The organism is Bradyrhizobium sp. CER78, from assembly GCF_029846235.1.
Taxonomy (GTDB): Bacteria; Pseudomonadota; Alphaproteobacteria; order Rhizobiales; family Xanthobacteraceae; genus Bradyrhizobium.
In genome coordinates, this window is the sequence record NZ_JARVWP010000007.1 from 331871 (window position 1) to 388745 (window position 56875).

Below are 56875 nucleotides of genomic sequence, written 5' to 3' on the forward strand. Positions count from 1 at the left end.
TGAAGCCCTTCTCGTCCCACGGCGCCACGGCCTTGCCGCCGCCCTTGATCCAGTCCTTGGCGGCCTTGATCAAATCGGCTGCGGGCACCACGGCGTGAATCAGGTTGAGCGCCTTCGCACGGGTGAGATTGACGGCCTCGCCCTTGAGCAGCAATTGCATCGCATCCGCCGGCTGCACGAGACGCGGTACCCGCTGGGTGCCGCCGGCGCCGGGGAACAGGCCGACCTTGATCTCGGGCAGGCCGAGTCTGGTCTTCGGATTCTCGGCCGCCACGCGGTAGTGGCAGGCCAGCGTGATCTCGAAACCGCCGCCGAGCGCAAGCCCGTTGATCGCGGCGACCCACGGCTTGCCCGAGGTCTCGATCGCGCGGAACGCCAGCGACATCTGGCGGCTCTGCTCGAACAGCATCTGGTTCGCGGCCTCCTCGCCCTTCTCCTTGAAGAGCTGGGCGTAGCTGCGGTTCATGCCCTCGAGCATCGAAAGGTCGGCGCCGGCGCAGAACGCCTCCTTCGCCGAGGTGATCACGACGCCCTTGATCGCGGCATCGCTGGTGGTCTGCTTGATGATCTCGCCGATCTCCTGCGTGGAGACCTCGTCGAACACGTTCATCGAGCGGCCAGGGATATCCCAGGTGACGAGCGCAATGCCGTCGGCGTCGACGTCGAACTTGAAATTCTTGTAAGCCATGTTTGTGCTCCTCGGTGCCGGCGGCCAATCTCAGGCGCGGCGATTGTGTCTCGGATCGTAGGGCGGGTTAGCGAAGCGTAACCCGCCGCCTTTCTCGCCGCGGCATGGTGGGTTACGCCTTCGGCTAACCCACCCTACGCAGCAACGCTCGTCAGACGCGCTCGATGATGGTGGCGGTACCCATGCCGCCGCCGATGCACAGCGTGACCAGCGCCGTTTCCTTGTTGGTGCGCTCAAGCTCGTCGAGCACGGTGCCGAGGATCATCGCGCCGGTTGCCCCGAGCGGATGTCCGAGCGCGATCGCGCCGCCATTGACGTTGATCTTGGAATTGTCGATGTCGAACGCCTGGATGTAGCGCAGCACCACCGAGGCAAACGCCTCGTTGAGCTCGAACAGATCGATGTCAGACTTCTTCATGCCGGAGCGCTCGAACAGCTTCTCGGTGACGTCGACCGGGCCGGTCAGCATCATCGCGGGCTCCGAGCCGATATTGGCGAACGCGCGGATCTTCGCACGCGGCTTCAACCCGTGCTTGGCGCCCGCCTCCTTGCTGCCGAGCAGCACGGCGCCGGCGCCGTCGACGATGCCGGAGGAGTTGCCGGCGTGATGCACGTAATTCACCTTCTCGACCTCGGGGTGCGACTGGATCGCCACCGCATCGAAGCCGGCCATCGCCGCCATCGCCGCGAAGGACGGCTGCAGCTGCGCCAGCGACTGCATCGTCGTGGTCGGACGCATGTGCTCGTCCTTGGCAAGGATGGTCAGGCCGTTGACGTCCTTTACCGGCACCACCGACTTGTTGAAGCGGCCTTCGTCCCAGGCCTTAGCCGCGCGCTGCTGGCTCTGCACGGCGTAGGCGTCGACGTCATCGCGCGAAAAACCGTATTTGGTCGCGATCAGGTCGGCCGAGATGCCCTGCGGCATGAAATAGGCCGGCACCGCCATCGAGGGATCCATCGGCCAGGCGCCGCCCGACGCGCCGATGCCGACGCGGCTCATCGATTCGGCGCCGCCGCCGATCACGAGCTCATGCTGGCCGGTCATGATCTGGGCCGCGGCGAAGTTCACGGCATCAAGGCCGGAGGCGCAGAAGCGGCTGATCTGCACGCCCGGCACCTTCTCGCCGAGGCCGGCGTTCAGCGCCGCAAAGCGGGCAATGTCGGAGCCGGCCTCGCCGACCGGATCGACCACACCGAGCACGACGTCGTCGACGGAGTCCTCGGGAAGATTGTTGCGCTCCTTGAGCGACTTCAGCGGCACCGTGGCGAGCGCCAGCGCGGTGACCTCGTGCAGCGCGCCGTCGGCCTTGCCGCGGCCGCGCGGGGTACGAACGTGATCGTAGATGTATGCCTCAGGCATGACGCCCTCCTTGATATGAGGATCATAATATATACGGAAGAAAGCACCGCCGCAGCTATGCGGCGGCAAATTTCAGGGTTTTCTCGTTTGACGCGTTTTCTTCACGCAAACCGGTATCCACTTCGCTTGAAAACGCTTCAGAACGCTTCCGCGGCCAGTTCCATCGTGGTGGCGCTGCCGCTCTGGATTCGGGCCAGATGCACGGCGGTCTCCGGCAGCAGCTTCTCCATGAAGAAGCGGCCGGTCACGAGCTTGGTGTTGAGGTAGGGCGTCGTACCGGCGGCGGCCTTGTCCTGCGCCACCTTGGCCATCTTCGCCCACATGTAGCCGAGTGCGACGAGGCCAAACAATTTCATGTAGTCGGTCGCGGCTGCGCCGGCATTGTCGGGCTTGGTCAGCGCGTTCTGCATCAGCCAGCCGGTGGCCTGCTGCAGATGGCCGAGCGCGGTGGAGAGCGGGGCGATGAAAGGCTTCATCGATTCGTCGGCGCCGTGCTCCTTGGCGAAGGCGCCGACCTCGCCGAAGAATGCCATCGCGGCGCGGCCGCCGTCGCGCGGCAGCTTGCGGCCGACCAGGTCGAGCGCCTGGATGCCGTTGGCGCCTTCATAGATCATCGCGATGCGCGCATCGCGCACGAACTGCTCCATGCCGTGCTCGGCGATATAGCCGTGACCGCCGAACATCTGCTGCGCCGAGACCGTGTTGGCGAACCCGGTGTCGGTCAGGACGCCCTTCAGCACCGGCGTCATCAGGCCCATGTGGTCGTCCGCAGCCTGGCGGTCCTTCGGGTCGTTGGAGCGGTGCGCGACGTCGCTCTTCAGCGCGGTCCACACCACCATGGCGCGCGCCGCCTCGTTGAAGGCGCGGATGGTGAGCAGCGTGCGGCGCACGTCCGGATGCACGATGATCGGATCGGCCGGCTTGTCAGCCTCCTTGACGCCGGTCAGCGAACGGCCCTGCAGGCGCTCGCGGGCATAGGCGACCGCGTTCTGGTAGGCGACCTCGGACTGCGCGAGGCCCTGCACGGCGACGCCGAGGCGGGCCTCGTTCATCATCACGAACATGCCCTGCATGCCCTTGTTCTCTTCGCCGATCAGCCAGCCGGTGGCGTTGTCGTAGTTCATCACACAGGTGGAATTGCCGTGGATGCCCATCTTGTGCTCGATCGAGCCGCAGGTGACGCCGTTGCGCGCACCCAACGAGCCATCGGCGTTGACCAGCACCTTCGGCACCACGAACAGCGAAACGCCCTTGATGCCGGCCGGCGCCCCTTCGATGCGCGCCAGCACGAGGTGGATGATATTCTGTGCAAGGTCATGCTCGCCGGCGGAGATGAAGATCTTGGTGCCGGTGATCTTGAAGCTGCCGTCGGCTTGGCGCACGGCCTTGGTGCGAAGCAGGCCGAGATCGGTGCCGCATTGCGGCTCGGTCAGGTTCATGGTGCCGGTCCATTCGCCGGCGACCATCTTGGGCACGTAGGTCTTCTTCTGCTCGGGGGTGCCGTGCACCAGCAGCGCCGCGGTCGCGCCCATGGTCAGCCCGCCATACATCGAGAACGCCATGTTGGCGGAGATCTGGAATTCGTTGACCGCCTGCGACAGCGTCACCGGCAGGCCCTGGCCGCCGAACTCGGTCGGCGCCGAGAGGCCGAGCCAGCCGCCCTCGGCGACCTGCTTGTAGGCGTCCTTGAAGCCCTTCGGCGTGGTGACGCTGCCGTCGTCATTGCGCTTGCAGCCTTCGAGATCGCCGGTGCGATTGAGCGGCTGCAGCACTTCCTCGCTGAGCTTGGCGGCCTCGCCGAGGATCGCCTCGCGCACATCGGCCGACGCATCGGTGAAGCCGGGAAGATTGCCGTAGCGATCGATCTGGAAAACGTCGTTGAGCAGGAAGCTGACGTCTTCGACGGGGGCTTTGTAGGTTGGCATGCTGATCTCCCGGCTGGCTCGTGGCCGCATCTGCGGCCGACGCTGCGCAGCTTTTCCTTGGGTTTGTTGGAGCGGACCTTATCCGCTTCCGGAGGTCCGCGGCAGGTCCTAGCGAGACTAAAGCGCGATGAGATTGGGTCGGGTCGTTATCGCGCCTTTGTTTGAGCATGATCTTTTCGGAAAACCGCTTCGCACTTTTCCGGATCATGCTTTACGATTGCGACGTTGCGCCGCTCTGCTTCATCAACTCCTCGCCCATCATCCGATGCAGCAAGTTGATCGCCTTGAGCGGACGCACCATCACCTTGAAATGCGTGATCCGGCCGTCACCGTCGAACGTGATGATGTCGACGCCGTTGAGCTTGATGCCGTCGATCTCGTTCTCGAATTCGAGCACCGCGCCGGTGTCGCTCCGCCACTCGCCCAAATATTTGAAGGTCGGGCCGCCGAGCACCTTGGCGGCGCTGGTCAGATACTTGAAGGTGATGTCGCGGCCGCGCTGCGGCGTGTGCACGACCGGACTTTCGAACACCGCGTCGGGATGCAGCAGATCCCACAATGCGGCGGTGTCGTGGGACTTCATGTAGGCGTACCACTTGTCGAGGCCCGGCTTGCTCATTCGGACGTCTCCTGCGGCGGGGTTGTAAGAAGCCTGAACATCGGCCGCGCGCGACAAGGCGGCACGCCGATCACCATATGCATATTGACGCATATGCACAGTAACGCATAAAGTCAAGCGAACTTCAGAATGACGAACTCGGGAACTCAGATGGAGGTGGGCGTTGGCACTCGGTGACGCAATCCTCGCCTGCCTCACGGAACGTCCGATGACGGGCTATGAGCTCGCCAAGACGTTCGACGCCTCGATCGGCTTCTTCTGGAAGGCCGACCATCAGCAGATCTATCGCGAGCTCTCCCGCCTGCGCGACAAGGGCCATGTCCAGGGCCGCGAGGTCGTGCAGTCAGGCAAGCCCAACAAGCTGGTCTACACGCTGACGGCCGAGGGCCGCGCGGCGCTGAAGCATTGGGCGGCGCGGCCGAGCGTTCCGCCCTCGATCAAGGACGATTTGCTGGTCCGGCTCTATGCGCTCGACTGCGTCGACATCGAGCCGCTGCGCAACGACCTGATGGCGCGGCTCGAGCATCACCGCGACCGCTTCGAGCGTTACGAGCGCCTGCTCAACAAGCGCTTTCCCGACGGCACCGCGCCGCCCGCCGATGTCGGCAAGATGCTCAGCCTGCGGCTTGGGATGCGCCACGAGCGCATCGTGGTGGAATGGTGCGAGGAGGCGCTCGACGCGCTCTCGGCGATGTCCGGCCGCGGCAATGTGCTGCCGCTCGACGACGGCAAGCGCGAAAGCAACGGCTAGAAACAAACGTCGTTGCTTGCCGCGTTGTCGTCGCGCGCAGCGGAATCCGCGCTGCCTGAAAACGATAGGCCTGTCCTGATCCGGCGCAACAGGTTCCCGGATTCCCTAACTTTAAGGCCCGCCAGCTGCATTCCTTAACCCGTTATTTACCGTGAGGGGAAAAAGTCAGCAGCTGAAGCAGACGACCAGCGCAGAATTCGATTGTCTCTTAACGGGAATGCGCGGGGAGGCTGCGGGCGCAGTGTATGGCGCCGGAGTCGGGACCGGACGGAATCATGAATTCGCGCGTATCGTGGAGTGTTGACGGCATCGATCCCTCCGTCCGCGACAGGGCCGAGGCGGCTGCGCGCCGTGCCGGCATGTCACTGAACGACTGGCTCAATTCGACCGTCGGCGAACCGAGCCCGCCGGATTGGCGCATGGAGCAACGGCAGCCGATGCCGAGCCGGGAAAGCCGCGAGGTCGCGGACATCCATCAGCGGCTCGACGCCATCACCCGCCAGATCGAACAGATTGCAAAACCGTTGTCGCGCGCCGAAGCGGTGCGTGCCGAGGTGCCGCGCGGCCAGCCCGCCGTCGCACGGCAGCTCAACGACGCGATCTCGCGCCTCGACGCGCGGCTGTCGCAGATTTCGCGGCCGCAGCCGGCGCGCGAGCCGCAGCCTCAGCCGATGATGCGCGAAGCGCCAATGCAGCGCGAGCCGCAGATCAACGAACGGCAACTGGAGGAGAGGCTGCGCCAGGCGGAGGCGGTCGAGCGCGCCGCCGCCCAGGTCTACCGCCCTTCGCCGCCGCTGAGCCCGGCGTCGTTCGATTCCGCGATCGCGGAAATCGCCGCGCGCCAGAATGAGCTCGATGGCCCCGCGCCCCGGCAGATGCCACAGCGCAATGCGCCGCCGGTGCAGCAATCGGCGCCGCCGATGGCCGCTTACGCGCCGCCGCCCGCGGCACCGGCCGGGCCGGACTTCTCCTCGCTCGAGCGTCATCTGCTCAAGATCACGAGCCAGATCGAGGCGCTGCAGCGGCCCGACCATATCGAGCAATCGATCGCGTCGTTCCGCGGCGAGCTCGCGGAAATCCGCCAGGCCATCACCGAGGCGATGCCGCGCCGCGCGATCGAGTCGATCGAGAACGAGATCCGCTCGCTGCATCACCGGATCGACGAGATCCGTCAGGACAGCAACAACGGCCAGGGCCAGGCGATCGCCGGCATCGAACGCGCGCTGTCGGAAATCCGCGAGGCGCTGCGTACGCTGACGCCCGCCGAGCAGCTCACCGGCTACGACGAAGCGATCCGCAATCTCGGCGGCAAGCTCGACATGATCCTGCGCGCCAACGACGATCCGTCGACGGTGCATCAGCTCGAGAGCGCGATCGCGGCGCTGCGTGCCATCGTCTCCAACGTCGCCTCCAACGACGCGCTGCTGCAGCTCTCCGGGGACGTGCATGCGCTGGCGGCGAAGGTCGACCAGCTGTCGCAGATGTCGCGCGGGGATTCCTACGGCGACGCTTTCGCCGGGATCGAGCAACGCATTGCGGCGCTGGCCTCGTCGCTGGAAGGCCGCGAGCGGCCGGCCGGCTATGACAATACCGACGCCATCGAGGGCGCACTGCGCTCGCTGTCGGAGCGGATCGACCGCCTGCAGGTCGGCAACGACAGCTCGTCGGCCTTCACCCATCTCGAACAGCGCGTCTCCTATCTGCTCGAACGCCTTGAATCGGCCGACCAGCGCTCCGGCAATCTCGGCCGGGTCGAGGAGGGGCTGCATGACATCATGCGGCACCTCGAGGCGCAGCACGCTCATCTCGCCTCGCTCGCCGACGCCACCCGCAACACCGTCAACACATCAGCGCCGCAGCCGATGATGGACAGCGGCATCGTCGATCTGGTGAAGCGCGAGCTGTCCGACATCCGCTTCAGCCAGTCGGAGACCGATCGCCGCACCCAGGATTCGCTGGAGACCGTTCACAACACGCTCGGCCACGTCGTTGACCGGCTGGCGATGATCGAGAACGATCTGCGCACGGTGCGCACCGCGCCGCCGCCGGCTCCGCCTGCCCCCGCGCCGGCCGAACAGCGGATGGACGCACCGCGGATGGAGATGCCGCGCGCGGCGATGCCGCAGCCGTTCGCGCAGCCCCAGCCCGAATCCTACAAGGCTGAATCGTACAAGCCTGAATCCTACCGGCCCGAATTGCCCAATCCTGCGCTGGCGCAGGAGCACTTCATGTCCGCGCCGCGCGAATTCCACGCCGCGCAGCCGGTCGAGAACGCCCCGCCGCCGCTGCCGCCGCGCGCGATCAGCGAGATCCTCGAGCCGCATGCGGCGTCCGCGCGCGCTGCGCTCGCCCCTGAACTGCCTCCGGATCATCCGCTCGAGCCGGGCACGCGCCCGTCGGGCCGGGTGTCGTCGCCGTCGGAGCGGATTGCGGATTCCGAGCGCGCGATCTCTGATCTTCCTGCCGGCAAGAAAGAGCCGGTCTCGACATCGAGCTTCATCGCCGCCGCGCGCCGCGCCGCGCAGGCCGCCGCCGCACAACCCGTCAACGAGAAGACGGCGCGCGCAGCGAGCAAGGCCGCCGCCAAGGCCAAGGAGAAGGCCGACAAGGCCGCGAAGGCTGCCGCCAAGTCCGGCGCCAAGGCCGGCGCGGCCGCGACCGAAGCGCCGGAGGCCCAGCCTTCGACCATCACCTCCAAGATCCGTTCGCTGCTGGTCGGCGCGAGCGTCGTCGTGATCCTGCTCTCCACCGCCAAGATGGCGATGAACCTGCTCGACACCAGCTCCGCACCGCAGGTGCCGGCGATCGAGCACAGCGAGCCGGCGGGGCCCGCCGCGCAGCCGCCCGCCGAGAACACCATCGCGCCCGCCCCCGGACCGGCTGCACCGTCGGGTACGCCCGGGCCGTCGATGACCTCGCCGACCCCGCTGGGCCGCCAGTCCAACAACACGCCCGCGCCGAACACGCTCGACAGCGCGCAAGTGACGATCCCTCAGGCCGCCCCCGCACCCGCCGCGATGCCGGAGCCGGTCGCCGCACCGATCGCCGCCGCCAGTGATATCACCGGCACGATTCCGACCGCTCCGCCGCTCGGCGGCAAGCTCGCCACGGTCCAGATTCCCGCGGGCGAGAAGCTGCCCGACGCGATCGGCGGTCCGGCGCTGCGCACGGCCGCGATCAAGGGCGATGCGGCTGCGGCCTATGAGGTCGGCGTCCGCTATGCCGAAGGCAAGGGCGTGACCGCCAATGTCGACGAAGCCGCCAAATGGTACGGCCGCGCGGCGCAGGCCGGCGTGGTCCCCGCGATGTTCCGGCTCGGCACCTTCTACGAGAAGGGCCTCAGCGTGAAACGCGACTTCGACATGGCGCGGCGCTATTACGTGCAGGCCGCCGAGCGCGGCAACGCCAAGGCGATGCACAACCTCGCCGTGCTCGATGCCGATGGCGGCGGCAAGGGCGCCGACTACAAGAGCGCCGCGCAGTGGTTCCGCAAGGCGGCCGATCGCGGCGTTGCCGACAGCCAGGTCAACCTCGGCATCCTCTATGCCCGCGGCATCGGGGTCGAACAGAACCTCGCCGAGTCCTTCAAATGGTTCAGCCTCGCGGCCGCGCAGGGCGACGCCGACGCCGGCCACAAGCGCGACGATATCGCCAAGCGGCTCGACCCGCAGTCGCTGGCCGCAGCGAAGCTGGCGATCCAGACCTTTACCCCCGAACCGCAGCCGAGCGATGCGGTCAACGTGCCGGCCCCGGCGGGTGGCTGGGACGGCGCACCCGTGCAACCCGCGTCGGCGAAGTCGGTCAGGCAACCCTCGAAGCGGACCGCGGCGCTGGCCGCCCCGGCTCACTAGGACAACGATGGCTGCGGCGCCGTGACGGCGCCGCTGTCTTGTCCCTCCACCCCTCCGCCGTGTAGACAGACGCGCAGTCCCGCGCCGATTGCGCAGGCGTTCCGGAGGGTCAGGCTTGTCTGTCGATGATCGTCAGGGTGAAGGAACGGGCCACCGTTCGTCGCCGACCGGTCCCCGCGTCGCGCCGCCGCGCCAGCAACCTTCCCCGTTTGGCGCACCGCGCCGGGCTCCGCCGCCTGTCGCACCCAGCGCTCCCAATTCGGGTGGCATCTTCAGACCCTCGATCTGGTCGGTGACCATCTTCGTCCTGCTGCTGTCCGGCGTTGCGATCCGCGCCTATCGCGAGCTTTCGGAGCCGGGCGCCTGGGATTTCTGGCGCGAGAGCTATGTCGCCGCGACCATGACATCGTCGGTCATTCCCGGGGTCGTCATCGACGGATCGAAGCGGCGCGCGCTTGCGATCAGCGGCAGGATTGGCTCGGCCAGCGCGAGCTGGTTCCGCGATCGGCTCGACGAAGCACGATTGTCGCCTGATGACGTCGTGCTGCTGTCGTCGCCGGGCGGCGCGTTGGATCAGGCTGCCATCATGGGTGAAGTCATTCGTGCCCGCCGGCTCGTCACCGCGGTGGCGACATCAGATGCATCGGGAAACTTGCGTGCCGCCGCCTGCGCCAGCGCCTGCGTTCTGGTTTATGCGGGCGGCGAAACCCGCTATGGCATCGCAGGCTCCAGGCTGGGCGTGCATCGCTTTACCATGAGCAAGCCAGGTGACGATCCCGTGGCCGAAGCTCAGCGCTCGCAGGGTATCGTGCTCAGTTACATGAGAAAGATGGGTATCTCGTCCCGAATCGTCGAGGCGATGTCGCAGACCTCGGACATCCGCTGGCTGGGCACGAGAGAGGCGCTTGCAATGAACCTCATTACCACGCCAGTCGACCAGCCCTGATCTGCCGACGCGGCCATCATTAATCTGAATTATCAACCACGTCCGCAGCCGGGCCGCCACGTGCGGCGAAAAATGCCACCCGGAGCGGAATCTTTAGTCCCTCCCCCCGCCAATTTCGGTTATGCAAGAACGCGGCAATCGACCCGCGTTCGCCTGCTCCTTGCGCGCCGACCGGATTCGTTCAGCCGGAGAATGCCCGACCCGAACGACATCACGCCGTGATGCGGCCTTGCGCCCCAGCATGCGGCGAACCGACAAGAAGCGACGCGCGTGCAGCTCTACCTCCCGATCGCCGACATTCCGGTCAATGTCTTCCTCATCCTGGCGATGGGCGCAGCGGTTGGATTCGTCTCCGGCATGTTCGGGATCGGCGGCGGCTTCCTGATGACGCCACTGCTGATCTTCGTCGGCATCGCGCCGGCGGTCGCGGTCGCCTCGGTCGCCAGCCACATCGCGGCCTCCTCGTTCTCCGGCGCGATCTCCTATTGGCGCCGGCGCGCGATCGACCCGCTGCTGGCGGCGGTGCTGCTGGTCGGCGGCACGCTCGGCACCACGTTCGGGGTGTGGACCTTCACTTTCCTGCGTTCGCTCGGCCAGCTCGACCTGATGATCGCGCTGTCCTACGTCATCCTGCTGACGACGGTCGGCGGGCTGATGTTCTGGGAAGGCCTGCGCGCGATGCTGCGTTCGCGCGGCGGCGGCGCGGTCACGCTACGCAAGCCCGGCAGCCATGGCTGGATCCACGGCCTGCCGCTGAAGCTGCGCTTCAAACGCTCCAAGATCTACCTCTCGGTCATCCCGGTGGTCGTGATCGGGCTCATCATCGGCTTCATCGGCGCCGTCATGGGCATCGGCGGCGGCTTCATCCTGGTGCCGCTGATGATCTATGTGCTTCGGGTGCCGACCTCGACCGTGATCGGCACCTCGATGGTGCTCACCCTCGTCACCATGGTGTTCGCCACCATGCTGCACGCGGTGACCAACCATCTGGTCGACGCCGTGCTGGCGCTGATCCTGATGGTCGGAGGCGTCACCGGCGCGCAGTTCGGCGCCCGCGCCGGCCAGAAGATCCGCGGCGAGCATCTGCGTCTCTTGCTTGGCCTGCTCGTGCTCGCGGTCGGCATCCGCTTTGCGGTCGAGCTGGTGATCCGGCCGCAGGACCTGTTCAGCATCCGCGAAACCGGCGGAGCCCCGCCATGAGGCTGCGCACGCTGCTTGTCATCGCGGGCCTCGCCGTCGCTAGCCTGGTGGCGGTACCCGCACGTGCCGAGCGGCTGATCGTGTCGGTTTCCAACCATCGCGTCACGGTGACGCCGAATTATTCCGGCGGCGAGCTGGTGCTGTTCGGCTCGGTCGAGAAGGACGACAAGACGCCGTCCAACCGCGGCAATTACGATCTCGTCGTCACGGTGTCAGGCCCGCGCGCCGACATGGTGACGCGGCGCAAGGAGCGCAAATTCGGCATCTGGATCAACACCGACTCGCGCCAGTTCCTGCAGGTGCCGGGCTATCTCGCGCTGTTCTCCAATCGCCCGTTCGAGCAGATCGCCTCACCGGAGGTGCAGCGGCGGCAGCAGCTCGGGCTCAACAACGTGCTCTTGATGCAGCGCGTCGGGCCCGACTTTGCCGACGTGGTGCCGAACGATCCGTTCCGCAGCGCCTTCGTCCGGCTGCGCTCCGAACACGGCCTCTATCGCGAGGCGACCTCGGCGGTGACATTCCTGACGCCGACCTTGTTCCGCACCGGCATTCCGCTGCCGGCCGAGGTGCCGATCGGCACCTACAATGTCGAGATCAAGCTGTTCTCCGAGGGCGCGCTGGTGACCAAGACCGAGACCGCCTTCGAGATCGTCAAGGTCGGCTTCGAGCAATTCGTCGCCACCACCGCACGACAGAACGGCCTGGTCTACGGCCTCGTCACCGCGTTCATGGCGCTGATGACCGGCTGGATGGCCTCGATCGTGTTCCGCAAGGATTGAGTTAGCGCAACGCGCTCTCGAACGCGTCGTTGAGAATGGAAAGGCCGAGATCGATCTCGGCGTCGCTGATCGTCAACGGCGGAGCAATGCGGAATACGCTGCCCATGCCGGGCAGCTGCACGATGTTGGTGCTCAGTCCGAGCTCCAGGCAGCGCTGCGACACGCGCGTGCCGAGCGCTTCGTCAGGCTCCTTGCTGAAGCGGTCGCGCACGATCTCGATGCCTTGCATCAGCCCCCTGCCGCGCACGTCACCGATGCATTCGAACCGGTTCTGAAGGGCGAGCAGCCCGTCCCGTAGCCGCGCACCCGCGATCCCGGCACGTTCGACCAATCGGTCGCGAAGGATGATCTCGATGACCTTCAGCCCGACCGCTGCCGGCATCGGATCCGACACATGCGTCGTGTAGAACAGGAAGCCGCGCTCGTGACAGCGCTCCTCGATCTCGGCTGATGTGATGACCGCGGCCAAAGGCAAGCCCGCACCAAGCGTCTTCGACAGGGTCAGGATGTCAGGCGCGACACCGTCGCGCTCGAAGGCGAACATGGCGCCGGTTCGCCCGAGACCGGTCTGCGCCTCGTCGACGATCAGCAGCATGCCGCGCGCGCGGCACAATTCCCTCAGCTCGGCGAGATAGCCCTCCGGCAGATCGATCAGCCCGCCGGAGCTCAGGATTGGCTCGGCGATCATGCACGCCAGCGATCCGGTCGATTGGCGATCGACCAGATCGAAGGCGTAGGCCAGTTCGGCCCGCCAGTCGGATGCATTGCCGAAGCGCGGACGATACGGGTTCGGCGTCGGGATCGCGAGCGAGCCGACCGGCGCGGGACCATAGCCCTTGCGGCCGGCCGAATAGGTCGTCCCCGCCGCGCCTGACGTCATGCCATGCCAGGACTGCGCGAACGCTACGGTCTCGAAGCCACCGGTGGCGAGCTTGGCCATCTTGATCGCAGCCTCGTTCGACTCAGCCCCCGTGCTCAGCAGCATGACGCGATCGAGCCCTGGCGGCAGCAGCTCGGCAAGCTGTTCGGCGAGCGCGACGACCGGACGGCTCAGCATGCCGCTGAACAGATGATCGAGCCGTTCGGCATGCGCGCTGATGGTCTTTACGACTTCGGGATGACCGTGACCAAGCACGGCGCTCATCTGCCCGGAGGTGAAATCCAGGATGGCGCGCCCGTCGGCGTCATAGACGAAGGATCCGGACGCGCGCTCGATGATGATCGGAGCGAATGTCCCACCGTAGCGGATGAGGTGACGCCGGGCGCGCTCCCAAAAGGACTTGTCGTCATTTCCAGTCATGCCCGCTCCTTGCCGCTCGGTCGCCGCGACCAAGGTCGCCGCAGCGCATCCTATGCGCGCACGGCAGCAATGAGCTTGCGATTTGAGATGCATTTCATCCCGGCTTCTGCAATCAATTGCGCAAAAGGCGCCAAATGCGAAAGAAATGGGAACCGGAATCGTGATCGACGAGATGGATCGGAAGATCCTCGACGTGCTGCAGGTCGAGGGACGCATCACGAATCTCGAGCTGGCCGAACGGATCGGCCTCTCGTCCGCACCCTGCATGAGACGGGTGCGGACCCTCGAAGAGGACGGCGTCATCAATTCCTATGTGGCGTTGGTGGACCCTGCGCGCGTCGGGCTCGGATTCGACGTCATCGTCGAGGTTCGCCTCAAGCAACAGAACCGGGAATCCTTCGCCCGCTTCGAGAAAAAGGTGGTCGACCTTCCGGAGGTCGTCGAATGCTGCATGATCGCCGGCGATTGGGATTACGCCCTGCGGGTCGTGTCGTCCGACCTCGCCCGCTATCAATCGTTCATCCTCGACCGCCTGATGCATCCGGACAGCGATATCTCAAGCTACCGCACCACCATCATCCTGCGGAAGGTCAAATCGACCACGAAGATCGATAGCTCGCTGTTTCGCAGGGACTAGAGGAGAAACCCGATTCCCATCGCGATCACGCTGAGCGCCATCGCAGCGGTCGAGAGCCAGCCGAGCCAGTACAGCCACCCGCCGATCACGAAGCGTCCCATGACCTCCTTGTGGCGGGCCATGAACATCAGCAGCACCATCACCGGCACCGCGAGCACGCCATTGACGACCGCACTCCAGTACAGCGCCGCGATCGGATCGATCGGCGTGAAGTTGAGCGCGATGCCGATGCCGCCCGACAACGCCAACACCGAATAGAACGCGATCGCCTCTGTCGGCTTGCGCGTCAGTCCGACCGGCCATCGCCGGCCCTCGCTGACGGCGTACGCCGTCGCGCCCGCGAGCACCGGGATCGCCAAGAGGCCGGTGCCGACGATGCCGAGCGCGAAGATCACCTCGGCGAACGGCCCGGCGATCGGGCGCAATGCCTCGGCGGCCTGCGCCGAGGTCTGGATGTCGGTCCTGCCGGCGGCATGCAAAGTGGCCGCCGCGGTGACGATGATCGACAGCGCGATCACGTTGGAAAACGCCATGCCGGTGATGGTGTCGGCGCGAATGCGAGAGAATTCGCGCTGCGCGCCATAGTGCCTTTTGATCAGCGGATGCTTGGTGGCATCGACCCGCTGCTCCTCGGCCTCCTGCGAGGCCTGCCAGAAAAACAGATAGGGCGAGATCGTGGTGCCGAGGATTGCAACGATGGTCGTGAAATAATCCGCGCTCAAGGTGACGCGCGGCAGCAGCACACCGGCGAGCGCCTGCGTCCACGACACTTTGGCAAATGCGAGCGCCGCGACATAGGCGAACAGGCTGAGCGTCAGCCATTTCAGGACCGCGACGTAGCGCCGGTAGTTCATGAAGATCTGGGCAACGACCGACGCGACGCCGAACAGCACGACGTAGAGGATAGCCGGGCCGCCGATCAGTAGCCTTGTCGCATCCGCCATGGCCGAGAGGTCGGCCGCAATGTTGACCGTGTTGGCGATGAAGAGCAGCGCGACCACGATGACCAGCAGCCAGGCCGGATAGTGCCGGCAGACATTGCCCGCTATGCCGTGCCCGCTGACGCGGCCGACCCGCGCGGAGATTTCCTGGATCGCTGTCATCAGCGGGAAGGTCAGCAGCATGGTCCAGCCGATGCCGTAGCCAAGCTGCGCGCCGGCCTGGCTGTAGGTGCCGATACCGGATGGATCGTCGTCGGCGGCTCCGGTGATCAACCCGGGTCCGAGCGCCTTGAGGACGCGGCTGATGAACGGCTGGCGCCGCGGCTGCAGCGCTGGCGCACCATCATGTTCGTCGTCTTGCGAGATCGTCCCTTGCTGCGTCATGTCCGGTTCCAGCCGCCAGACAACGAACCGGATACCGGCAAGGTTCCTTGCTATGAAACTTGGCTCTCGATGACTGTCGACACACCAGGCTCCAGTATGCGCAAGCGGCGGCCGAAGCCGAGCGTATCGAAGCTCGCGCGCAGGTCGCTGGCGTTCTGCCGGAAATGCGCCCAGCCGTCGGTATGAACCGGCACGATCACCGCGTCGGCAAAGGCGCGCGCGGTCTCGATCGCATCGTTGGTGTCCATCGTGAGATGGAACGGGCCGCGGGTCTGCGCCGCGCCCGCGAACGGCAGCACCACGCCGCAATCGAAGCGCCGCGCAACCTCGGCGACACCGTCGAACCAGGTGGTGTCGCCGCTGACATAGACCGGACGGCCGGGTTTCGCCGGCTCCACCACGAAGCCGATCACGTCGCCGGACAACGGCTCGATGCCCGCGGGCCCGTGCCGCGCCGGCGTCGCGGTGATGGCAAGGGTCCGCCCGCCTTTCTTCAACGTGGTCGACGCCCAGGGTGCAAAGCCCTCCGTGTTGCCGCCGAGCCGCTTGGCGCCGGCCTGTGTCGTCAGCACGCGCTTCGCGCCTTTGAGGAAATCCCGGCCGGAACGGTCGAGATTGTCGGAATGCTGGTCGTGGCTCAGCAGCACCGCATCGATCTCGCCGACGTCGCGGGCGCTGAGCGCGGGGCCCGTCAGCTTCTCGAGCTTCACATGCGGCAGTTGATAATCGCCGGGCGCATCGAAGGTCGGATCGGTGAGCAGGCGGAACCCGTCGATCTCGATCAGGGCGGTTGGCCCCCCGATCAGGGTGATGGTGATGCTCACGTTCCACTCCTCTTGGGCGATGCCGCGGCGGGGCGCGTCACCAGGTAAATGCCGAGAGCGACCGGAACGATCCCGAGCAGATCGCGAAATTCGACATGCTCGCCGAGCACGAGATAGGCGAACAGCATGCCGAGCGGCGGCATCAGGAAGTGATAGGCGCTGGCGGCGGTCGCGCCACACACTTTCAGGAGATGAAACCAAAGCAGATAGGCGAGGATCGAGCCGCCGAGCACCAGGAAAGCGAAGGCGCCGGCGAGCCGCATGCTGGGCACGATGTCACCGACGCTGGAGAGCGTGAAGGCGAACGGCATCACCGCAAGGCCGCCGGCAATGTTCTGGATGCCGTTGCCGATCCACAGGCTGCCCTTCGGCGCCAGCAGCTTGAACAGCACCGTGCCGGCGACGATCGAGGCGAGCGAGGCCAGCGTGAACAGGATGCCGTGCGGGCTGTCGCTGCCGACCTTGATCCGATGCCAGACGATGAAGGCAACGCCGACGATGCCGAGCACGAGACCGACCACCTTGCGCAAGGTCATGCTCTCGCCGAGGAACATGGCCGCCAGCATGGCGGTGAACACCGGATTGGCCGAGACGATCAACGCGCCGAGCCCGGCCGAGACCGTCTTCAACCCGGTATAGCCGAGGCCGAGATAGAGCGCGTTGTTGGCGACGCCGATTACGGCGAACACGGCGACATCGCGCCAGGTGAGGTCCCATTGGTCCCGGCGCAGCCAGGAGATGCCGAGAATCAGGACGCCGGCGAGCGAGAACCGCACGGCGAGCAGAATCAGCGGCGGGCAATCGGTGACGCCGATCTTGCCGGCGACGAACGCGTAGCTCCAGAGCAGGCAGAACAGCGCGATCAACAGCGGCAGGGTGTTGAAGCGGGCGCGGGGGGCGGCAATTGAAGATGCGGCGGACATGCATTTTCTCCTTCGCCCATGATCTAGGCCCGCACCTTGATATTTGGAAATTAAATGATAGACTGATATCCAGTGGATTTATGAATGGAGGCTGCGATGCTCGACCTGGAGCTGTTGCGCAGTTTCGTCTCGGTGGTCGATGCCGGCGGCTTCACCCGCGCCGGCGAGCGCGTCCACCGCACGCAATCGACGGTCAGTCAGCAGATCAAGCGCCTGGAGGAGGATGTCGGCCAGCCGCTGTTGATCCGCCGCGGCAAGGACGTCACCCCGACTGATGCCGGCGATCAGCTGCTGACCTATGCGCGGCGACTGCTGGCGCTGGCCGAGGAGGCGCGTGATGTGGTGTCGCGCGCCGGCAGCGAAGGCGCGATCCGGATCGGCATCACCGAGGATTTTGCCGCCTACCGGTTGACGAGGCTGCTCGCGACTTTCGCGCGCAGCCATCCGAATTTGCGCCTCGATGTGCGCTCCGGCCAGAGCCTTTACCTGTACCGCGATCTCGAGCGCGGCGATCTCGATCTCGCGCTGATCAAGCGCGCCGCCAGCGAGAAAGGCGGCATCGCGGTGTGGCCGGAACGCGTGCATTGGGTGACGAGCAAAAGCCATCCGCGCGACACCACCATCGGCTCGGTGCCGCTGATCGGCTTCGGCTCGGGTTGCCTCTATCGCGCCCACGCCATCCATTCGCTGGAAAGCGCGGGCCGCAACTGGCACATGGCCTACACCTCCTCCAGCCTCGCCGGCATCCAGGCCGCGGTCGCAGCTGGCCTGGGCTTGAGCATCCTGTCGGAGATGTCGATCCAGGCCGAGCACCGCGTGCTGACGGCGAAGGACGGCTTTGCGCCGATCGAGCGGACCGAGGTCGCCCTCGTCGCCGCCCCCGAAGCGAGGCCCGCGACGCTGCGGCTGGCGGATCGGCTTGCCGAGTATTGCGAGAGCGTGCAGGCGAAGGCGGCTTAGGGCGAGGTCGCGCCGCTATTCCGCTGTCGTCCCTGCGAAAGCAGGGACCCATAACCACCGCATACAGTTGTGATGCCGCGCTGGGGTCACAGCTTTGCGCAATCTCAAACAGTAGTGGTTATGGGTCCCGGGTCGCGCTTCGCTTGCCCGGGACGGCACCGAGTGTTTGGCAAGGCGCAGGAAATGTTGGTTGCGCGAGTCAATAACACCGCGACGCGGCGAACGCGTGGACGCGGTTGTCGCCGAGGACGTGGGCCATGAAACCCGGCGACCCGAAGATCCGTGCGAATGCGGCGTCGCGGATGCTCAGGCCGCCCGTGTAGGCACCGAACGCCGGCATCACCGCGCGCTCGCCGTCACTGGCAAAGCAACGCCGCTCGATCGAGCGGCCGCGGGTCGGCACCCGTGCCTTGGGGTGCAGATGCCCGGCGATCTCGCCGGCAGCGCCGGTCGGCTCATGGCGAAACACGATCGGGCCGATCGCAACTTCAGTGGCGACCACGCCGCCGAGACTGGACGGCAGCGCCGGATCGTGGTTGCCCGCAATCCAGATCCAGTTGCGCCGCATTTGCAGCGCCGCCAGCGCCTCGCGATCCCCATCCGACAGCCGCGCATGCGCCTCGCGATCGTGAAAGCTGTCGCCGAGCGCGATCACCTGCCGCGGATCGTGCCGCGCGATCACGGCGGCGAGCCGGCTCAACGTCGCGACCGTGTCGTAGGGCGGCAGCAGCACACCGCGGCTGGCGAAGCTCGAGCCTTTTTCCAGATGCAGGTCGGACACCACGAGCAGGCTCTGCTCTTCCCAGAACAGCGCGCCGGAGAAATCCGCCACGAAGCCGACATCCGCCACCGTGACCCTGGAAACGCGCATATCGTCACCGTCTCGCAAAGCTAGCGCGCTTGCCGTCACGTCCTGTTCCCCCAAATGCCAGCGTTAGGTCGTCGCCTCCCGCACGAGTTCCTCGGCCGCCTCGGCCAGAAGCTCGTCGGATGCTTCGCCATAAACTGACTCGCGGCCGATTTCCAGCAGCGCGGGGACGGCAAGCGGAGAAACGTGGTCGAGATCCTTGTGGGTGATTCGGCCGTAGATGCGCGAAAGCATGTCGCTGAGACGGCGCAGATCGAGCAATCCCGTGGCGGCATCGCTGCGCGCGGCGCGCAACAGCACATGGTCGGCCTGGTGCTTGCGCAGCACGTCGTAGATCAGATCGGTAGAGAACAGCACCTGGCGGCGCGACTTCTCCTCGTCGGTGAAGCGGCGCGCGATCAGGCCGGAGATGATGGCGCAATTGCGGAAGGTGCGCTTCATCAACGCGGATTCCGCGAGCCACGCCTCGAGATCGTCGCCGAGCATATCGGGATCGAACAGCGCGTTGAGATCGAGCTTGCCGGTCCGGATCATGAAGGAGAGATCGCCGACGCCCCAGACCGCGAGCGCATATTCATTGGCGACGAAGCCGAGCGGACGGGCGCGCGCCCGCTCCAGCCGCCGCGTCAGCAGCATGCCGAGTGTCTGATGCGCGAGCCGCCCCTCGAAGGGATAGCAGACCAGATAATGGCTGCCGCCGCGTGGAAAGGTTTCCACCAGCAGCTCGCGCACCGCCGGCACCCGCGAAAACTTCCGCTGCAACGACAGCCAGTCATGCACCTGATCCGGCAGCGCCTTCCAGGCACGGCTGTTGTCGAGCAGCCTGCGGACCCGCTCGGCGAGATAGGTCGAGAGCGGGAATTTGCCGCCCATATAGGACGGTACTTTTGCATCTTTGTCATTGGCGCGAGAGACGTAGACCTGATCTTCAACCAAGGCCTCGTAGCGCACCACCTCGCCGCCAAAGACAAAAGTGTCGCCGGGCACCAGGCCCTCGATGAAGACCTCCTCGATCTCGCCCAGCATCCGGCCGCCGCGGGCGATCGCGCCGGTCGATCCGTGACCGCCGGCGCGCGAGCGCACCAGCCGCACCTTCAGCATGGTCTCCTCGACGATGGTGCCGACGTTGAGGCGATAGCTCTGCCGCACCTTGGGATTGGTGACGCGCCAGCGGCCCTGCTTGTCCTGCTTGATCCGCGCGAAACGCTCATACGTCTTCAGCGCGTAACCGCCGGTGGCGACGAAGTCGACCACGTCGTCGAAATCGGTTCGCGACAGCGATGCATAGGGCGCCGCGGTCCTCACCTCATCATAGAGCTCGTCGGACAAAAACGGCTTGCCGCAGGCGCAGCCGAGCACGTGCTGGGCCAGCACATCGAGCGCACCTAGGCGCAGCGGCGGCGTGTCCTGCGCATTCTCGGCGATGGCATCGATCGCGACGGCGCATTCCAGCACCTCGAAGCGGTTGGCCGGCACCAGCACGGCGCGCGAGGCCTCGTCGAAGCGGTGGTTGGCGCGGCCGATCCGCTGCATCAGCCGCGACGAACCTTTTGGCGCGCCGATATTGATGACGAGGTCGACATCGCCCCAGTCGACGCCGAGATCGAGCGAGGAGGTGCAGACCACGCCGCGCAGTTTTCCCGCGGCCATCGCGTCCTCGACCTTGCGGCGCTGCGCGACGTCGAGCGAGCCATGATGCAGCGCGATCGCAAGCCCGTCGTCGTTCATGCGCCAGAGATCCTGGAACAGCATCTCGGCCTGGCTGCGGGTGTTGACGAACACCAGCGTGGTCTTGTTGCGCTTGATCAGCTCATAGACCTCGGGCAGCGCGTGGCGCGCGCTGTGGCCGGACCACGGCAGTCGTTCCCGCGTGTCGAGCATCTCGACCACCGGCGGCGCCGCGCCGCCCGCGGTGACGACGTCGGCGGATACGCTCGCGCCGCCCGGCTGCGGCACCAGGAAGCGCGCGAGTTGCTCAGGCTCGGCCACCGTTGCCGACAGACCGATAGCCCGCGCCTGCGGCGCGATGGTCCAGAGCCGCGCCAGCCCCAGCGACAGCAGATCGCCGCGCTTGGAGGTGACCAGCGCATGCAACTCGTCGAGCACGATGCGCTTCAGCGAGGAGAACAGAAACGGTGCGTCGTCGGAGGCGAGCAACAGCGCCAGTTGCTCCGGCGTGGTGAGCAGGATGTCCGGCGGATAGCGCCGCTGCCGCTGCCGCCGCGACACCGGCGTGTCACCGGTGCGGGTCTCGACCTTGATCGGCAGCCCCATCTCGGCAACCGGCGTCTCCAAATTGCGCGCGATGTCGACCGCGAGCGCCTTCAGCGGCGAGATGTAGAGCGTATGCAGCCCGGAGCTGCGACGAACCGAGCGGCCGGTGGAGACAAAGGTCTTTCTTGGCTCCGCTGCGATCGCTGGTAGGGCTCCCTCCCCCCTTGCGGGGGAGGGTTGGGGAGAGGGGTAAGGCGTATCGTTCGGACCAAGCGGCATACCCCTCTCCCGCCGCCCCCCGACGCGCAATTGCGCGTCAGAGGGCGTCGACCTCCCCCGCAAGGGGGGAGGTGGCGATCGAGTTTGTGTCTGCAGACTCGTTGCGCTCGCCTCCCCGCTCAACTCCACCAGCGTCGGCAAGAACCCCGCCAGCGTCTTGCCCGCACCGGTCGGAGCAATCAGCAGCGCGGAGCGTTCTACACGCGCCTTCGCCAGTAGCGCGAGCTGATGCTCGCGCGGCGACCAGCCGCGTGAGGTGAACCAGTCGCGAAACCGGCGCGGCAGGAGATCGGCCGTTTCCGACGGCGGGACGGAAAAGAGATCGAGCGTCGACACGCCCAAGAGGTAGGCGGTTCAGGCGGTTTCGTCGAGGGCGGGACGAAAATGGCGGCAGGTGGCAAGGGCGGAGCTTTGTCCGCCCCCTCTCCCCGTCCTTCACGGGGAGAGGGTTGGGGTGAGGGGCTGCTTCCACGAGTGCCGGGCGCCGTGAGACCTGTACCCCCTCACCCGGATCGCATCTCGCGATGCGATCCGACCTCTCCCCGCAGGCGGGGCGAGGTGAAGGACAGCGAGAGCCCTACTCCGTCATCGGCTCCCCGGAGAGGTCCCAATCCTTGCCGTTGAAGATCGAGACGTAGAGCGTCTTCATCGGCGTGTAGTCGTCGGGCGTATAGCTGTAATTGATGCCGTCGAGGAAATAGGGCGAGTGGAAACCGGCCAGCGTGGTGGCGTGCTTCAGCACGTTGGCGCGGGTCAGGTCGTCGCCGCAGCGGCGCAGGATTTCGCCCATCGTCGCCGCCTGGCCGTAGCCGGCGAAGGCGATGGTGTTGTCGGGATCGATGTTCGGCAGGTACTTCTTGCGCAGCTCCTCGAACGCGACCACGTCCGCATCCTTCTCATAGCGCGGCACGCCGACTTCCTTGTTGTAGCGGATCGCGACGATGTCCTTGGCGTTCTCTAACCCCGCCGCGCTCAGGATCGAGCGGCCGGTCGAGCCCGCCGACAACAGCTGCAACGGCTTCCAGCCGAGCTCGGCGACCTTGCGGATCGACTGCGACGTCGCCTTGCCTGTGGTGATGTTGTAGAACACGTCGGCGCCCGACTTCGACAGATTGATGAGCTGGGAATCGACCGTCGGATCGGTGAGATCGTAGGTCTGCTCCATGATCACCTGGGCCTTGCCGCCGGCATCGGCCAGCACCTTCTTGAATGGGCCGAGGAAGTCGCGACCGAAATCGTCGTTCTGGTAGAGGATGCCGATCTTGGCGTTCGGCTTCACGCTGACGACGTGCTTGGCAAGGATGCGCGCTTCGGTCGGATAGAGCGGCAGGCCCGCCATGGTCCATTTGAAGTTCTTCGGGTCGTTCCACTTCGAGGCGCCGGTGTTGAGCAGCAGCTGGGGAATACCCTTGGAATTGAGATATTTGTGCACGGCGGTCTGCGGCGCGGTGCCGAGCGAGCCGTAGAGCGCCAGCACCTCCTCCTGCTCGACCAGGCGCCGCGTCGCCTCGACGCATTTCGGCGCGCTGTAGGCGTCGTCCATGGTGAGGAATTTCACCGTGCGGCCGTTGATGCCGCCCTTGTCGTTCAGCATCTGGAAATGGGCTTCGCCGACGCGGCCGAGCACGCCATAGAGCGAGCCTGGGCCGGAATGCGGCACGGTCTGGCCGAGCTTGATCTCGGTGTCGCTCGCGCCCGGATCATACTTCTTGTCGGCAGCACGGACGAACGGCGCGGGCAGCACGGACGCTGCGATGACGGATAATGCAGTGGCGCCGAATTCGCGCCGCGTATGTTTTTTCATTGTGTCTCTCCCTGAGGCGCAAAGCTCTCGCATTCCGCCCAGCGCCGGGCAAGCGCGAAGTCACGGCTGTGTGGCGCAATGCCGCGTCACGGCAAATGCGTAGCGTGTAGACTCAAGTTTGGGGGTCGAAAGGATCGTGCTCTCATCCTCCCCTGGAGGGGGAGGATCGACGCGAATGCAATGAGCGGCGAGGTGGGGTGAAGGTCTCTCCACTTCCGCGCTGCCCGTGTTGAGAGATCACCCCACCCCGCTTCGCATTTCGCTTCGCTCAATGCGAACCGACCCTCCCCCTCCAGGGGCGGGTGAAGTGCTTCACGGCTTTACGGCGACGGCGACGAGCCCGGGTGCCGGAATGTTGTCCTCATTGCGCGCCGAGAGATCGTCGAGCAAGGCCAGTGTCAGCCCAGCGGCCGCAACGGTCGCCCGCACATAGGCTGCGCTGTGGGCGTAGCGCAGCCCCTCGCCGAGGAGGACGCCCTCGCCGTCGTGGGTCTCCGCCGTGAAGGCAAGCACGCCGCCCGGCACCAGCACGCGCGCGGCCTCGGCGAGCACGGGCGCGAGATCGGCAACATAGACCATCGCATCCGCGGCAAGGATCAATTCGGCGCTGGCATCGGGTTTGGTCGAAATGCCCTTCAGCATGTCGTCGACTTCGAGCTCGGCATAAAGGCCCGTGGCGCGCGCCTTGTCGATCATGCGCGGCGACAGGTCGATGCCGATGAAGCTGTCGACATGCCGTGCGAACGCACCGGCCGCGAGCCCAGTGCCGCAGCCGAGATCGATCGCACGCTTGAAGAACGCCGGCTTCTTCGCGGACGCGCGCACCGACAACACCGCCTTGAACAGCAGCGCCGGACCGCGATAGCCGAGATCACCGACCAGCGCGGCCTCGAAGCGCGGCGCATATTGATCGAACAACGTCTGCACATAGCCTGGCGGCATCGCACCGACAGCCTCGACGCCGAGCTGCATCAGATGCAGGCCGGCGCCGTGACGGTCCTCAGGATCGGTGTCGCGCGCGGCGCGGAACGCTGCGATCGCGGCGTCGCGCTGGCCGAGCTCGAGGCGGATCTTGCCGAGCGTGTACCAGGCGGACGTGAATTTCGGCACCAGCTCGATCGCCTGTTCGAGCAGCTCGGCGGCGGCCGGCAGATCGCCCTTCAATTGCAGGTCGCGCGCGAACTCGTAGCGGCGGTCGGCAACGAGGTCGCCAGAGGACAGAAACAGGCGCGGGGCCATTTTCTTTAAGGAACCAATCTTGTCTTAAGGATCTTGGCCGGGTGGCCATCCATCAAAGCATGGACTTTTTCCGGAGATGGATGCGCGGGTCAAGCCCGCGCCCGACGATTAGATATCGCGGAATCCATGCCTATATGCTCGTCATGCGCCCGCAAGACATCCTGATGCCCGTCCCGGCCGGGCTTTGCTGCAAGCCCGGCGGCTTCCACATCGATCCTGTCAGGCCGGTCGAGCGGGCCCTGATCACGCATGGCCATTCCGACCATGCGCGGGCGGGCCATGGCGCTGTTCTCGCGACCCAGGAAACGCTCGACATGATGCGGCTGCGCTATGGCGAGAATTTCGCCGGCGCGACGCAAGCCGTGGCCTATGGCGATGAGATCAGGCTCGGCGACGTCACGGTGTCGTTTCATCCCGCAGGGCACGTGCTAGGCTCCGCCCAGATCTCCGTCACCTGCAAGAACACCCGCATCGTCGCCTCCGGCGACTACAAGGATGCGCGCGATCCGACCTGTGCGCCGTTCGAGCTGGTGCCCTGCGACGTCTTCATCACGGAGGCGACGTTTGGACTGCCGGTGTTCCGCCATGGCGACGCCGCCGGTGAGGTGAACAAGCTGCTGGCGTCCGCAAAACTGTTTCCGGAGCGCGCGCACCTGGTCGGTGCGTACTCGCTCGGCAAGGCACAGCGCGTGATCGCGTTGCTGCGCGAGGCCGGCTACTACGCGCCGATCTATCTGCATGGCGCGATGGAGAAGATCACTTACTACTATCAAGAGCGCGGCATTCCGCTCGGCGAGCTCCGGCCGGTGCGCGGCATGAAGAAGGCCGAGCTTGCCGGCACCATCACGCTGGCGCCGCCGAGCGCGACATCGGATGTCTGGACGCGGCGCTTCCCCGATCCGGTCACCGCCTTTGCCTCGGGCTGGATGCGCGTGCGCGCGCGGGCCCGGCAAGGCGGCGTCGAGCTGCCGCTGGTGATCTCGGACCATGCCGATTGGGACGGGCTGACGGCGACGATCGCCGCCACCGGCGCGGGCGAAATCTGGGTCACCCACGGCCAGGAAGACGCGCTGGTGCATTGGTGCAAGAGCAAGGGCCTCGCCGCGCGGCCGCTCGATCTGGTCGGCTATGGCGACGAGGACGAAGGCGAGACTGCGGCGGTGACCGGCGAGGCCCAGCCCGCCGGCGAGGCACAGCCCGTCGGCGAGACCAAGAAGCCATGAACCGCTTCGCCGAGCTGCTCGACCGCCTCGCCTACGAGCCCGGCCGCAACAACAAGATCAGGCTGCTGGTCGGCTATTTCCGCGAGACCGAGGACCCCGACCGCGGCTACGCGCTGGCGGCGCTGACCGGCGCGCTGTCGTTCAAGCACGCCAAACCGGGCTTGATCCGCGATCTGATCACCGAACGCACCGACCCGGTGCTGTTCGGCTACTCGTATGACTACGTCGGCGATCTCTCGGAAACCGTTGCGCTGATGTGGCCGAAGGCTGGAGCAAATTACACCGAGCCTTTGCTGGGCCACCCCTCTCCCCAACCCTCCCCCGCAAGGGGGGAGGGAGCCCAACCGTCGTGCTCACCTCACAGCGATGTTGAGGTGACTGACGTGGGTGAGGGACGCACCTGTGGACGGGTTCCCTCCCCCCTTGCGGGGGAGCGTGAGGGAGAGGGGTACCGCGGGCAAGACAGCAGTGAGATTCCGCGCACGCACAACAACCCACCTCCGCCAACCCTGACCGACGTCGTCACCACGCTGCGCACGCTCGGCAAGGCCGAGTTGCCGGCGCAGCTGGCGCGCTGGCTGGACGAGCTCGACGAAACCGGCCGCTGGGCGCTCTTGAAGCTCGTCACCGGCGCGATGCGGATCGGGATCTCGGCGCGGCTGGCGAAGACGGCGGCCGCCGCGCTCGGTGACAAGGATGCGCACGAGATCGAGCTGATGTGGCCCGGGCTGTCACCGCCCTATCTCGACCTGTTCGCCTGGCTCGAAGGCCGCGGCGACAAGCCTGTTAACAGCGATCCGACGCCGTTCCGCCCGGTGATGCTGGCGCATGCGATCGAGAACGCAGATTTCGCCAATCTCGACGCCGCCGACTTCAGCGCGGAATGGAAATGGGACGGCATCCGCGTGCAGGCAGTCGCCGGCCGCGACGCGCGCGGCCACATCCAGGCGCGGCTTTATTCGCGCACCGGTGAGGATATCACCGGCAGCTTCCCCGACCTCGTGCCGTCACTGCACCTGCCCGGCGCGATCGACGGCGAATTGCTTGTGCTGCGCGACGGACGCGTGCAGACCTTCAACGTCTTGCAGCAGCGACTCAACCGCAAAGTCGTCTCTCCGAAGCTGATCAAGAAATTCCCAATTCATCTGCGCGCCTACGACCTGCTCGGTGACGACGAGAACGATCTGCGCGAGCTGCCGTTCACCGAACGGCGTGCGCATCTCGAAGCCTTCGTCGCCAAGCTCGGCGATCCACGCATCGACCTGTCGCCGACGGTCCCGTTCGCCAGTTGGGAAGAACTCGCTGCCGCGCGCGCCGATCCCAAGAGCGCAGGCGCGGGCGACGATGCCGACGCGGTCGAAGGCGTGATGCTGAAGCGGCGCGACGCGCCCTATCTGCCCGGGCGGCCGAAGGGCCCATGGTGGAAATGGAAACGCGATCCGCACATCATCGACGCCGTGCTGATGTACGCGCAGCGCGGCCACGGCAAGCGCTCGTCCTATTACTCCGATTACACGTTCGGGGTCTGGACCCGTGGCGAGGCCGGCGACGAGCTGGTGCCGGTCGGCAAGGCCTATTTCGGTTTCACCGACGAGGAGCTGTTGCAGATCGACCGCTTCGTCCGCCGCAACACCACCGAGAAGTTCGGCCCGGTGCGGCATGTCGTGCACGAGCCGGATCAAGGGCTGGTGCTGGAAGTCGCGTTCGAGGGCTTGCAGCGCTCGCCGCGGCACAAATCCGGCGTCGCAATGCGCTTTCCCCGCATCAGCCGGCTGCGCTGGGACAAACCGCCGCGCGAAGCCGACCGGCTGGAGACACTTGAACGGATGTTAATCTCCATGACAGGAAGTTAAACCCGCAAGCCGCATGGCAGCCATTGATCGCGCCCCGCGGGTTTCCCATGTGCACCGCCGTGACCTATAATGCGCGGGCGATTCCGCCAGGAGACAACGATGCCGAACGACGTCAGGGACTTGCCGGCCGGCGGCCAGAGCGACGGCCTGTACCGCTTTCTCGGCGGCTCGCCACTCTCGGTGGCGTTCCGGCTGATCCTGCTCTCGATCCTGGTCGGCGTCGTGCTCGCCGCGATCGGCCTCGACCCGTGGAACATTCTGTACAGCATCCGCCGGCTGTTCCAGAGCCTCTGGGATTTCGGCTTCGACGCGATCAACTGGGCCTGGCGCTACTTCCTGCTCGGCGCCGTGATCGTGATCCCGATCTGGCTGCTGTCGCGGCTGTTCGGCGCGCCGCGCGGCCGCTGATCCCAGGGAGAGCCCGCAGCCGATGCAATTGCAATTTGTCGGCTGCGGCGATGCATTCGGCTCCGGCGGCCGCTTCAACACCTGTTTCCATGTCAGCGGTATCAGCGTCAATTTCCTGATCGATTGCGGCGCGTCGTCGCTTCCGGCGCTGAAGCGGCTCGAGATCGATCGCGACGCAATCGACCTGATCCTGATCACGCATTTCCACGGCGACCATTTCGCCGGCCTGCCGTTCTTCCTGCTCGACGCGCAGTTCTCGCGCCGCACCCGCCCGCTGGTGATCGCAGGGCCCGAAGGCATCGAAACGAAACTGCCTGAGGTGATGGAGGTGATGTTCGAGCATTCCTCCAGGACCAAACAGCGCTTCGATCTGTCCGTCGTCACGCTCACGCCGCAGGAGCGGCGCAGCTTCGGTGAGGTGACCGTGACGCCCTATCCGGTGGTGCATGGAGAATCCGGTGGGCCGTTTCTCGCCTATCGCGTCGAGGCGGAAGGCCGCACCGTCTGCTACAGCGCCGACACGGAGTGGACCGACACGCTGATCCCGGCGGCGCAAAACGCCGACCTCTTCATTGCTGAAGCCTATACCTACGACAAGGTGGTCAAGAACCATCTCAGCCTGAAAGCGCTGGAAGCGCATCTGCCCGCCATCAACGCAGGCCGAGTAGTGCTCACTCATATGAGCGACGACATGCTCGGCCGCATCGACGACCTGCCCTACACGACGGCGAGCGACGGCATGGTCGTGGTATTCTGACGATGCAATGGCTTTGTCGGCTGCCCAGCCCCCTCGCCGCCGCATTGCTCTGAGCACAATTCCAGCATGGCCGCGCGACGGATGACGCGATAGAAGCGTATATTCCTTGCAACTGTAGCCATGCACGCACCCATCCACCCGAAGATCACCTCCCGCCAGGTGTTCGCCATCGCCGGCCCGGCGATGGTCGCGAACCTGACCACGCCGCTGATCGGCATCGTCTCGACCACCGCGATCGGCCGCCTCGACGACGCCGCACTGCTCGGCGGGGTGGCGATGGCCTCGGTGATCTTCGACTGCCTGTTCTGGCTGTTCGCCTTTCTGCGCATGAGCACGCTGGCCTTCACCGCGCAGGCGCAGGGCGCCGGCGAGCCGCAGGAATATGCCGCGATCCTGGTGCGCGGCTTCATCGTCGCCGGCCTGATCGGCGCCGCGCTGATCGCGCTGCAGGTGCCGCTGGCCGCTATCACCTTTCAGCTGATGGGCGGCAGCGAGGGCGTCACGCGCGCGGCGAAAACCTATTTCATGATCCGGATCTGGTCGGCGCCGCTGGCGCTCGCCAATTACGTCATCCTGGGCTGGCTCGTCGGCCAGGCGCGCGCCAATCTGGCGCTGGCGCTGCAGATCGTGATCAACATCATCAACATGATCGCAACCGTGCTGCTGGTACAGAGCTATGGCGCCGGCATCGCCGGTGCCGCGATCGCCGCCGTGCTGGCCGAGATCGCCGGCTTCGTTGTCGGCATCGTGGTGGCGTGGCGGATCGCGCAAGGCGGCTTCGCGGTTCCCGCGGCGACGCTGTTCGACCGCGCCAAGCTGACGCGCATGCTGGCCGTCAACCGCGACATCATGGTGCGCACCGCGGCGCTGATCGTGGTGTTCCTGTTCTTCACCGCGAAGGGCGCGCGCGAGGGCGACGTGACGCTGGCGGCGAATTCGGTGCTGAACAATTTCCTGCTGGTGAGCGCCTTCTTCCTCGACGGCCTCGCCAACGCCGCGCAGCAGCTGTGCGGCCGCGCCTACGGCGCGCGCGACGGACGCGGCTTCGCCGATTCGACCCGGCTGGTGCTGCTGTGGGGCACAGGCTTTGCGCTTGTGGTCTCGGTGCTGTTCGCGCTGTTCGGACCGGCGCTGATCAATGTGATGACGACCAGCGACGACGTGCGCCGCTACGCGCGCGACTTCCTGCTGTTCGTGATCCTGGCGCCTCTGCCCGGCGTGTTCGCGTTCGGCTTCGACGGCATCTATGTCGGTGCGACCTGGGCGCGCGAGATGCGCAATCTGATGCTGGCTTCGCTGGCGATCTTCCTCGCCACCTGGTGGGTGCTGAGCGGATACGGCAACACCGGCCTATGGATCGCGCTGCTCGGCTTCTACGTCGCGCGCGGCGGCCTGCAAGGCCTGCGCTATCCGGCGATGCTGCGGAAGACGTTCAAGGCTCCTTCACTCAGCTAGCTGCGTAGCCCGGATGCAGCGTCCTCTTACTCCCTCGCCCCGCTCTTGCGGGGAGAGGGTTGGGGTGAGGGGCTGTCTCCACGAAAATGGTGGGAAAAGAATACGCGGAAGCTCCCCCTCGCCCGGTTCGCATCTAACGATGCGATCCGACCTCTCCCCGCAAGCGGGGCGAGGTGAAAGCTACCTCACCGGCCAATCCTCGGCCGTGATGGTCGCGGCATCGGCGCCGACGATTTCCGACAGCGAGTCGCGCCCGGTGCGCAGCAAGGTCGAGGACAGGTCGCGCTTGATGTCGTCGACCAGGCCGATGCCCTTGTAGACCAGCGAGGAATAGAGCTGGATCAGGCTGGCGCCGGCGCGGATCTTGGTCAGCGCCGCGCCGCCGCTATCGATGCCGCCGACGCCGATCAGCGGAAACGCGCCTTCGACGCGGACATAGGTCTCGGCCACCATGCGCGTCGAGAGGCGGAACAGCGGACGGCCCGACAGGCCGCCCTGCTCCTTGGCGCGGTTCTCCTCGCGCAAGGTCGAGGGCCGCGCCAGCGTGGTGTTGGCGACGATCATGCCGTCGACGCGCCGCGAGCGGGCGACGTGCACGACGTCGTCGAGCTCGGCGAGGCTGAGGTCCGGCGCGATCTTCAGCAGCACCGGCGAATCGCCCGCGTTCTTGCGCACGCGCTCGCGGGTATCGATCACCCGTGCCAGCAGATCGTCGAGCGCCGCCGATTGCTGCAGATTGCGCAGGCCCGGCGTATTCGGCGAGGAGACGTTGACGGTGAAATAGCTCGCGACCGGCGCGAAGGTCTCGATCAGCTTCACATAGTCGGCCGTGCGGTCCTCTGAATCCTTGTTGGCCCCGACATTGACCCCGACGATGCCGCCACCGCCGGCGCGCGCGGCAAGCCGACGCAGCACCGCTTCCGCGCCGTCATTGTTGAAGCCCATGCGGTTGATCACGGCCTCGTCGCGCTCCAGGCGAAACAGCCGCGGCCGCGGATTGCCGGCCTGCGGCTTCGGCGTCACCGAGCCGATCTCGACAAAACCGAAGCCGAGCCGCAGCAGCGCGTCGGGCACCTCGGCGCTCTTGTCGAAGCCCGCCGCCATGCCGATCGGATTCGGAAAGTTCAGCCCAAAGGCGCGCACTGCGAGCTTGGGATCATCCGGCCGTTGCCGGATCGGCGGCAGCAGCTTCAGGCCCTGGATCGCCATGCGATGGGCATCTTCGGGATCGAACCATCGCAGCAGCGGCAGCGAGAAGGCGTCGAAGGCACGGATCACGGCTTGAGCTCCGGAACGTCGTGGCCGCCGTCGGAGCGCGCGCGCAGGTCGAGGATCTCGGTGACCGCGCCGAGATCGAGTTCGCCGTAGAGATGCGGGAACAGTTCGTCATTGCGCGAGCGCTCCCAGCGCAAGGCGTCGCCGAGCGCAGCGGCATCGACCGCAACCAGGAACAGGCCGGTTTGCCCGTGGTAGTGCTTGCGCGCGGTCTCGGCCACCTGGGCAGCGGTAGAAAAATGAATGAAGCCGTCGCGAATGTCGTCCGCACTGCCCCGGTACACGCCCTGCCGCTCGGCCTCGCGCCAAGCCGAAGCGGGGGTGATTTTATAGATCATGGGCACGGCCCGGCCTTCCCTTTTGTCCTTGAGTCTCTTGAGGTTTTATCCGGATTTGAGGGGAAATGCCCCAGACGCCATGTGGCGAGCGAGGGACCGTATCGGCGGTAGCGGCGCAACTCAAGCGGTGCCAAGGCACATCCGGCGGCAGATTTGCGAAAATCGAAGTTTCAGGCAATAATTCCTACCATCCGGGATGTCCTCGATGGCCAAACAGCCCAAAGCCGCGCGACCGCTGACCCACGCTCAGGTCTGGGCCGCGCTCGACCGGCTCGCCGAACGTGCCGGCCTGTCACCATCCGGCCTTGCCAAGCAGTCCGGTCTCGATCCCACCACCTTCAACAAGTCCAAGCGCGTGACCGGCGACGGCCGCGAACGCTGGCCGTCGACCGAATCACTCTCCAAGGCGCTGGCCGCTAGCAATGCCAGCATGGAGACCTTCGTGCAGCTGCTCGGCGATGGTCCGCGTGGCGGCCAGTCGGTGCCGTTGCTCGGCTTCGCGCAGGCCGGCGCCGGCGGCTATTTCGACGACTCGGGCTTTCCCGCCGGCAAGGGCTGGGACGAAGTGGCGCTGCCGGCGACCATCGACGAGCATGCCTATGCGCTGGAGATCGAGGGCGACTCGATGAAGCCGGCCTATCGCGAAGGTGACATCATCGTGGTGTCACCGGCCACCGCGATCCGCCGCGGCGACCGCGTCGTGGTGCGCACAACCGGCGGCGAGGTGATGGTGAAGGAACTGAAGCGGCGCACCGGCAAGGTGCTGGAGCTCGCCTCGCTCAATCCGGAGCATCCCGACCGCATGCTCGATGCCGAGGAAGTCGCGTGGATCGCGCGCGTCGTGTGGGCGAGCCAGTAGCTGGCCATCGCAAGCCGCCACCATCGTCGTCCCGGCGTAGGCCGGGACCCATAACCACCGCACAGCATTGCTTATGCACGCTGGGGCCACAGCCTGCTCTAACAACTCAATCCTGTGGTTATGGGTCCCGGCTTTCGCCGGGACGACGGCTGAGACTGCGGCACGTTCGCAACGCCCCTTACGTCGCGTAGTCCGGCTCCTTGCGGTCCAGCATCCGCTTCAGCGCATCGAAATGCCGCTGCGCCGGGCTCGGGCCGTTGTAGAGATGGTCGTCGCGGAAATCGCGCTTGGTCTTCTCCACCACATGCTGCGGCAATTGTTTCAGCGGCTGCTGGGTCCACATCGCGTAGATCTGCACCTGCGCGGCGCGCTCGATGTAATAGAGCCGGTCATAGGCATCGGCGACGGTTTCGCCGACGGTCGAGATGCCGTGATTGGCCATGAACAAAATGGTCTTGTTGCCGATCACCTTGGCGAGCCGCGCGCCTTCCTCGGGATCGAGCGCGGGGCCGGTGTAGAGATCGTCGTAGGCAATCGCCTCCGACAGCCCGACCTCGGTCTGGCCGATCTCCTTGATGCGCGGATCCTCGAGCCGCGTCAGCGCGCTCGCATACGGCATGTGAGTGTGGAACACGGCCTTGGCCTGCGGCAGCGCCTTGTGGATCGGCGCATGGATGCAATAGCAGGAGCGCTCGACCTCGCCCTCGCCGCGCTTCACCTCGGCATCGTCGATGCCGACCTCCATGAAGGACGACGCCGTCACCTCCGACCAGTGCATGCCGAACGGGATCTGGTAGTAGCGATCGGTACGGCCGGGAACCACGAAAGTGAGATGGTTGAAGATGCCTTCCGAAAAGCCGTGGATGTAGGCGAGCCGATGCGCCGCCGCGAGATCGACTCGCGCCTGCCATTCCTCGGCGCTCGTACTGTCCTGCAGCGATGTCGGCGAAACCCTGAACTGCATGCGCATGCTCCCATCTGTGCCGGCCGCTCGACGGGGGCCGTGCTGATTTTATGGAGCGAGTGTAGCGCAGTCCGCCGCTCACCTCCGGTGAAATTGCCGGGGATCAGCCATCTGGTTTTTGCGGCCTAGCGCCGCAGCCGTAGCCCGGATGAAGCGAAGCGCAATCCGGGGCAGCTGAGGCCGCTGCGAGATAGTTCCCGGATTTCGCGGAGCCTGTCACCGGGCGCGCGTTCGCGCGACCCGTTGGCTCCATCCGGGCTACACATCAGGCGATCGGATGTCGCGGCGCTGGTGCCACAGCTTGCCTTAACAATGGCGGCCTGTGGTTATGGGTCCCTGCTCCCGTGCGCCATTGCGCGCTAGGCAGGGACGACCATCGTGAGGGTTCGTCGAACTACGACGACCGCGCCAGTGCGCCGTCGATCATGTTGACCGCGTTCTGCACGCCGTACACCGCGACGAAGGAGCCGAAGCGCGGACCTTTCTCCTGGCCGAGCAACACCTGGTACAGCATGTTGAACCAGTCGAGCGAGACGCCGGGGCGGCCGTCCTTGCCCTTCTTGACCATGTCGAGGAACGGCTCGCGGCGGCCGATCTCGTAGACCACGTTCTGGATGTCTTCCGCGGTCGCATTCGCCGGCATGTTGGCGAGCGCATCGCGCAGATCCTGCAGCGCGGCGCGTTCACCCTCGGTCGGCTCGCGGAACTGCTTGGTCGGCGCCACGAAGTCGCGATAGTAGTTGATAGCGTAGCCGACCATCGCGTCGAGCTTCGGATGGCTCTCGGGCGTCACGCCCGGCCGATAGCGGCCGATGAAGCCCCACAGCGTCTCGGCATTCTCCGCGTTCGACGACGACACCAGCGTCAGCAAGAGCTGGAAGGTGACGGGCATGTCGGCCTGCGGCGGCTTGCCTGAGTGAATATGCCAGACCGGATTTTGCAGTTGCTGCCGCGCCTCCTGCCGCGTGAAGCCGTCCAGGAACTGCTGGTAGTCGTCGACATTGCGCGGGATGACGTCGAAATAGAGCCGCTTCGCCGCCTTGGGTTCGCGATACATGAACAGCGACAGCGATTCCGGCGAGGCGTAGCGCAGCCATTCGTCGATCGTCAGGCCATTGCCCTTCGACTTCGAGATCTTCTGGCCCTTCTCGTCGAGGAACAGCTCATAGTTGAAGCCTTCCGGCGGCGTGCCGCCGAGCGCCGAACAGATCTTGGCGGACAGCTTCACCGAATCGATCAGGTCCTTGCCGGCCATTTCATAGTCGACGCCGAGCGCGTACCAGCGCATCGCCCAGTCCGGCTTCCATTGCAGCTTGCAGCGGCCGCCGGTCACTGGAACGGTGACGCTCTCCTTGGTGTCGGGATCTTCATAGGAGATCGTGCCGGCCTTGGCGTCGTGCGCGGTCACCGGCACGTAGAGCACGAGGCCAGTGCGCGGACAGATTGGCAGGAACGGCGAATAGCTCGCGGCGCGCTCCTCGCGCAGCGAGGGCAGCATGATCGCCATCACCTTCTCAATCCGCTCCAGCATGCGCAGCAGCGCGGCATCGAACCGGCCGGAGGTGTAATACTCGGTCGAGCTCGCGAACTCGTAGTCGAAGCCGAACTGATCGAGGAAGGCGCGCAGCCGGGCATTGTTGTGCTGGCCGAAGCTCGGATGGGTGCCGAACGGATCGGGCACCTTGGTCAGCGGCTTGCCGAGATGCTGCTGCAGCAGCTCCTTGTTCGGCACGTTGTCCGGCACCTTGCGCAGGCCGTCCATATCGTCGGAGAAGGCGAGCAGGCGCGTCTTGATCTTGTCCTCGGTCAGCACGCGGAAGGCGTGGCGCACCATCGTGGTGCGCGCAACCTCGCCGAAGGTGCCGATATGCGGCAGGCCCGAGGGACCATAGCCGGTCTCGAACAGCACCTCGTCCTTGGGATTTTTCTTCAGCCGCGCCACAATCGCTTTCGCCTGCTCGAACGGCCAGGCGTTGGATTGTTCGGCGAGCGCCCGCAGGTCGCTCGGGCTGGCGGCAAGATCAATCACGGACATTCTTCAGGCTTTCTCCAAAAAGGCCGCGAAAACTAACGCTTTCGCGGCAAAATGCAAAACGACGGCCGGAGCCGTCATTCCGGGGCGATGCGACAGCATCGAACCCGGAATCTCGAGATTCCGGGTCTGGTCCTGCGGACCATCCCGGAATGACGGAGCTAGAACGGGCTGATCGAGAAATAGCGCAGCCACAGATCGGTGAAGCGGCCTTTTTCCCAGATCCGGAACAGCGCCCAGTTCAGCGACTGCCGCAGCAGATCGTTGCCCTTACGCACAGCGATGCCGACGCCCTCGCCGAAATAGCGGCTCTCGACAAAGGGGCCGCCCGAAAATGCGCAGCATTCGGCGGAATCGGTGCCGTTGATCCAGAACGCCAGCGAGATGGCATCGCCGAAGATGAAGTCGACCTCGCCACGGCGCAGCGCCGCGCGCAGCGCGTCGTTGTCCGGATAGGAATGGATCTCGGCGTCGGTGAACATCGCCTTGAGGTAAGCCTCGTGCGACGTGCCGGCGATGACGCCGACCTTCTTGCCCTCGAGATATTCCGGGCGGATTTCCGGCATCACATTGTCGCGGCGCGACACGAAGCGCGCCGGCGCGCGGTAATAGGGATCGGTGAAATCGACCTTGGCGCGCAGCTGCGGCGTCACCGCCATCGACGCGATGATGGCATCGCCCCGGTTGGTCGCCAGCGCATCGATCAGGGTCTCGAAGCGGCGCATCTGGATGGTGCAGGTGACCTTGATCTCGTCGCAGAGCGAGCGCGCCAGGTCGACGTTGAAGCCGGCCGGATTGCCGTCCGGGCCGGTGAAGTTGAACGGCGGATAGTCGGTCTCGGTCAGGAAGCGGATCACGGTGAGGCGCGACAGGTCCGGCCGATCCGGCCGCCGTCGCGGGTCCCAGAAGCCCGGCACCGCCTGCGGCGCAGCCTCAGTGGCCTTGGGCGGCTGGTTCGGTGCCGACGGAGCGGCGGCTGCCGGGGGCGTCGCCTGGGCGGGGGCGGGCTTTGTGGTCGGAGCCGGCGAAGGGGCCATCTTGGCCGCCGGGGCCTGGGGCGCCGTCACTGGGGGCGTCTGCCCAACTGCCGGCCCCGCCACGGCCAGCACGACAGCCGCCATCATTGCCGCGGCCAGACAAAACTGGCGCGAGCGGACGGCAAGGGGCTGGGCAGACAGATTTGGCATAACCGGCAATATCAGGAAATTGAACGGCTTATAGACCATCCGGCGCGTGATGCGAGCGCCGATTGGGCTAATTCTCAACCGGAAATGGCGATCAGAGATACCGTTTGAGATCGGCCGCCGCCTCTTCCGGCGTCCGTTTCAGATTGAACGGCGCGACGAAATGGCCATCGCGGTCCATCAGGTAGATCAGCGCGGTGTGATCCATCGTGTAGTCGCCATCCTTCAGCGGCACCTTCTTGGCATAGACGCGGTAGCTCGACAGCACCTTGGCGATCGCGGCGGGATCGCCGGTCAGGCCCTTGAGGTGCGGATCGAAGCTCGACAGGTAGTCCTTCATCGCCGTGGCGGTGTCGCGTTCCGGATCGACCGAGACGAAATAGGCATTCACGCGGTCGGCGTCCTTGCCCATCGCCTTCAGGACCTCGGAGATCTCGAACAGCGAGGTCGGGCAGATGTCCGGGCAATGGGTGAAGCCGAAGAAGATCAGCGTCGGCTTGCCCTGGAGGCTTTTGTCGGTGATGGTCTGGCCGGCCTGGTCGGTGAGCTGGAACGGCCCGCCGATGGCAGCCGGCGCTGCGACGGTGCGCAAGCCGCCGACCGCCCACAACATGAGGAACAGGCCGACCGCCAGACTGCCCGCGAAGGCAGCGAAGATCACCAATGGGCGAGTGGTCCGGGGCATGATGCAGGGGCGTCCTTGTCAGAAGCAGGCGGAGATGCCGGCCGTGATCATTTCGAAAAACACCGCGGTCCCGTAGTGGAACCAAAGCGCGGCGGCGGCGAGCAGGGTCAATCCGCCGATGCCGGCAGCGCCCCACAGGATCGCGGACGCCACCCGGCCCTGCGGAGCCGTCACAAGCTCGGATCGGGTGGCGATCGGCTGAACCATGCGGTTGAGATAAGCCGGGTTCCCCCAGCCAGCAAGCGCAATGGCGGCCGCAAGCCGTCAAATGATAGCGAGGCGATGTCCGGCGCTTATCCCGTCATGCCCCGGGTTACCGGCCATAGCGTGAAATGACGTCAAGCCGAGATCAGCCGTTCAGTGTGCGGGCTTGGCCGCCGAGGCCTGGGCGTTGAGATAACACGGCTTGTACAGCGCCTGCAGTTGCTTGCCTTGCAGGAAGATCATGCGCCGGGTCAGGCCACCGCGCTCCGTGATCCATCTGCGCACCGCCGGCGGGTACATCAGGTACAGCATATGGGTGGCTTCGGGATTGGGGACCGGGCGGCCGTTGTCGCCGTAGTCCCAGGCCGCATGGAAGCCGAGCGTGGCGTGTGAGGTCACACAGATCCGGTCATGCGGGACCTTGCCGAGCACGATGGTGCAGGCCGAGGCGCACAGCCCGTCGATGATCACGGTCTCGCCCGATGTGCGCAGGTCCTGATACTTGTCGACATAGACCCCGATCTTGCCGCCGCGATCGTCGGCGATCCTGACCACTGCTTGAGACGCCCCCATTCCCGCCAGCAGGAGAACCGCAGCGAGCAACCCCGTCAGCAACTTCATTGGCCTGCCCCAAGTCGAAACCGAATCTGTTGGTCTTGTGATGCAAGATTGGCGTGAGCGTGTTGCGCGCGCAGATTTTTGTCCAGACGAGCGAAGCCGGTCAAAACAAATTCAAATTGGGTGTTGCGCCGACGCTGCAGTGACGCGTGGAAAAGGTCCCAAACTGGAACAACTTGCCGCAACCATTTGGTGCCTCGCCGCCACAGGCAAGGTCCATTTGGCGTTGACCGCGCACAACGGCGCGGTCTTGAATCGCGAAGGGACGGGGGACATCACAAATGGCTGACGATGCAGATGTGATCGTGATCGGCGCCGGACTTGCCGGCCTGGTCGCCGCAACCGAGATCGCCGACGCAGGCAAGCGCGTCATCGTGCTCGACCAGGAAGGGGAACAGAGCATCGGCGGCCAGGCCTTCTGGTCGTTCGGCGGATTGTTCCTGGTCGATTCGCCGGAACAACGCCGGCTCGGCATCAAGGATTCGGTCGACCTCGCGCTGCAGGACTGGATGGGCACTGCGGGTTTCGATCGTGATGAGGATCACTGGCCGCGCAAATGGGCCGAAGCCTATGTCGCGTTCGCGGCGGGCGAGAAACGCGACTGGCTGCGCGCGATGGGCCACCGCATTTTCCCGGTGGTCGGCTGGGCCGAGCGTGGCGGTTACGATGCGATGGGCCACGGCAATTCGGTGCCGCGCTTCCACGTCACCTGGGGCACCGGCCCCGGTATCGTCGAGCCGTTCGAGCGCCGCGCGCGCGAGGCCGCCAAGAGCGGACGGCTGATATTCAAGTTCCGCCATCGCGTCGATGCGCTCAGCGTCACCAACGGCGCGGTCGACGGCGTCAGCGGCGCGATCCTGGAACCGACTTCGGTCGAGCGCGGCAAGAGTTCCTCGCGCAACGTCGTCGGCGATTTCTCGCTGCGCGCGCCGGCGGTGATCGTCGCCTCCGGCGGCATCGGCGGCAATCATGATCTGGTGCGGCAGAACTGGCCGACGAGGCTCGGCGAGCCGCCGAAGTTCATGATCTCGGGCGTGCCCGAACATGTCGACGGCCGCATGATCGGGATCACCGAGCAAGCAGGCGGGCGGCTGATCAACCGCGACCGCATGTGGCACTATGTCGAGGGCATCCAGAACTGGAACCCGATCTGGCCGCGTCACGGCATCCGTATTCTTCCGGGGCCATCATCGATGTGGTTCGACGCGTCAGGCAAGCGGCTGCCGGCGCCGCTATTCCCGGGCTCCGACACGCTCGGGCAACTGCACTACATCATGGGCACCGGCTACGATTATTCGTGGTTCATCCTGACCCAGAGCATCATAAAGAAGGAATTCGCGCTGTCGGGCTCGGAGCAGAACCCCGACCTCACGGGCAAGAGCTGGCGCATGACGGTCAAGCGCGCCACCAACAAAGGCGCGCCGGCCCCGGTCGAGGCCTTCAAGCAGCACGGCGCCGACTTCATCGTGCGCGACAATCTCGCCGACCTCGTCGGTGCCATGAACAAGCTCGCCGGCAATGACCTGTTGCAGCTCGATGCGATCAAGACACAGATCGAGGCACGCGACCGCGAGATCACCAATCCTTACGTCAAGGATGCGCAGGTGATGAACCTGCACAATGCGCGGCGCTACATCGGCGACAGGCTGATCCGGACCGCGAAGCCGCACCGCATCCTCGATCGCGCGCACGGCCCGCTGATCGCGGTGAAACTCAACATCCTCACCCGCAAGACGCTCGGCGGCTTCGAGACCGATCTCGATTCACGCGTGTTCGGCAGGGATCACCAGATCATCCGCGGGCTCTACGCGGCCGGCGAAGCCGCCGGTTTCGGCGGCGGCGGCGTGCACGGCTATCGTTCGCTGGAGGGAACATTCCTCGGCGGCTGCCTGTTCTCGGGCCGCAACGCCGGACGCGCGGCGGCGAAGGCGGTGGGCTGAGGCATCTCCCCTCGCCACGGAAGAGACGGCGAAACGAAAATGAAAGAGCCCGCCGGGTTTGAACCGGCGGGCTCTCATCATTGTGTCCGACTTTCTTGAGCGATGCTGGCGCTCACGCGAGCTTGGTGAAGAGCGTGAGAATGCCGTTGCTGAGATTGACCGCGACAACCTGTGCCGAGCTCAGTCCCTTCGCCTTGAGCGCGGATGTCGCTTCCGTCGACGCGTCGATGGAACCGCGCAGGCTCTTCAGATCTTCTTCGCTTGCCTTTGCGATGACGGCCTCGACCCTTGACCGGACTTCGGGCTTCAGTTCCTTGACGTCCACGACCTGTATGGTCTTGATCGTGGCGGGTTGGTCAGACTCGGCCTGCGACGGCGTGTTCGGTTGCGTTCCCTGCGTTTGCGCCCAGGCAGGAGTTCCAAGCGAGAGCGCCGCAACGATGATCGACGCCGTAGAGATGCGGATGCGCATGAGCATTCCTTGTGTTGATTGCCCCCAACACATCCCGCGACAACGAGTTTTCCTTGCTTATGGTTCCGGCCGAAAACGCTCAAGTGCAGCACGAAGTGATGAGACCGTCGCAGGGGGCGCGGCCAAAATATCGAAAACAACCCCATGCAAAGCAGCCGGCGGTGGCCTGCGCTCGAGCAGGGAACTTGACACGTCGGGCAACTCAGGAGTACACTTCTAATATTCCGAAATGACGCAGATGTCCCTCGCTCCCCAAGGATCCCTCGTTCCTGGGCTGTCGCATAAGCCGTTGTCAGTCGTATCAAGAGGGGCGATCAACTGCCGGCTGGGCTGCAATTCGCGACCAGTACAAGGCGAGCGGTCCGAGCAGGATGCCAAACGCCAGCACCGCAAATGCAGCCGTCCAAGCCGACGCGCTTTGTGGTCCTCCTGCAGCATCCAGGGCTACGCCGAGCGCCCATGCGCCCAGCGCCGACAGGCTGAAGCCGACAGTCGAGTGCACTGCCATGGTCGCACCGCGGTTCTTGGGATCGGCTGCCATGGTCATGCCCGAGGTCAGCGCACCGGAATCGGCGGGCACCGTCAGCGCGTAAACGAGTAGCAGCGGCATCAGCACCCAGGGCGACTGGTCCGAGAGCAGTCCAATCAGCAGCGCGACTGCGGCCGAAGCGAACATGACAGCGGTGATGGCGCGGTGCCGTCCGAGTTTCAGCGCAAGCTCATTGCCGAGGATGCTCGCGGGCATCGCCAGGATGGAGAACGCGACGCTGACAATCAGCGGCGTAAGTGATGTCGGGTGCCCTGCTGCCACGAAAGTCCAGAACGCAACGATCCAGGTCCGGATGCCATAGAGTTCGAAACAATGCGCGCCGTAGCCCAGGACGAATCCCATCGCGTTGGTGTTGCGCACGACCGGCGCAAAGTTCAGCAGGCGACTCGCCGAGGGCTTCGGCTCGACCGGCTTCAGCAAGGCGCTCGCAGTCAGCATCATCAGCGGGCCGATGGCCGTAACCAGAAACGCCGCACGCCAGCCAAGACCTTCGGCGACAAGCTGAGCGACCAGGAACGACAGCCCGACGCCGAGCGAGAAGCTCGACGTGTAGAACGTCACCGCGCGGGATGAATCGCCCGGCGCAAGGCGGTCGGTCAGCGCCTTGAGCCCCGGCATGTAAGCGCCGGCGAAACCGATCCCGGCGATGGCATTGCACAGCGCACCGGACCACAGATCCGTTGCGAACAAGCCGAACAGCGCGGTACCGAACGCGCTCAGCGCCGATCCCGCGATCAATATCTTGCGGGCATCGATGCGGTCGGTCAGCGTCGCCAGAACCGGCACCGTGAGCATGTAGCCGGCCGCGCCCGAGCCGGACAAAAGCCCGGCCTGCGCACCCGACAGATGCCATTCCGGAATCAGGAAGCCGGCGAGAATTGCGGGCACGACGACATGCGGTAGCAAGCTTCCAAGCTGCCCCACGCACATCGCGACGATAGCCGGCTTTCCTTCCAACCTCATCTTTCACCCAATCCGATCGGGGTGCCTGAGGCGCACCCGCAACCGGCCTTTCGTTGTTGCTGTTTTAGGCAGAGTGCTGAAGGGGATCGTGGCCTATGTCGGCTTCCTCTCGCGCCAGAGCCAGCCGGCGATGGCAACCGCAGCCAGCATGCCAACGGACTGAGCGACGATAAAGGCGGTCACGCCGCTGGCTGCTATTCCAGCAAAGGTGTCGGAAAGCGAGCGCGCGATCGTCACTGCCGGATTCGCGAACGAGGTTGAGGCTGTGAACCAATAGGCTGATGTGATGTACAGGCCGACGGCATACGGAATCGCCCCCGGTGTTCTGGCGGCGCAACCGAATATGGTCAGGAGCAAGCCAAAGGTAGCAACCGCTTCAGCGAGCCATTGTCCGGCGCCGGAACGCTGCGTCATCGAGAGCTGCAACACCGGCAATTCAAACATGAGGTGAGCTATCCAAACTCCGGCGACAGCTCCAACAATCTGAGCAGCGATGTAGGCAACCGCCATTGGCCAGCGCAGTTCGCTCCGAATTGAGAACGCAAGACTTACGGCAGGATTGAAGTGCGCGCCTGAGACCGGTCCGAAGACCAATATGAGCACAGCGAGAATTGCACCGGTTGGGATGGTATTGCAAAGGAGGGCGAGCGCAACATTCCCGCCCGCGAGCTTCTGCGCCATGATCCCGGAGCCGACTACAGCAGCCAGAAGAAGCGCCGTGCCAAGCAGTTCCGCAACCAGGCGGCGCGCAAGCGTCGGCATCAATGCGCTTCCGTCGTCTTTGCGGTCGAGCCTTCCATTTGCCCGATCTCTCGGAGCTTGCCTTGCAAGCTGAGCGCATCGATGGACCGCAGCGGCAGCGCGGTAAAGACGGCAATTCGCTGATTGAGCATACGGTAGGCATCCTCGAACGCGACCGCGATTTCGGCCGGCGTCCCCTTCGCTCCAGCTGGATCGGGAATGCCCCAATGGGCGGTTGCAGGATGTCCGGGCCAGACGGGGCATGCTTCCGCCGCCGCGCTATCGCAGACCGTGAACACGAAGTCGAACTGGGGTTCGCCGGCCTTGGCGAACTCGTCCCATGATTTCGAGCGGTAGCCCGACGTATCGTAGCCCAAATTATCGAGAAGATGGATGGTGTGCGGGTTAACCTGGCCCTTGGGCTGGCTGCCGGCGCTGTAGGCGCGGAAATGACCCGCGCCTAGCTTGTTCAAGATCGCTTCCGCAATGATCGAGCGCGCCGAATTTCCGGTGCAGAGGAATAGAACGTTGTATGGGCGATCAACCATGGCGGCACCGTCACGACGTGCAGCACGCGGAAGAACTTGGCGTTGCCTGCGGGGCGCAGCACGCCGATTGCTTCTCATGTGCGACGCGCGCCGTGTTTTCTCCGGTGCCGTCACCGTAGACCGTGCTCTCGCCGGTCGTGTGGAAGGTTTCCCACGCGATGCCTGCGGGATCGTCGATCCACGACTTCTCGGACTTGGCGTAGCAGCAAGCCGCCTCGCCCTGTTCGATGATGTTACCCCCCGCCTGGCGCAAGCGGCCGTAGACCTCGTAAAGCTCCTCTTGGCTCTCAACCTGAATGCCGAGATGGTCCAGACCGGGCTCGCGGCCTCTGGCCGAAATGGCGAAGTTCACGCGAGGATCATCGAGCATCCACTTTGCGTAGTCGGTCTTGAGAACGGTCGGTTGGGCCGCGAACAAGGCAGAGTAGAAGCCTACGGACTGCGAGAGGTCACTGACGGTGACATGAACATGAAGGCGCTTCATGGAGGGTCCTTTCAGGCTGGAATTTTGGTGCGCTTGCGCGCCGGTTTGCATTCGGCGGCGGGCGCACAGGGCGCGCCGCCGCAGCAGTTCTCGGTCAGGAAGCCAAGGAGCGCGTTCATCTGCTCGAACTGCGCTGCGTAGATCATCGAGCGGCCCTCGCGGCGAACGCTGACAAGACCAGCCGTGCGAAGCCGATCAAAGTGAAATGTCAGCGTATTGGGCGCGAGATCGAGCGCGCCGGCGACTGCGCCCGCCGGCATGCCCTCCGGTCCCGCTTGCACGAGCAGCCGGAATATATCGAGGCGATTGTCCTGCGCGAGCGCCGCCAAGGCGGCAACAGCATCGGTCTTTTTCATACTTCAGTATTTATCGAAATATCGCCCGCTGTCAATGATATTTCAGCATTCATTGAAATATCGAGATCCGGGCTCGCGGCCACGCCCTGAACTCATCTTGCTCCAGGGCGTGTGCTCATAAGCGCCTTGTGGCTGCTTTGAGGTGCAGACCGGAAAGCGTCGGCACGCTCAGAACCTTACCGCTTTTGACCCTGCGCGGAAGTCATGCGAGCCGCTTTTGATGTCGGTTCAAGCGGACGCTATTCATGGGTGACTTTGGCGTAAGCCACTCCCAGAACCGCACCGTAGATGAGGTGAAGAACAAGCGTCGCCACCGTCGCCCGAGCCCCCAGCGACAGCGCGAATAAGCCATGGCCGGCCAGGGGCATGAAGATGATCATCATCGCGAGCCAGGCTAGAGCTCCGAAAATAAGGCCCTTGACTACCGGAGCGCCTGGAAGGCTTGCCTGTAGCGCCGCATAGATGATGCCCCATGCGACTGTCCCGAGGGCGAAGTGGCCAATCCACCCAAACGGAAGGGGTAAGGTCATGCCTGTAGGCTGACCTGCGACGTGCACGATATCTTCGATTGGATTGAGTTGCGGCATCAAGCCAACCGAACTCTTGGCTATCATCAACATGGAAAGAACGACGGTAGCTATGAAGCCGGCGATAAGCCCTGCCTGGACATTTAGGGTCACTGGCATTGCATGCAAGATTTGTCTGCGGTTCATGGCGTTGCTCCATGAGCTTAAGAACCTTCCGCGAGTGCGGAAGGATTCCGAACCAAATAGATTTTGGATTCGCTCACCTGCCGGAGGCACTACCGCTGCCATTGATTTCGCGAAAAGTCGGCATGTGCCGCTGGCAACTCAAGGGTGATTGTATACCAATTGCGTTTCAGAGTGTAGAGGTGCGATGTCCGCTTCGGGGCCCAAAGCGGAGGTCCCGGAATGTCCGCCTCTCGCGCCGCTGTTGGGTGCTAAGCAGACATGAGCCCCGAAAGAGTCTCGTTGCCTTTATGAGCGCACGCCCTACTCCGGCTCCGCGCTGGCGAAGCGCACGCCGAAGGTGTCGGCATTGGCTTCGCCCCAATCGTAGAGTGCCTGCAGCATCGGCTTCAGCATCTCGCCGCGCTTGGTCAGGCAGTAGCGCGAGGAGCCGCCGCCGCGCTCCTGCTTGACGAAGCCTGAATTGCAGAGATCGCGCAGCCGCTCGGTCAGCACCTTGTCGCTGAGTTGCGGGATGTCGTGACGCAATTCGCCATAGCGCATCGGCCGGACCTTCAAGCGGCTGAGGATCACCGTCTTCCATTTGCCGCTGAGCTGATCGATCGAGAACTCGACGGGGCAGCCATATTTGCGCTTGGTCTTGCGGATCATCGCAACTCTCCCGCGGCACTTTCCATCTGGTTCGTTGAGCGCCGCCATCGATCCATCTAAGCACGCTTCGCACGGGTTGGGCGAGCTTAGGGATCATTGCAAGGCATGACAGACGACTATTCCGCCCAAGGTGCGAGCGACAAGCAACCCGCGCGCAAGCGCATCATCGTCAGGCGCAACGGGCCCTACGAACCCGACCCCGGCATTGCGATCGTCGATCATCTCGGTGTTCCCGTTGCAGCCGAGGCGCCGGTGCGGCTGTGCCGCTGCGGACAATCGCAGACCAAGCCGCTCTGCGACGGCAGTCACGTCACGCGCGGCTTTACCGACGGCAAGGATCCGCGGCGCGTACCCGACAAGCTCGAGGTCTATGCCGGGCAGCAGGCCCATGTGTTCGACAACCGCGGCACCTGCGCGCATTCAGCCTTCTGCACCGAGCGGCTCAACTCGGTGTTTCATCTCGGCGAAGAACCCTTCGTCGCGCCGAGCGGTGCACGCCTCGACGACCTCATCAACGCGGTGCGCAGGTGCCCGTCGGGCGCGCTCGGCATCGGCATTGGCCCCGAGCGGGACGCCAACCTGTCCGATGTCAGCCGGCCGCCGCAGATCGAAGTGTCGAAGGATGGCCCCTATCGCGTCACCGGCCATGTCGAACTGGTCGATGAGGACGGCACGCCGGTCGCAGGGAACGCGGGTGCATCGCAGGAGCATGCCAGCCTGTGCCGCTGCGGCTCATCGCTGAACAAGCCGTTCTGCAGCGGCATGCACTGGAACGTCGGATTTCACGACCCCGTCCCCGATCCCTTGCGCGAGCCGACATTGTTCGAATGGGCCGGCGGCTATCCCGCGCTGCTCGACATGACGCGGATCTTCTACAGCCGCTACGTGCCGGAGGATCCACTGCTCTCCCCGCTGTTCGCCGAGATGTCGCCGGATCATCCCGAGCGGGTCGCGGCCTGGCTCAGCGAGGTGTTCGGCGGACCGCGGCTCTACACCGAGCGGTATGGCGGCTATCGGCGGATGGTGTCGCAACATATCGGCAAGGAGATCCGGCCGGAGCAGCGCGCGCTGTGGGCGACCTACATGGTGCAGAGCGCCGACGATGCCGGGTTGCCGTCCGATCCGGAATTCCGCGCCGCCTTCGTCGCCTATATCGAATGGGGCTCGCGGATCGCGCTGGAGAATTCGGGCGCCAATGCGAAGCCGCCGCCGAACATGCCGGTGCCGCGCTGGTGGTGGGTCTGCAACGCGACGCCCGCGGCACGCCCCTCCGCAATCGCGGGCGATGCACAGGCCGCGAACGAAACCGGCGGCGCGCTGCCCGGTCCCGATGAGACGGTGCAGTTCGAGCAGCACATCCGGCCGTTGTTCCGGCCGATGGATCGCAGCTCGATGCTGTTCGCCTTCGATCTCTGGAAGGAGGAGGACGTCGCCCGGCACAGCCGGCAGATCCTCGCCCGCCTGGAGGCCGGCACCATGCCGTGCGACGGCGCCTGGCCGGCCGAACAGGTGGCGCTGTTCGCGCGCTGGGCGGGCGCGCTGAAAGCGCCAACCTGATCGCGCCGAGGCGACCTCGGAGCAATTTCGAGTGATTTCCGTGAACAGCGCTGCAAATTGCGCAGTGGCGGCGGACGCGCCGGCAGGCTAGACAGTGCCCGCCATTCAAGTGGAGACCCAAATGAGCATTCAGCGTTTCGAAACCGGCCCGCGCATGAGCCAGGCCGTCGTGCACGGCAACACCGTCTATCTCGCCGGCGTCGTCGCCGGCAAGGCGGCGGGCGGCAGCGTCACCGAGCAGACCAAGGACATCCTGTCGATCATCGACGGCCACCTCGCCAAGGCCGGCACCGACAAGTCGAAGCTGCTCAGCGCGACCATCTACATCACCGACATGAAGACCTTCCCGGAGATGAACGCGGCGTGGGATTCGTGGGTCTCCCAGGGCAACACCCCGGCCCGCGCCACCGTCGAGGCCAAGCTCGCGGCGCCGCAGTACAATGTCGAGATCATGGTCGTCGCGGCGAAGTAAGCCCCGCGCACGCTGATCGAACGAGACCTCTCGAAGCCCCGGATTGCAAACCGCAATCCGGGGCTTGTTTCATCCGCAGCTTACGCGCTGATCCGTGGTCGTTGAGCCGAGGCATCACCGATGTCGGACTGAAGCCAGCGCGCGATCCGGCGCCAAGAGCTGGTCAGTGCCTTGCAGCCCATGAACAGGCCGAGGTGCCCGCAGGGTTCGGTGCCACGCTCCAGCCACATCGGCGGTGTGCCCAACAGCCGCGCTGTCGCAAACGCCTGATCGCGCGGAACAACAATGTCATCGTCAGCAGCCAGCAGGAAGGCCGGCGTCTTCACCTCGGCAAGATCGATCCTGCGGCCGAGCGCGACGAAGTCTCCGCGAGCGATCCGGTTCTGACGGAATATCCAGTTGATCACCTCGAGATAGTAGACGCCCGGCAGATCAAGCGTCTCGCGATTCCAGCGCTGGAAACGATCGAGCAGCGAAGGGGCATCGTCCGACGTGTCGCGCAGGCCTCGTTGCAGCACGGCTTGCACATCCTGCAGGCCAAAGGGAATGCTCCAGCATTGCAGCATGTGCTTGCCGCTGATGATGCCGTCACCCTGATGCACCAGCGCCGCGAAGCTCTGCTCGGGCAGCGCGGCCACCATTCCGGAGAGCTGCGACGGCACCGAGACATCGATCGGGCTGCTCGCCAGCACGAGCCGTCGCACCTTGCCGGGGAAACGCGCGGCATAGAGCAGCGACAGCCATCCGCCCTGGCAGAGACCGACAAGATCGACCGGCGGGCCGATCGTGTCGACGGCGACGTTGAGGTCGGAGAGATAGCTGTCGATCGAAAAATAGCGCATCTCAGGCGTGGCCGAGCGCCAATCGGTCAGATACAGACGCGCGATGCCTGACTGTTGGAGCGCCTCGATCAGGCTGTGGCCGGGCGCGAAATCCGCAATCAGCGCGCGGTGCAGTGCGTAGGGCGCACAGACCAGCAGCGGCTGGCCCCGCGCGGCCTGCGAAAAATCCAGCAGATGCATCGACGGCAGTTCGAGCGCGATCCTGTTCGGCGACGTCCAGGCGAGGTGTGCGTCGCCCGGGTCGGCATGCCCGGGCGCGTGGTCGGCGTACCACTGCCAATATGTGTCAAGCACCAGTCTCGTGGCTTCAAACGGCCACAGCCAGGCGTGCTGCGCCTGGACGGCGCGCGTCTCCCGTTCCGGTGGCTTCGCGTTTTCGGTCAAAGTCATTCACCGATTGATCGCCGCCGACATAGTCCGGCCAGCACGGGTCGAAACCTTGACCCCGATCAAGAACCGACGAATTCAGATCAAAAATTCTACGCCAAATCAAAGGGCGTAGCCGCCATGCCGGGGTTCACGATCCCGCGACCCGCGGGATGACGTTCCGGCCAGGCAGAGGGCCACCGGCCGCTCCAACCAAAGCGCGATGAGATCAGGTTTGAAGCGTCATCGCGCTTTAGCTCTTTGTTTGAGCATGATCTTTTCGGAAAACCGCTTCGCACTTTGCGCTAACGCGGCCCTTCGGGTCCGGATCATGCTTCAGGCTGCTCGGGCGGCGGTGCGCTCCGCTTCGAGCCTGCGCGCGAACAGCCAACGGAAATAGGTCAGCGGCGCATCGGCGCCGATCGCGAGCAGCTGATAATCCGGATCGACGTCGAGCACCTTCTGCTGCGCCTCGATGAAGTCCTTGTCCTCGTTGAAGGCTTCCTCGAGCGAATGCCGCAGCGAGAGCGAAATGTTCGGATTGTCGATGTCGAAATCGTGCAAATAGTTCCAGAAGAAGTGCGTCGACGAGCGCGTCTCCGGGGTCATGAACTGCGCGTTGCGGTATTGCCGCGTGCCCGGAACCTGGACGCCCTTCTCCGCGCCCTGCCCGGCCGGCGCAAACGTGGTGTCGAGCGTGAAGATGCCCGGCACGATCATGCGGCCGATATTGCGGCGATCGACCTTGTCGTCGCGGTTGGAGATCACCTTCTTGTGGTAGGGCGGCGCATCGGCGCCCATATGCCAGCGCTCGACGCGGAAGCCGTCGTCCAGCTTCTCGATCGCGACCGGCTTGGTCTTGTAGGCGTATTCCTCGGAGCCGCCGAGCGTGTTGGTGTGCACGAAGGCGAGATGGGCGAAGTCGCTGAGGTTGTCGACGATCAGGAGCCAGTTCGCCTTGTAGTGCATGTAACCCGGCAGACCGCGCCATTTGGGATCTTCGAGCGGCGGATAGTCGAGGACCAGCTTCGGATCGGCCTTCTCGGGATCGCCGGTCCAGATGAAGATCATGTTGTAGCGCTCGACCACCGGATAGCTGCGCACGCCGAGCTTGGCGGGAACAGCGTCCTGGCCGGGGATCTGGATGCACTTGCCGTCGGCCGCGAACTTCATGCCGTGATACATGCACCTGATGTCGTCGCCCTCGATGCGCCCCATCGAGAGCGGCGCGGCGCGATGGCAGCAACGGTCATCGAGCGCGACCACCTTTCCGCTGGCGCCGCGATAGATCACGATCGGCCGCTCCAGGATGGTGCGCGCCAGCTTCTTGCCGTCGATCAGCTCGTGATTCAGCGCCGCCACGTACCAGGCGTTGCGCAGGAAAATTCCGTCGTCGGCCATGTCACCCTCCCGATGCAAATCTGCTTGCAATCAGGTTAGGTGATCCCGGCCATCCGGATAATCCGATTTGGCTGGACACACTGTACCGCTGGATGGACAATCGGCCATGGAGTGGCGCGACTGGGAGCTGTTTTGCGAGGTTGTCGAGCATGGCGGCTTCACCGCGGCTGCGCGCGTGCTCGGACATCCCAAATCGAGCCTCAGTGCTGCGGTGCAGCGTCTCGAGGCCAATCTCGGGCTGCGGCTGATCGAACGCACCACGCGGCATCTGCGGCTGACCGATTCCGGCGAGACCATCTATCGCAAGGTCCGCCCGCTGTTCGCCGCGCTGCACGACACCCATAGCGAGGCGCTGGCGATGTCGAGCGCGGTGGCGGGCACCCTGCGCATCAAGGCACCATACGAATTCGGCGCGCATCACGCGGGACCGGTCGCCTGCGCCGTGATGAGCCGTTATCCGGAGCTCGCGATCCGGATCGATGTCGAGCACGACATCGTCAACCCGATTGCCGAGAATTACGACATCGTGTTCGCGATGCTGGAGGCGCCGCTGCCGTCGGCCGGCATCGTGATCCGCCGCGTCTTCACATTGGAGCGCGGCCTGTTCGCGGCGCCGGCGCTGCTGGAGAAATTCGGCGAGCCGCGCACGCTGGATGAATTGAGACAGCTGCCGCTGCTGACCGGCCCCAGCGATCCGCGATGGGCGATGACCACGCCCGGCGGCGCGGTCGAGCATCTCGCGGTCGATCACGCGCGTCTCACCTCTTCGAATGCCCATGTGCGGCTGCAGGCGGCGCTCGCCGGCCACGGCGTGCTGCGGGTCACCGCAAGCTACACCCGCGCCGCGGTCGCGGCCGGTCAGTTGCGGCGGCTGCTGCCGGACCATGCCTGCGAGCCGCTCAACGTGCATGCGCTGCTGCCGGCGCGGCAATTCGTCCCGGCCAAGGTGCGCTGCTTCCTCGACGCGATGGACGCGCACGCACGCGGCGATCCGGAGGCCTACATCAAGCCATAGCCCGCACAGCCGTCACGCACGCGATGACCTCAGAGGTAATCGATCGGCACCTGCAAACCTTCGATAGTCCGGACAGCCGCTTACGTTCGGCGCATCAGAAGGAGAGCACCATGACCGACCACACGACTATCGCCCGCAACTACATCGAGCTCTGGAACGAGCGGACGCCGAGCCGGCGCCGCGAGATGCTGAGCCAGAACTGGACCGCCGATGCGCGCTATATCGATCCTTTGATGAGCGGCGACGGCCATGAAGGCGTCGATGCGCTGATTGCCGGCGTGCAGCAGAAGTTTCCGGATTTCAAGTTCAAGCTGATCGGCGAGCCGAACGGCTTCGGCGATCATGTCCGCTTCTCCTGGGGCCTCGGGCCCGACGGCGTCGACAGCCCGATCAAGGGCACCGACTTCGCCATGCTGAAGGACGGCCGGATCAGGAGCATCACCGGCTTCCTCGACCAGGTGCCGGGCGCCTGAGGCGATTTCCCCACCGGGCAACTTCCACCTTCGTCATTCCGGGGCTCGCGAAGCGAGAGCCCGGAATCCATCAGGCCGCAAACGCTGCGGGTGGATGGATTCCGGGTTCGACGCTGCGCGTCGCCCTCAGGTGCGCAGTTGCGCACCGGGGAATGACGAGGGGATGGGACGCTGCCGCTTCCACCCCCGTGATGTCGCTGCTAGTCTTCCCGAAACACAGGGAGGACGCCATGAAGGCCGATTACGCCTTCAAGACTTCTGTCGTCAGCGACATCACGCCGGCGCTGCTGGCGATCGGCCGCGACAGCTTTCCGCAGGCCTTGATCGGCGCGCTGCGCCGCGTTGCCAGTGTCGGTCACTGCATGGTGTTCTCGTTCACCGGCCCGCGGTCGGCCGCGTGCCTGCTCGATGTCGGCAACATCCCGACCGGGCGCGATCTCGGGATCGCCTATTCCGAACATTTCCACCAGGCCGACCCGAACCGCGATGCGGTGTTCGAGGGACAGGCGCAGGCCGCGCCGATCCTGCTGCCGACCTTTGCCCGCCGGATGTACAGCGACGGCTACCGCAAGATCTTCTTCGACGATTCCGACATCGTCGACAAGTTCGCTTCCGCAATCTGGACCGGCGACACCTGCTTCTACGTCAATTTCTACCAGATCACCGAGCAAGGCCGCTTCAGCCGCGAACAGATCGCGCGCCTCGCCGCAGTCGCGCCCGCATTGACGGCAGCCGTGGCGCGGCACTTTCAGCGCGATCCAGCGGCGGATGCCGATCCGATCGCGCGGCTGAAGAGCCTGTTTGCGACTACTGAGCCGCTCGCGCGGCTGACCGGGCGCGAGCAGGAGGTCTGCCTGCGGATTCTCTCGGGCCTCAGCTCGGAAGCGATCGCGGCCGATCTCGGCATCGGGCTGCACTTCGCCCTCACCTATCGCAAGCGCGCCTATGACAAGCTCGGCATCTCCTCGCAGAACGAGCTGTTCGCGATCGCGCTGCGGCTGATGGCATCGGCACGCCAGCTGAACTGAAGCGTCGAAGCGGCCGCTTCCGCCTGTCCCCAACGGTAGGGACAGACCGGCGGCGCCTGGGCGCCTATGCTCGGTTCGAAACCTGAGGGCCAACCCGAGATCGCGCCGTGAGCACCGCTCCCCATTTCGACATCGATGTCCCCGCCTTCTGGCAGGACCCCTATCCGACGCTTGCCCGCATGCGCAAGGAGGCGCCGATCGCCTTCGTGCCGCAGCTCGGCAGCACGCTGCTGTGCAATCGCGACGACATCTTCGTCTCCGAGAAGCAGATCGACGTGTTCTCGTCGCACCAGCCCGAGGGGCTGATGAACAAATTGATGGGCCACAACATGATGCGCAAGGACGGCGATGCGCACATGAACGAGCGCAAGGCGATCTTCCCGGCGATCTCGCCGAAGACGGTGCGATCGCACTGGACCGCGCAATTCGCCGGCCACGCGACGCGCATCCTCGACGAATTGAAGCCGGACGAGACGGTCGATTTCGTGCAGGCCTTCGCGCTGCCTTTCTCGGCCGAATGCCTGAAATCGATCACCGGTCTCACCAACATGCGCTTCCAGGACATGAATGCCTGGTCGCAGGGCATGATCGACGGCATCGCCAATTATGTCGGCGATCCCGCGATCGAGGCGCGCTGCCACGCGGCGACCTCGGGGATCGATGCCGCGATCGACGATATGGTGCCGGTGCTGCGCAAGACGCCCGACCTCAGCCTGCTCGGCGTGCTGCTGCAGACCGACATGCCGATGGAGAGCGTGCGCGCCAACATCAAGCTCGCGATCTCGGGCGGCCAGAACGAGCCGCGCGATGCGATCGCCGGCACGGTGTGGGCGCTGCTGACCCATCCCGACCAGCTTGCGCTGGCGAGGAGCGGCGCGATCCCGTGGCTGCAGGTGTTCGAGGAATATGCGCGCTGGATCTCGCCGATCGGGATGTCGCCGCGGCGGATCGCAAAGCCGTGGACGATCCGGGATATCGCCTTCGAGCCCAATGAACGCGTGTTCCTGATGTTCGGCTCGGCGAACCGCGACGAGAAGCATTTCAGCGAACCCGACAGGTTCGACGTCCGCCGCGACGCCAGCAAGAGCATCGCGTTCGGCGCCGGCCCGCATTTCTGCGCCGGCGCCTGGGCCTCGCGCGCCATGGTCGCCGACGTCGCGCTGCCCGCGATCTTCGCCAGGCTGACGAACCTGCGCCTGATCGAGGACCGGCCGCCGCGGATCGGTGGCTGGGCGTTCCGCGGCCTGCTGGATCTGCCGGTGACGTGGGACCGGTAGGGCGGCAACGCCGCCGATCAGCGGGAACCAAGCCCGCCTTGCGTCGGATTTGTTTAAGCCCGGCAAAACAGACACACAAAGACATGGAACCGCGGCTCCGGCCGCCGGTGCGGACGCGGCTCGACCCCGGAAATACACCTCTTGCTGCACCGCGACACCATGCCGCCGCAACCGGTCGGACGGCTGTAATCAAACTGTCACGAATCCATTTCAATCCGCCGTTATTGATGAAACTGCAGTTAGTTGTGCGGTCACAAGGGATTTCCGATGAACCCGAACACCAATGGTAGCAGTCACGATACCGCCTTCCACCATGACGCCCCCGAACAGGAGTCCGAGGAAGGCGGCGGCATCAACAAGACGGTCGCGGTCGTCGCGGTGGTGGCTGTCGGTGCGGCCGTGTTCGAAGCTGCCTTGCTGCCGGGACTTGCACTCGGCGTTGCCGCGGTCGCGGCGCCGAAATACCTGCCGAAGCTGGCGGGCGCCCTCAATCCGCTGTTCAAGTCCACCGTTCGCGGCACCTACAAATTCGCGCAGAAGTCGCGCGAGATGTTTGCCGAAGCCCACGAGCAGGTGAACGACATCGTTGCGGAAGTGAAGGCCGAAGGCCAGGCGCAGGAAAAGGCAGCGGCGACAGAGGGCCGGACTCACTCCGCGGCCTGAGCCGGGCGTCAGACGCTCAGGATACGAGGCGACGACACGCGCTGGTGACCGTCCTTGCGACGTTGAGACCGGAGCCCACAGGCAATCGTGTTTGACGACGGCATCGTTCGCGTCCCGCGCCGGCGTTCGAATGCTGTTAGAGGACTACGATGACCAAGATGAAGCTGCAGATCGCGCATCAGGTTCCGGGCCGGATTCGCATGAAAGTGCCGTCGGCCAGGGAAAACCCCGAGCTTCTCGAACAGATCAAGCAGACCTTCAGCGTCATTCCCGGCATCGAGAACGTCACCGTCAACCCGACGACGGGCAGCGTCGTGCTGCACTACGACGCCGACCGGCACGACGAGTTTCATGGCCGGCTGGAGCATCACACCGGCGGTCACTACAAGCCGCCGACCAACGAGATCGACGCGCTGGCAAACAAGATCGAGCAGGAAGCCGAGTATCTCGCCGAGCATTCGCACACGGCCAAGGTCATCGTCGACTTCTTCCGGGATTTCGACCAGGGCATCAAGATCGCCAGCGGGAACGTGATCGATCTGAAGATCGTGCTGGCAGCCGGCATCGCCGGCTTCACCGTGTTCGAGGTTGGCGCCACCGCGGCGACGCCGGTTTGGGTCACGCTGGCAGTGTTCGCACTCAACCACATGATTCAGGCCAACATGGGCGCCGCCGAGCAGGCGGAGCCGGCAGGCGCGACGGCCTGACCCGCCAGGGGCGAGAGCGCAAATCCATGGACTTCCGCTTCTGCCACTCCATGCCAGGGCGCATTCGTCTGAGCATTCCCGCGCTCGGGCGCGATCGCAAGCTGGGCGAGATCTGCCTCGGCTGGCTGCGGGCGCAGGACGGCATCAGGACCGCGCGGATCAATTACGACTGCGCAAGCCTCGTGCTGGAATACGATCCGGCGCACGAGCAGCGGCTGCTCGTGCTGCTGAACAGCTTCAAGGGCATGAGTCTCGCCGACCTCAAGGCGCTGTGCGCCAGCGCCGTGCCGGACGCGGGCGCGCCGCGCGCCAGCGTACCTGAGGTCTCCAAGCGCTCGCCTTTGGCCCTGCCGACGCTGTCCCTGTTCATGGCCCTCAGCGCCAATCCCGTGATCGCGGCGGTCAACATGCCGCTGATGATCTGGAATGCGATCCCGATCGCCAAGCGGGCCTGGAAGGTCTGGGCCAACGAGAGCCGGCTGAACATCGACGTGCTCGATACGCTCGCGATCAGCGCCTCGATGCTGCAGGGCAATCCGCTGGCCGGCTGCATCGTCACCTGGCTGATCAAGCTCGGCGACTGGATCCGTGACCTGACCGCCGCGGGCTCGCGGCGCGCGATCAATGAGCTGCTCGAATTCCAGTCGAAGACGGCCTGGCTGCTGCGCGACGGCGAGGTGGTGTCGATCCCCGCCGCCGAGCTCAAGAACGGCGACATCGTCGTGGTGTATCCCGGCGAGATGATCCCGGTCGACGGCGAGATCATCGACGGCTCCGCCACCATCGACCAGAAGACCATCACCGGCGAAGGCCTGCCGGTGCATCGCGGCAAGGGCGAAGCCGCCTTCGCCGCCACGGTGATCCGCGAGGGCCAGATCACGTTGCGGGCGCTGCGCGTCGGAACGGCGACCACCGCCGGCCAGATCGTGCGCTTGATCGAATCCGCGCCGATCGGCGACACCCGCATGCAGAACCATGCCGAACGCTTCGCCGACCGGCTGGTAACGCCGACCCTGGCGCTCGCCACCGGCACCGCGATGGTCTCGGGCGACTTCAACCGCTTCCTGTCGCTGGTGATCGTCGATTACGGCACCGGCATCCGCGTCGCGGCGCCGACGTCAGTGCTGTCCTCGATGACGCTGGCCGCCCGCACCGGCATGATCATCAAGAGCGGCGGCCACATGGAGAAGCTCGCCGGGATCGACACCATGGTGTTCGACAAGACCGGCACCCTCACCCACGGCACGCCCGCGGTCATCGACGTGATCTCCTACCAGAACTCGATCACGCCGAACCATTTGCTCGGGCTTGC

At 65.2% G+C, this 56875-nt stretch carries 53 protein-coding genes (2 of these 53 cut by a window edge); 23 read left to right on the forward strand and 30 right to left on the reverse strand.

Annotation, left to right across the window (positions count from 1 at the left end):
* The 4 genes from QDT69_RS18180 to QDT69_RS18195 form a co-directional block, all read right to left on the reverse strand.
* Positions 1 to 688, reverse strand: the start of a protein-coding gene (locus QDT69_RS18180) for an FAD-dependent oxidoreductase (protein ID WP_279707834.1). It extends 1526 nt beyond the left edge of the window; only the first 688 of its 2214 coding nucleotides appear in the window; the start codon lies at positions 686 to 688; its stop codon lies off the left edge, out of view.
* A gap of 151 nt (positions 689 to 839) precedes the next feature.
* The gene (locus tag QDT69_RS18185) at positions 840 to 2048 is read right to left on the reverse strand and encodes an acetyl-CoA C-acetyltransferase (protein WP_279707835.1); all 1209 of its coding nucleotides are present in this window, start codon (positions 2046 to 2048) and stop codon (positions 840 to 842) included.
* A 137-nt stretch (positions 2049 to 2185) separates the two neighbouring features.
* Positions 2186 to 3973: an acyl-CoA dehydrogenase C-terminal domain-containing protein gene (locus tag QDT69_RS18190; protein WP_279707836.1), complete on the reverse strand. Its 1788-nt coding sequence runs from the start codon at positions 3971 to 3973 to the stop codon at positions 2186 to 2188.
* Positions 3974 to 4184: 211 nt separating this feature from the next.
* Complete coding sequence (locus QDT69_RS18195) at positions 4185 to 4592, reverse strand: nuclear transport factor 2 family protein (RefSeq protein ID WP_279707837.1); 408 nt, start codon at positions 4590 to 4592, stop codon at positions 4185 to 4187.
* Positions 4593 to 4755: 163 nt separating this feature from the next.
* On the opposite strand from QDT69_RS18195, the gene QDT69_RS18200 reads away from it, so the two are divergent.
* From QDT69_RS18200 to QDT69_RS18220, 5 genes are all read left to right on the forward strand, one after another.
* Positions 4756 to 5343 (forward strand): PadR family transcriptional regulator, encoded by a 588-nt coding sequence (locus tag QDT69_RS18200; RefSeq protein ID WP_279707838.1) that lies wholly within the window; start codon positions 4756 to 4758, stop codon positions 5341 to 5343.
* A gap of 275 nt (positions 5344 to 5618) precedes the next feature.
* Positions 5619 to 9194 carry a hypothetical protein gene (locus tag QDT69_RS18205; RefSeq protein WP_279707839.1) on the forward strand — a complete coding sequence of 1192 codons (3576 nt, stop codon included), beginning with the start codon at positions 5619 to 5621 and terminating at the stop codon, positions 9192 to 9194.
* 88 nt (positions 9195 to 9282) lie between these two features.
* Positions 9283 to 10140 (forward strand): hypothetical protein, encoded by an 858-nt coding sequence (locus QDT69_RS18210; RefSeq protein WP_347952047.1) that lies wholly within the window; start codon positions 9283 to 9285, stop codon positions 10138 to 10140.
* 270 nt (positions 10141 to 10410) lie between these two features.
* Positions 10411 to 11340, forward strand: a complete 930-nt coding sequence (locus QDT69_RS18215) for a sulfite exporter TauE/SafE family protein (protein WP_279707840.1) — start codon at positions 10411 to 10413, stop codon at positions 11338 to 11340.
* Positions 11337 to 12119, forward strand: a complete 783-nt coding sequence (locus tag QDT69_RS18220) for a TIGR02186 family protein (protein WP_279707841.1) — start codon at positions 11337 to 11339, stop codon at positions 12117 to 12119. The genes QDT69_RS18215 and QDT69_RS18220 overlap by 4 nt, the downstream gene beginning before the upstream one ends.
* Before the next feature lies 1 nt (position 12120).
* Here the strand turns inward: QDT69_RS18220 and QDT69_RS18225 are convergent, their stop codons facing one another.
* Positions 12121 to 13419, reverse strand: a complete 1299-nt coding sequence (locus tag QDT69_RS18225; protein WP_279707842.1) for an aspartate aminotransferase family protein — start codon at positions 13417 to 13419, stop codon at positions 12121 to 12123.
* Between the two features lie 145 nt (positions 13420 to 13564).
* Here QDT69_RS18225 and QDT69_RS18230 point away from each other — a divergent pair, with 145 nt between their 5' ends.
* Positions 13565 to 14056: an Lrp/AsnC family transcriptional regulator gene (locus tag QDT69_RS18230; RefSeq protein ID WP_279707843.1), complete on the forward strand. Its 492-nt coding sequence runs from the start codon at positions 13565 to 13567 to the stop codon at positions 14054 to 14056.
* Here QDT69_RS18230 and QDT69_RS18235 read toward each other — a convergent pair.
* From QDT69_RS18235 to QDT69_RS18245, 3 genes are read right to left on the reverse strand one after another with little or no spacing between them, the layout of a single operon-like run.
* Positions 14053 to 15381, reverse strand: coding sequence for a divalent metal cation transporter (locus QDT69_RS18235; RefSeq protein ID WP_279707844.1), 1329 nt, complete (start codon positions 15379 to 15381; stop codon positions 14053 to 14055). The two genes, QDT69_RS18230 and QDT69_RS18235, sit on opposite strands and share 4 nt — an antisense overlap.
* A gap of 50 nt (positions 15382 to 15431) precedes the next feature.
* Positions 15432 to 16205, reverse strand: coding sequence for an MBL fold metallo-hydrolase (locus QDT69_RS18240; RefSeq protein WP_279707845.1), 774 nt, complete (start codon positions 16203 to 16205; stop codon positions 15432 to 15434).
* On the reverse strand, positions 16202 to 17128 hold the full coding sequence (locus tag QDT69_RS18245) for a DMT family transporter (RefSeq protein ID WP_279707846.1): 927 nt from the start codon (positions 17126 to 17128) through the stop codon (positions 16202 to 16204). Before QDT69_RS18245 ends, QDT69_RS18240 begins: the two co-directional genes overlap by 4 nt.
* A 96-nt stretch (positions 17129 to 17224) precedes the next feature.
* On the opposite strand from QDT69_RS18245, the gene QDT69_RS18250 reads away from it, so the two are divergent.
* Entirely contained in the window at positions 17225 to 18088 is an 864-nt protein-coding gene (locus QDT69_RS18250) for a LysR family transcriptional regulator (protein WP_279707908.1), read from the forward strand.
* A gap of 199 nt (positions 18089 to 18287) precedes the next feature.
* On the opposite strand, the gene pdeM is transcribed toward QDT69_RS18250, so the two are convergent.
* From pdeM to QDT69_RS18270, 4 genes are all read right to left on the reverse strand, one after another.
* Positions 18288 to 18959, reverse strand: coding sequence for a ligase-associated DNA damage response endonuclease PdeM (pdeM, locus tag QDT69_RS18255; RefSeq protein WP_279707847.1), 672 nt, complete (start codon positions 18957 to 18959; stop codon positions 18288 to 18290).
* A 63-nt stretch (positions 18960 to 19022) separates the two neighbouring features.
* A complete protein-coding gene (locus QDT69_RS18260) occupies positions 19023 to 21785 on the reverse strand; it encodes a ligase-associated DNA damage response DEXH box helicase (RefSeq protein WP_279707909.1) in 2763 nt (920 codons plus the stop codon).
* Between the two features lie 241 nt (positions 21786 to 22026).
* On the reverse strand, positions 22027 to 23253 hold the full coding sequence (locus QDT69_RS18265; protein WP_279707848.1) for an ABC transporter substrate-binding protein: 1227 nt from the start codon (positions 23251 to 23253) through the stop codon (positions 22027 to 22029).
* 312 nt (positions 23254 to 23565) lie between these two features.
* Complete coding sequence (locus tag QDT69_RS18270; RefSeq protein ID WP_279707849.1) at positions 23566 to 24492, reverse strand: methyltransferase domain-containing protein; 927 nt, start codon at positions 24490 to 24492, stop codon at positions 23566 to 23568.
* 143 nt (positions 24493 to 24635) lie between these two features.
* Here QDT69_RS18270 and QDT69_RS18275 point away from each other — a divergent pair, with 143 nt between their 5' ends.
* The 5 genes from QDT69_RS18275 (at position 24636) to QDT69_RS18295 (ending at position 30188) form a co-directional block, all read left to right on the forward strand.
* Positions 24636 to 25715, forward strand: coding sequence for a ligase-associated DNA damage response exonuclease (locus QDT69_RS18275; RefSeq protein WP_279707910.1), 1080 nt, complete (start codon positions 24636 to 24638; stop codon positions 25713 to 25715).
* The gene (locus tag QDT69_RS18280) at positions 25712 to 27568 is read left to right on the forward strand and encodes a cisplatin damage response ATP-dependent DNA ligase (protein ID WP_279707850.1); all 1857 of its coding nucleotides are present in this window, start codon (positions 25712 to 25714) and stop codon (positions 27566 to 27568) included. The genes QDT69_RS18275 and QDT69_RS18280 overlap by 4 nt, the downstream gene beginning before the upstream one ends.
* A gap of 99 nt (positions 27569 to 27667) precedes the next feature.
* Positions 27668 to 27976: a DUF6460 domain-containing protein gene (locus tag QDT69_RS18285; protein ID WP_279707851.1), complete on the forward strand. Its 309-nt coding sequence runs from the start codon at positions 27668 to 27670 to the stop codon at positions 27974 to 27976.
* 22 nt (positions 27977 to 27998) lie between these two features.
* Positions 27999 to 28733, forward strand: a complete 735-nt coding sequence (locus QDT69_RS18290) for an MBL fold metallo-hydrolase (protein WP_279707852.1) — start codon at positions 27999 to 28001, stop codon at positions 28731 to 28733.
* 120 nt (positions 28734 to 28853) lie between these two features.
* Positions 28854 to 30188 carry an MATE family efflux transporter gene (locus tag QDT69_RS18295; RefSeq protein WP_279707853.1) on the forward strand — a complete coding sequence of 445 codons (1335 nt, stop codon included), beginning with the start codon at positions 28854 to 28856 and terminating at the stop codon, positions 30186 to 30188.
* Positions 30189 to 30368: 180 nt separating this feature from the next.
* On the opposite strand, the gene QDT69_RS18300 is transcribed toward QDT69_RS18295, so the two are convergent.
* A complete protein-coding gene (locus QDT69_RS18300) occupies positions 30369 to 31466 on the reverse strand; it encodes a quinone-dependent dihydroorotate dehydrogenase (RefSeq protein WP_279707854.1) in 1098 nt (365 codons plus the stop codon).
* The gene (locus QDT69_RS18305; protein WP_279707855.1) at positions 31463 to 31807 is read right to left on the reverse strand and encodes a DUF952 domain-containing protein; all 345 of its coding nucleotides are present in this window, start codon (positions 31805 to 31807) and stop codon (positions 31463 to 31465) included. The genes QDT69_RS18300 and QDT69_RS18305 overlap by 4 nt, the downstream gene beginning before the upstream one ends.
* A 199-nt stretch (positions 31808 to 32006) precedes the next feature.
* On the opposite strand from QDT69_RS18305, the gene QDT69_RS18310 reads away from it, so the two are divergent.
* Positions 32007 to 32660 carry a helix-turn-helix transcriptional regulator gene (locus QDT69_RS18310; RefSeq protein WP_050426361.1) on the forward strand — a complete coding sequence of 218 codons (654 nt, stop codon included), beginning with the start codon at positions 32007 to 32009 and terminating at the stop codon, positions 32658 to 32660.
* Between the two features lie 178 nt (positions 32661 to 32838).
* On the opposite strand, the gene QDT69_RS18315 is transcribed toward QDT69_RS18310, so the two are convergent.
* The 6 genes from QDT69_RS18315 to QDT69_RS18340 form a co-directional block, all read right to left on the reverse strand.
* Positions 32839 to 33624 carry a class II aldolase/adducin family protein gene (locus QDT69_RS18315; protein ID WP_279707856.1) on the reverse strand — a complete coding sequence of 262 codons (786 nt, stop codon included), beginning with the start codon at positions 33622 to 33624 and terminating at the stop codon, positions 32839 to 32841.
* A 394-nt stretch (positions 33625 to 34018) separates the two neighbouring features.
* A complete protein-coding gene (locus tag QDT69_RS18320; RefSeq protein WP_279707857.1) occupies positions 34019 to 35659 on the reverse strand; it encodes a lysine--tRNA ligase in 1641 nt (546 codons plus the stop codon).
* A 158-nt stretch (positions 35660 to 35817) separates the two neighbouring features.
* Positions 35818 to 36693 (reverse strand): transporter substrate-binding domain-containing protein, encoded by an 876-nt coding sequence (locus QDT69_RS18325; RefSeq protein ID WP_279707911.1) that lies wholly within the window; start codon positions 36691 to 36693, stop codon positions 35818 to 35820.
* Positions 36694 to 36934: 241 nt separating this feature from the next.
* Positions 36935 to 37525 carry an SCO family protein gene (locus tag QDT69_RS18330; protein ID WP_279707858.1) on the reverse strand — a complete coding sequence of 197 codons (591 nt, stop codon included), beginning with the start codon at positions 37523 to 37525 and terminating at the stop codon, positions 36935 to 36937.
* 18 nt (positions 37526 to 37543) lie between these two features.
* On the reverse strand, positions 37544 to 37732 hold the full coding sequence (locus tag QDT69_RS18335; protein ID WP_279707859.1) for a hypothetical protein: 189 nt from the start codon (positions 37730 to 37732) through the stop codon (positions 37544 to 37546).
* Between the two features lie 150 nt (positions 37733 to 37882).
* Entirely contained in the window at positions 37883 to 38350 is a 468-nt protein-coding gene (locus QDT69_RS18340) for a hypothetical protein (protein ID WP_279707860.1), read from the reverse strand.
* 278 nt (positions 38351 to 38628) lie between these two features.
* On the opposite strand from QDT69_RS18340, the gene QDT69_RS18345 reads away from it, so the two are divergent.
* On the forward strand, positions 38629 to 40287 hold the full coding sequence (locus tag QDT69_RS18345) for an FAD-binding dehydrogenase (RefSeq protein WP_279707861.1): 1659 nt from the start codon (positions 38629 to 38631) through the stop codon (positions 40285 to 40287).
* A gap of 112 nt (positions 40288 to 40399) precedes the next feature.
* On the opposite strand, the gene QDT69_RS18350 is transcribed toward QDT69_RS18345, so the two are convergent.
* The 8 genes from QDT69_RS18350 to QDT69_RS18385 form a co-directional block, all read right to left on the reverse strand.
* On the reverse strand, positions 40400 to 40759 hold the full coding sequence (locus tag QDT69_RS18350) for a hypothetical protein (RefSeq protein WP_050425307.1): 360 nt from the start codon (positions 40757 to 40759) through the stop codon (positions 40400 to 40402).
* Between the two features lie 301 nt (positions 40760 to 41060).
* Positions 41061 to 42239: an MFS transporter gene (locus QDT69_RS18355; protein WP_279707912.1), complete on the reverse strand. Its 1179-nt coding sequence runs from the start codon at positions 42237 to 42239 to the stop codon at positions 41061 to 41063.
* Positions 42240 to 42365: 126 nt separating this feature from the next.
* A complete protein-coding gene (locus QDT69_RS18360) occupies positions 42366 to 43034 on the reverse strand; it encodes an aquaporin family protein (protein WP_279707862.1) in 669 nt (222 codons plus the stop codon).
* Complete coding sequence (locus QDT69_RS18365) at positions 43034 to 43561, reverse strand: arsenate reductase ArsC (RefSeq protein ID WP_279707913.1); 528 nt, start codon at positions 43559 to 43561, stop codon at positions 43034 to 43036. The genes QDT69_RS18360 and QDT69_RS18365 overlap by 1 nt, the downstream gene beginning before the upstream one ends.
* A gap of 10 nt (positions 43562 to 43571) precedes the next feature.
* On the reverse strand, positions 43572 to 44045 hold the full coding sequence (locus QDT69_RS18370; RefSeq protein WP_279707863.1) for an ArsI/CadI family heavy metal resistance metalloenzyme: 474 nt from the start codon (positions 44043 to 44045) through the stop codon (positions 43572 to 43574).
* Between the two features lie 11 nt (positions 44046 to 44056).
* Positions 44057 to 44401: a helix-turn-helix transcriptional regulator gene (locus QDT69_RS18375; protein ID WP_279707864.1), complete on the reverse strand. Its 345-nt coding sequence runs from the start codon at positions 44399 to 44401 to the stop codon at positions 44057 to 44059.
* Positions 44402 to 44640: 239 nt separating this feature from the next.
* A complete protein-coding gene (locus QDT69_RS18380) occupies positions 44641 to 45114 on the reverse strand; it encodes a DUF6789 family protein (RefSeq protein ID WP_279707865.1) in 474 nt (157 codons plus the stop codon).
* 300 nt (positions 45115 to 45414) lie between these two features.
* The gene (locus QDT69_RS18385; RefSeq protein WP_279707866.1) at positions 45415 to 45762 is read right to left on the reverse strand and encodes a helix-turn-helix domain-containing protein; all 348 of its coding nucleotides are present in this window, start codon (positions 45760 to 45762) and stop codon (positions 45415 to 45417) included.
* A gap of 105 nt (positions 45763 to 45867) precedes the next feature.
* Between QDT69_RS18385 and QDT69_RS18390 the strand changes: the two genes are divergently transcribed.
* Positions 45868 to 47319 (forward strand): CDGSH iron-sulfur domain-containing protein, encoded by a 1452-nt coding sequence (locus tag QDT69_RS18390; protein ID WP_279707867.1) that lies wholly within the window; start codon positions 45868 to 45870, stop codon positions 47317 to 47319.
* 121 nt (positions 47320 to 47440) lie between these two features.
* Complete coding sequence (locus QDT69_RS18395; protein ID WP_279707868.1) at positions 47441 to 47791, forward strand: RidA family protein; 351 nt, start codon at positions 47441 to 47443, stop codon at positions 47789 to 47791.
* 80 nt (positions 47792 to 47871) lie between these two features.
* Here QDT69_RS18395 and QDT69_RS18400 read toward each other — a convergent pair whose 3' ends face one another.
* Both QDT69_RS18400 and QDT69_RS18405 read right to left on the reverse strand, forming a co-directional pair.
* Positions 47872 to 49023 carry an alpha/beta fold hydrolase gene (locus QDT69_RS18400; protein ID WP_279707869.1) on the reverse strand — a complete coding sequence of 384 codons (1152 nt, stop codon included), beginning with the start codon at positions 49021 to 49023 and terminating at the stop codon, positions 47872 to 47874.
* A gap of 312 nt (positions 49024 to 49335) precedes the next feature.
* Positions 49336 to 50400, reverse strand: coding sequence for an aromatic ring-hydroxylating dioxygenase subunit alpha (locus QDT69_RS18405; protein WP_279707870.1), 1065 nt, complete (start codon positions 50398 to 50400; stop codon positions 49336 to 49338).
* Between the two features lie 106 nt (positions 50401 to 50506).
* Here QDT69_RS18405 and QDT69_RS18410 point away from each other — a divergent pair, with 106 nt between their 5' ends.
* The 7 genes from QDT69_RS18410 to QDT69_RS18440 form a co-directional block, all read left to right on the forward strand.
* Positions 50507 to 51415 (forward strand): LysR family transcriptional regulator, encoded by a 909-nt coding sequence (locus QDT69_RS18410; protein ID WP_279707871.1) that lies wholly within the window; start codon positions 50507 to 50509, stop codon positions 51413 to 51415.
* Between the two features lie 110 nt (positions 51416 to 51525).
* A complete protein-coding gene (locus QDT69_RS18415) occupies positions 51526 to 51888 on the forward strand; it encodes a nuclear transport factor 2 family protein (RefSeq protein WP_279707872.1) in 363 nt (120 codons plus the stop codon).
* A gap of 230 nt (positions 51889 to 52118) precedes the next feature.
* Complete coding sequence (locus QDT69_RS18420) at positions 52119 to 52916, forward strand: helix-turn-helix transcriptional regulator (RefSeq protein WP_279707873.1); 798 nt, start codon at positions 52119 to 52121, stop codon at positions 52914 to 52916.
* A 107-nt stretch (positions 52917 to 53023) separates the two neighbouring features.
* A complete protein-coding gene (locus tag QDT69_RS18425) occupies positions 53024 to 54193 on the forward strand; it encodes a cytochrome P450 (protein WP_279707874.1) in 1170 nt (389 codons plus the stop codon).
* A 267-nt stretch (positions 54194 to 54460) separates the two neighbouring features.
* Positions 54461 to 54856 (forward strand): DUF5132 domain-containing protein, encoded by a 396-nt coding sequence (locus QDT69_RS18430; RefSeq protein WP_050425287.1) that lies wholly within the window; start codon positions 54461 to 54463, stop codon positions 54854 to 54856.
* Positions 54857 to 55005: 149 nt separating this feature from the next.
* Positions 55006 to 55563, forward strand: a complete 558-nt coding sequence (locus QDT69_RS18435; protein ID WP_279707875.1) for an HMA2 domain-containing protein — start codon at positions 55006 to 55008, stop codon at positions 55561 to 55563.
* A 26-nt stretch (positions 55564 to 55589) separates the two neighbouring features.
* Positions 55590 to 56875, forward strand: partial view of a heavy metal translocating P-type ATPase gene (locus QDT69_RS18440; RefSeq protein WP_279707876.1) — the 5' portion only. It continues 832 nt past the right edge of the window; only the first 1286 of its 2118 coding nucleotides appear in the window; the start codon lies at positions 55590 to 55592; the stop codon falls past the right edge of the window.

Bases quoted from the DNA above. Each gene is read 5' to 3' on its own strand.
- QDT69_RS18185 (WP_279707835.1), bottom strand. From the start codon at position 2,048: ATGCCTGAGGCATACATCTACGATCACGTTCGTACCCCGCGCGGCCGC.
- QDT69_RS18190 (WP_279707836.1), bottom strand. From the start codon at position 3,973: ATGCCAACCTACAAAGCCCCCGTCGAAGACGTCAGCTTCCTGCTCAAC.
- QDT69_RS18195 (WP_279707837.1), bottom strand. From the start codon at position 4,592: ATGAGCAAGCCGGGCCTCGACAAGTGGTACGCCTACATGAAGTCCCAC.
- QDT69_RS18205 (WP_279707839.1), top strand. From the start codon at position 5,619: ATGAATTCGCGCGTATCGTGGAGTGTTGACGGCATCGATCCCTCCGTC.
- QDT69_RS18220 (WP_279707841.1), top strand. From the start codon at position 11,337: ATGAGGCTGCGCACGCTGCTTGTCATCGCGGGCCTCGCCGTCGCTAGC.
- QDT69_RS18225 (WP_279707842.1), bottom strand. From the start codon at position 13,419: ATGACTGGAAATGACGACAAGTCCTTTTGGGAGCGCGCCCGGCGTCAC.
- QDT69_RS18230 (WP_279707843.1), top strand. From the start codon at position 13,565: ATGGGAACCGGAATCGTGATCGACGAGATGGATCGGAAGATCCTCGAC.
- QDT69_RS18235 (WP_279707844.1), bottom strand. From the start codon at position 15,381: ATGACGCAGCAAGGGACGATCTCGCAAGACGACGAACATGATGGTGCG.
- QDT69_RS18245 (WP_279707846.1), bottom strand. From the start codon at position 17,128: ATGTCCGCCGCATCTTCAATTGCCGCCCCCCGCGCCCGCTTCAACACC.
- QDT69_RS18250 (WP_279707908.1), top strand. From the start codon at position 17,225: ATGCTCGACCTGGAGCTGTTGCGCAGTTTCGTCTCGGTGGTCGATGCC.
- pdeM (WP_279707847.1), bottom strand. From the start codon at position 18,959: ATGCGCGTTTCCAGGGTCACGGTGGCGGATGTCGGCTTCGTGGCGGAT.
- QDT69_RS18265 (WP_279707848.1), bottom strand. From the start codon at position 23,253: ATGAAAAAACATACGCGGCGCGAATTCGGCGCCACTGCATTATCCGTC.
- QDT69_RS18270 (WP_279707849.1), bottom strand. From the start codon at position 24,492: ATGGCCCCGCGCCTGTTTCTGTCCTCTGGCGACCTCGTTGCCGACCGC.
- QDT69_RS18275 (WP_279707910.1), top strand. From the start codon at position 24,636: ATGCGCCCGCAAGACATCCTGATGCCCGTCCCGGCCGGGCTTTGCTGC.
- QDT69_RS18280 (WP_279707850.1), top strand. From the start codon at position 25,712: ATGAACCGCTTCGCCGAGCTGCTCGACCGCCTCGCCTACGAGCCCGGC.
- QDT69_RS18285 (WP_279707851.1), top strand. From the start codon at position 27,668: ATGCCGAACGACGTCAGGGACTTGCCGGCCGGCGGCCAGAGCGACGGC.
- QDT69_RS18290 (WP_279707852.1), top strand. From the start codon at position 27,999: ATGCAATTGCAATTTGTCGGCTGCGGCGATGCATTCGGCTCCGGCGGC.
- QDT69_RS18295 (WP_279707853.1), top strand. From the start codon at position 28,854: ATGCACGCACCCATCCACCCGAAGATCACCTCCCGCCAGGTGTTCGCC.
- QDT69_RS18310 (WP_050426361.1), top strand. From the start codon at position 32,007: ATGGCCAAACAGCCCAAAGCCGCGCGACCGCTGACCCACGCTCAGGTC.
- QDT69_RS18315 (WP_279707856.1), bottom strand. From the start codon at position 33,624: ATGCAGTTCAGGGTTTCGCCGACATCGCTGCAGGACAGTACGAGCGCC.
- QDT69_RS18320 (WP_279707857.1), bottom strand. From the start codon at position 35,659: ATGTCCGTGATTGATCTTGCCGCCAGCCCGAGCGACCTGCGGGCGCTC.
- QDT69_RS18325 (WP_279707911.1), bottom strand. From the start codon at position 36,693: ATGGCCCCTTCGCCGGCTCCGACCACAAAGCCCGCCCCCGCCCAGGCG.
- QDT69_RS18330 (WP_279707858.1), bottom strand. From the start codon at position 37,525: ATGCCCCGGACCACTCGCCCATTGGTGATCTTCGCTGCCTTCGCGGGC.
- QDT69_RS18335 (WP_279707859.1), bottom strand. From the start codon at position 37,732: ATGGTTCAGCCGATCGCCACCCGATCCGAGCTTGTGACGGCTCCGCAG.
- QDT69_RS18340 (WP_279707860.1), bottom strand. From the start codon at position 38,350: ATGAAGTTGCTGACGGGGTTGCTCGCTGCGGTTCTCCTGCTGGCGGGA.
- QDT69_RS18345 (WP_279707861.1), top strand. From the start codon at position 38,629: ATGGCTGACGATGCAGATGTGATCGTGATCGGCGCCGGACTTGCCGGC.
- QDT69_RS18350 (WP_050425307.1), bottom strand. From the start codon at position 40,759: ATGCGCATCCGCATCTCTACGGCGTCGATCATCGTTGCGGCGCTCTCG.
- QDT69_RS18355 (WP_279707912.1), bottom strand. From the start codon at position 42,239: ATGTGCGTGGGGCAGCTTGGAAGCTTGCTACCGCATGTCGTCGTGCCC.
- QDT69_RS18360 (WP_279707862.1), bottom strand. From the start codon at position 43,034: ATGCCGACGCTTGCGCGCCGCCTGGTTGCGGAACTGCTTGGCACGGCG.
- QDT69_RS18365 (WP_279707913.1), bottom strand. From the start codon at position 43,561: ATGGTTGATCGCCCATACAACGTTCTATTCCTCTGCACCGGAAATTCG.
- QDT69_RS18370 (WP_279707863.1), bottom strand. From the start codon at position 44,045: ATGAAGCGCCTTCATGTTCATGTCACCGTCAGTGACCTCTCGCAGTCC.
- QDT69_RS18375 (WP_279707864.1), bottom strand. From the start codon at position 44,401: ATGAAAAAGACCGATGCTGTTGCCGCCTTGGCGGCGCTCGCGCAGGAC.
- QDT69_RS18380 (WP_279707865.1), bottom strand. From the start codon at position 45,114: ATGAACCGCAGACAAATCTTGCATGCAATGCCAGTGACCCTAAATGTC.
- QDT69_RS18385 (WP_279707866.1), bottom strand. From the start codon at position 45,762: ATGATCCGCAAGACCAAGCGCAAATATGGCTGCCCCGTCGAGTTCTCG.
- QDT69_RS18390 (WP_279707867.1), top strand. From the start codon at position 45,868: ATGACAGACGACTATTCCGCCCAAGGTGCGAGCGACAAGCAACCCGCG.
- QDT69_RS18395 (WP_279707868.1), top strand. From the start codon at position 47,441: ATGAGCATTCAGCGTTTCGAAACCGGCCCGCGCATGAGCCAGGCCGTC.
- QDT69_RS18400 (WP_279707869.1), bottom strand. From the start codon at position 49,023: ATGACTTTGACCGAAAACGCGAAGCCACCGGAACGGGAGACGCGCGCC.
- QDT69_RS18405 (WP_279707870.1), bottom strand. From the start codon at position 50,400: ATGGCCGACGACGGAATTTTCCTGCGCAACGCCTGGTACGTGGCGGCG.
- QDT69_RS18410 (WP_279707871.1), top strand. From the start codon at position 50,507: ATGGAGTGGCGCGACTGGGAGCTGTTTTGCGAGGTTGTCGAGCATGGC.
- QDT69_RS18415 (WP_279707872.1), top strand. From the start codon at position 51,526: ATGACCGACCACACGACTATCGCCCGCAACTACATCGAGCTCTGGAAC.
- QDT69_RS18420 (WP_279707873.1), top strand. From the start codon at position 52,119: ATGAAGGCCGATTACGCCTTCAAGACTTCTGTCGTCAGCGACATCACG.
- QDT69_RS18430 (WP_050425287.1), top strand. From the start codon at position 54,461: ATGAACCCGAACACCAATGGTAGCAGTCACGATACCGCCTTCCACCAT.
- QDT69_RS18435 (WP_279707875.1), top strand. From the start codon at position 55,006: ATGACCAAGATGAAGCTGCAGATCGCGCATCAGGTTCCGGGCCGGATT.